Annotated in this window: 53 protein-coding genes and 1 pseudogene (2 of these 54 only partly in view); 35 read left to right on the top strand and 19 right to left on the bottom strand. The window is 67.9% G+C overall.

Annotated features, from left to right (window positions below):
* The 6 genes from DIE15_RS04475 to DIE15_RS04450 form a co-directional block, all read left to right on the top strand.
* A protein-coding gene (locus DIE15_RS04475; RefSeq protein ID WP_124832481.1) for a helix-turn-helix domain-containing protein crosses the window boundary here: on the top strand, window positions 1-185 show its 3' portion. Its footprint begins 880 nt before the window's first position; 185 of the gene's 1,065 nt are visible here — the last part of the coding sequence; the start codon falls outside the window, past its left edge; its stop codon occupies window positions 183-185.
* The gene (locus DIE15_RS04470; RefSeq protein WP_057924084.1) at window positions 134-1,450 is read left to right on the top strand and encodes an Nramp family divalent metal transporter; all 1,317 of its coding nucleotides are present in this window, start codon (window positions 134-136) and stop codon (window positions 1,448-1,450) included. Before DIE15_RS04475 ends, DIE15_RS04470 begins: the two co-directional genes overlap by 52 nt.
* Window positions 1,451-1,531: 81 nt before the next feature.
* On the top strand, window positions 1,532-2,119 hold the full coding sequence (locus DIE15_RS04465) for a phosphatase PAP2 family protein (protein ID WP_057924083.1): 588 nt from the start codon (window positions 1,532-1,534) through the stop codon (window positions 2,117-2,119).
* Between the two features lie 420 nt (window positions 2,120-2,539).
* Window positions 2,540-3,328: an SDR family oxidoreductase gene (locus DIE15_RS04460; protein ID WP_057924082.1), complete on the top strand. Its 789-nt coding sequence runs from the start codon at window positions 2,540-2,542 to the stop codon at window positions 3,326-3,328.
* 34 nt (window positions 3,329-3,362) lie between these two features.
* Complete coding sequence (locus DIE15_RS04455; protein WP_124832480.1) at window positions 3,363-4,379, top strand: NADP-dependent oxidoreductase; 1,017 nt, start codon at window positions 3,363-3,365, stop codon at window positions 4,377-4,379.
* A gap of 162 nt (window positions 4,380-4,541) precedes the next feature.
* The gene (locus tag DIE15_RS04450; protein ID WP_124832479.1) at window positions 4,542-5,045 is read left to right on the top strand and encodes a thioesterase; all 504 of its coding nucleotides are present in this window, start codon (window positions 4,542-4,544) and stop codon (window positions 5,043-5,045) included.
* Window positions 5,046-5,054: 9 nt separating this feature from the next.
* Here the strand turns inward: DIE15_RS04450 and DIE15_RS04445 are convergent, their stop codons facing one another.
* From DIE15_RS04445 to DIE15_RS04435, 3 genes are all read right to left on the bottom strand, one after another.
* Window positions 5,055-6,107: an AI-2E family transporter gene (locus tag DIE15_RS04445; protein WP_124832478.1), complete on the bottom strand. Its 1,053-nt coding sequence runs from the start codon at window positions 6,105-6,107 to the stop codon at window positions 5,055-5,057.
* 231 nt (window positions 6,108-6,338) lie between these two features.
* The gene (locus DIE15_RS04440; protein ID WP_057924079.1) at window positions 6,339-6,923 is read right to left on the bottom strand and encodes a YSC84-related protein; all 585 of its coding nucleotides are present in this window, start codon (window positions 6,921-6,923) and stop codon (window positions 6,339-6,341) included.
* Between the two features lie 64 nt (window positions 6,924-6,987).
* Window positions 6,988-7,374 carry a YqjD family protein gene (locus DIE15_RS04435; RefSeq protein WP_057924078.1) on the bottom strand — a complete coding sequence of 129 codons (387 nt, stop codon included), beginning with the start codon at window positions 7,372-7,374 and terminating at the stop codon, window positions 6,988-6,990.
* Here DIE15_RS04435 and DIE15_RS36855 point away from each other — a divergent pair.
* Window positions 7,373-7,537, top strand: a complete 165-nt coding sequence (locus DIE15_RS36855; protein ID WP_175824389.1) for a hypothetical protein — start codon at window positions 7,373-7,375, stop codon at window positions 7,535-7,537. The genes DIE15_RS04435 and DIE15_RS36855 overlap by 2 nt on opposite strands.
* A gap of 174 nt (window positions 7,538-7,711) precedes the next feature.
* On the opposite strand, the gene DIE15_RS04430 is transcribed toward DIE15_RS36855, so the two are convergent.
* On the bottom strand, window positions 7,712-9,511 hold the full coding sequence (locus tag DIE15_RS04430; RefSeq protein ID WP_124832477.1) for an ExeM/NucH family extracellular endonuclease: 1,800 nt from the start codon (window positions 9,509-9,511) through the stop codon (window positions 7,712-7,714).
* A gap of 207 nt (window positions 9,512-9,718) precedes the next feature.
* Between DIE15_RS04430 and DIE15_RS04425 the strand changes: the two genes are divergently transcribed.
* From DIE15_RS04425 to DIE15_RS04390, 8 genes are all read left to right on the top strand, one after another.
* A complete protein-coding gene (locus DIE15_RS04425; RefSeq protein ID WP_057924076.1) occupies window positions 9,719-10,072 on the top strand; it encodes a YciI family protein in 354 nt (117 codons plus the stop codon).
* 125 nt (window positions 10,073-10,197) lie between these two features.
* A complete protein-coding gene (locus tag DIE15_RS04420) occupies window positions 10,198-10,617 on the top strand; it encodes a YciI family protein (protein WP_124576271.1) in 420 nt (139 codons plus the stop codon).
* 38 nt (window positions 10,618-10,655) lie between these two features.
* Window positions 10,656-11,069, top strand: coding sequence for a VOC family protein (locus DIE15_RS04415; protein ID WP_057924074.1), 414 nt, complete (start codon window positions 10,656-10,658; stop codon window positions 11,067-11,069).
* The gene (locus tag DIE15_RS04410; protein ID WP_124832555.1) at window positions 11,066-12,334 is read left to right on the top strand and encodes an RNA polymerase sigma factor; all 1,269 of its coding nucleotides are present in this window, start codon (window positions 11,066-11,068) and stop codon (window positions 12,332-12,334) included. The genes DIE15_RS04415 and DIE15_RS04410 overlap by 4 nt, the downstream gene beginning before the upstream one ends.
* A gap of 337 nt (window positions 12,335-12,671) precedes the next feature.
* Window positions 12,672-13,094: a rubrerythrin family protein gene (locus DIE15_RS04405; RefSeq protein ID WP_124832476.1), complete on the top strand. Its 423-nt coding sequence runs from the start codon at window positions 12,672-12,674 to the stop codon at window positions 13,092-13,094.
* A 122-nt stretch (window positions 13,095-13,216) separates the two neighbouring features.
* Entirely contained in the window at window positions 13,217-14,554 is a 1,338-nt protein-coding gene (locus DIE15_RS04400; protein WP_124832475.1) for a heterodisulfide reductase-related iron-sulfur binding cluster, read from the top strand.
* A gap of 44 nt (window positions 14,555-14,598) precedes the next feature.
* The gene (locus tag DIE15_RS04395; RefSeq protein WP_124832474.1) at window positions 14,599-15,180 is read left to right on the top strand and encodes a DUF3501 family protein; all 582 of its coding nucleotides are present in this window, start codon (window positions 14,599-14,601) and stop codon (window positions 15,178-15,180) included.
* Between the two features lie 741 nt (window positions 15,181-15,921).
* Window positions 15,922-16,863 (top strand): transposase, encoded by a 942-nt coding sequence (locus tag DIE15_RS04390; RefSeq protein WP_057924071.1) that lies wholly within the window; start codon window positions 15,922-15,924, stop codon window positions 16,861-16,863.
* 123 nt (window positions 16,864-16,986) lie between these two features.
* Here DIE15_RS04390 and DIE15_RS04385 read toward each other — a convergent pair whose 3' ends face one another.
* Complete coding sequence (locus DIE15_RS04385) at window positions 16,987-18,513, bottom strand: mannose-1-phosphate guanylyltransferase/mannose-6-phosphate isomerase (protein WP_057924070.1); 1,527 nt, start codon at window positions 18,511-18,513, stop codon at window positions 16,987-16,989.
* A 438-nt stretch (window positions 18,514-18,951) separates the two neighbouring features.
* Here DIE15_RS04385 and DIE15_RS04380 point away from each other — a divergent pair, with 438 nt between their 5' ends.
* From DIE15_RS04380 to DIE15_RS04330, 11 genes and pseudogenes are all read left to right on the top strand, one after another.
* A complete protein-coding gene (locus tag DIE15_RS04380) occupies window positions 18,952-20,325 on the top strand; it encodes an undecaprenyl-phosphate glucose phosphotransferase (RefSeq protein WP_057924161.1) in 1,374 nt (457 codons plus the stop codon).
* Window positions 20,326-20,483: 158 nt separating this feature from the next.
* Window positions 20,484-21,899, top strand: coding sequence for a UDP-glucose/GDP-mannose dehydrogenase family protein (locus DIE15_RS04375; protein WP_057924069.1), 1,416 nt, complete (start codon window positions 20,484-20,486; stop codon window positions 21,897-21,899).
* A gap of 40 nt (window positions 21,900-21,939) precedes the next feature.
* Window positions 21,940-22,383 (top strand): low molecular weight protein-tyrosine-phosphatase, encoded by a 444-nt coding sequence (locus tag DIE15_RS04370; RefSeq protein WP_057924068.1) that lies wholly within the window; start codon window positions 21,940-21,942, stop codon window positions 22,381-22,383.
* The gene (locus DIE15_RS04365; protein WP_057924067.1) at window positions 22,377-23,555 is read left to right on the top strand and encodes a polysaccharide biosynthesis/export family protein; all 1,179 of its coding nucleotides are present in this window, start codon (window positions 22,377-22,379) and stop codon (window positions 23,553-23,555) included. Before DIE15_RS04370 ends, DIE15_RS04365 begins: the two co-directional genes overlap by 7 nt.
* Before the next feature lie 50 nt (window positions 23,556-23,605).
* Window positions 23,606-25,831 carry a polysaccharide biosynthesis tyrosine autokinase gene (locus tag DIE15_RS04360; protein WP_124832473.1) on the top strand — a complete coding sequence of 742 codons (2,226 nt, stop codon included), beginning with the start codon at window positions 23,606-23,608 and terminating at the stop codon, window positions 25,829-25,831.
* A gap of 62 nt (window positions 25,832-25,893) precedes the next feature.
* A complete protein-coding gene (locus DIE15_RS04355; protein WP_057924065.1) occupies window positions 25,894-26,853 on the top strand; it encodes a glycosyltransferase family 2 protein in 960 nt (319 codons plus the stop codon).
* 43 nt (window positions 26,854-26,896) lie between these two features.
* Window positions 26,897-28,033: a glycosyltransferase family 4 protein gene (locus DIE15_RS04350; protein WP_124832472.1), complete on the top strand. Its 1,137-nt coding sequence runs from the start codon at window positions 26,897-26,899 to the stop codon at window positions 28,031-28,033.
* A 10-nt stretch (window positions 28,034-28,043) separates the two neighbouring features.
* Complete coding sequence (locus DIE15_RS04345; protein WP_057924063.1) at window positions 28,044-29,510, top strand: O-antigen ligase; 1,467 nt, start codon at window positions 28,044-28,046, stop codon at window positions 29,508-29,510.
* A complete protein-coding gene (locus DIE15_RS04340; protein WP_057924062.1) occupies window positions 29,507-30,691 on the top strand; it encodes a glycosyltransferase family 4 protein in 1,185 nt (394 codons plus the stop codon). The genes DIE15_RS04345 and DIE15_RS04340 overlap by 4 nt, the downstream gene beginning before the upstream one ends.
* Complete coding sequence (locus DIE15_RS04335) at window positions 30,691-31,857, top strand: glycosyltransferase family 4 protein (protein ID WP_057924061.1); 1,167 nt, start codon at window positions 30,691-30,693, stop codon at window positions 31,855-31,857. The genes DIE15_RS04340 and DIE15_RS04335 overlap by 1 nt, the downstream gene beginning before the upstream one ends.
* Before the next feature lie 196 nt (window positions 31,858-32,053).
* Window positions 32,054-32,206, top strand: a pseudogene (locus DIE15_RS04330) (transcriptional regulator); the annotation flags it as partial.
* A gap of 94 nt (window positions 32,207-32,300) precedes the next feature.
* Here the strand turns inward: DIE15_RS04330 and DIE15_RS04325 are convergent.
* From DIE15_RS04325 to DIE15_RS04315, 3 genes are all read right to left on the bottom strand, one after another.
* Window positions 32,301-33,758, bottom strand: a complete 1,458-nt coding sequence (locus DIE15_RS04325) for an MFS transporter (RefSeq protein WP_124832471.1) — start codon at window positions 33,756-33,758, stop codon at window positions 32,301-32,303.
* A 143-nt stretch (window positions 33,759-33,901) separates the two neighbouring features.
* Complete coding sequence (locus DIE15_RS04320) at window positions 33,902-34,675, bottom strand: AraC family transcriptional regulator (RefSeq protein ID WP_124832470.1); 774 nt, start codon at window positions 34,673-34,675, stop codon at window positions 33,902-33,904.
* 25 nt (window positions 34,676-34,700) lie between these two features.
* Window positions 34,701-35,042, bottom strand: coding sequence for an FKBP-type peptidyl-prolyl cis-trans isomerase (locus DIE15_RS04315; protein WP_057924058.1), 342 nt, complete (start codon window positions 35,040-35,042; stop codon window positions 34,701-34,703).
* Between the two features lie 582 nt (window positions 35,043-35,624).
* On the opposite strand from DIE15_RS04315, the gene DIE15_RS04310 reads away from it, so the two are divergent.
* Window positions 35,625-36,542, top strand: coding sequence for a metal-dependent hydrolase (locus DIE15_RS04310; RefSeq protein WP_057924057.1), 918 nt, complete (start codon window positions 35,625-35,627; stop codon window positions 36,540-36,542).
* A gap of 380 nt (window positions 36,543-36,922) precedes the next feature.
* Entirely contained in the window at window positions 36,923-38,395 is a 1,473-nt protein-coding gene (locus DIE15_RS04305; RefSeq protein ID WP_057924056.1) for a sigma-54 dependent transcriptional regulator, read from the top strand.
* A gap of 982 nt (window positions 38,396-39,377) precedes the next feature.
* On the opposite strand, the gene DIE15_RS04295 is transcribed toward DIE15_RS04305, so the two are convergent.
* Window positions 39,378-40,160, bottom strand: a complete 783-nt coding sequence (locus DIE15_RS04295) for an ABC transporter substrate-binding protein (RefSeq protein ID WP_057924055.1) — start codon at window positions 40,158-40,160, stop codon at window positions 39,378-39,380.
* 232 nt (window positions 40,161-40,392) lie between these two features.
* On the opposite strand from DIE15_RS04295, the gene DIE15_RS04290 reads away from it, so the two are divergent.
* Both DIE15_RS04290 and DIE15_RS04285 read left to right on the top strand, forming a co-directional pair.
* Window positions 40,393-40,812: an MbcA/ParS/Xre antitoxin family protein gene (locus DIE15_RS04290; protein WP_057924054.1), complete on the top strand. Its 420-nt coding sequence runs from the start codon at window positions 40,393-40,395 to the stop codon at window positions 40,810-40,812.
* Between the two features lie 2 nt (window positions 40,813-40,814).
* Window positions 40,815-41,510, top strand: a complete 696-nt coding sequence (locus DIE15_RS04285) for an RES family NAD+ phosphorylase (RefSeq protein ID WP_124832469.1) — start codon at window positions 40,815-40,817, stop codon at window positions 41,508-41,510.
* Between the two features lie 57 nt (window positions 41,511-41,567).
* On the opposite strand, the gene DIE15_RS04280 is transcribed toward DIE15_RS04285, so the two are convergent.
* Window positions 41,568-42,293, bottom strand: coding sequence for a metallophosphoesterase (locus tag DIE15_RS04280; protein ID WP_124832468.1), 726 nt, complete (start codon window positions 42,291-42,293; stop codon window positions 41,568-41,570).
* A 136-nt stretch (window positions 42,294-42,429) separates the two neighbouring features.
* Here DIE15_RS04280 and DIE15_RS04275 point away from each other — a divergent pair, with 136 nt between their 5' ends.
* A complete protein-coding gene (locus tag DIE15_RS04275; protein WP_057924051.1) occupies window positions 42,430-43,083 on the top strand; it encodes a DUF1345 domain-containing protein in 654 nt (217 codons plus the stop codon).
* Between the two features lie 60 nt (window positions 43,084-43,143).
* Here the strand turns inward: DIE15_RS04275 and DIE15_RS04270 are convergent, their stop codons facing one another.
* Entirely contained in the window at window positions 43,144-43,854 is a 711-nt protein-coding gene (locus DIE15_RS04270) for a class I SAM-dependent methyltransferase (protein WP_057924050.1), read from the bottom strand.
* Window positions 43,855-44,153: 299 nt separating this feature from the next.
* Between DIE15_RS04270 and DIE15_RS04265 the strand changes: the two genes are divergently transcribed.
* Window positions 44,154-45,803: a DUF3459 domain-containing protein gene (locus DIE15_RS04265; RefSeq protein ID WP_124832554.1), complete on the top strand. Its 1,650-nt coding sequence runs from the start codon at window positions 44,154-44,156 to the stop codon at window positions 45,801-45,803.
* 37 nt (window positions 45,804-45,840) lie between these two features.
* On the opposite strand, the gene DIE15_RS04260 is transcribed toward DIE15_RS04265, so the two are convergent.
* The 5 genes from DIE15_RS04260 to DIE15_RS04240 all read right to left on the bottom strand — a co-directional run bounded on the left by DIE15_RS04260 (window position 45,841) and on the right by DIE15_RS04240 (window position 50,539).
* Window positions 45,841-46,425, bottom strand: coding sequence for a thiamine phosphate synthase (locus tag DIE15_RS04260; RefSeq protein ID WP_124832467.1), 585 nt, complete (start codon window positions 46,423-46,425; stop codon window positions 45,841-45,843).
* Window positions 46,426-46,447: 22 nt separating this feature from the next.
* Window positions 46,448-47,791 carry a hemolysin family protein gene (locus DIE15_RS04255; protein ID WP_057924048.1) on the bottom strand — a complete coding sequence of 448 codons (1,344 nt, stop codon included), beginning with the start codon at window positions 47,789-47,791 and terminating at the stop codon, window positions 46,448-46,450.
* Window positions 47,792-47,869: 78 nt separating this feature from the next.
* Entirely contained in the window at window positions 47,870-48,649 is a 780-nt protein-coding gene (locus DIE15_RS04250) for a sensor histidine kinase KdpD (RefSeq protein ID WP_124832466.1), read from the bottom strand.
* 67 nt (window positions 48,650-48,716) lie between these two features.
* Complete coding sequence (locus tag DIE15_RS04245; protein ID WP_124832465.1) at window positions 48,717-49,640, bottom strand: DMT family transporter; 924 nt, start codon at window positions 49,638-49,640, stop codon at window positions 48,717-48,719.
* A 41-nt stretch (window positions 49,641-49,681) separates the two neighbouring features.
* Entirely contained in the window at window positions 49,682-50,539 is an 858-nt protein-coding gene (locus DIE15_RS04240) for a LysR family transcriptional regulator (RefSeq protein ID WP_124832464.1), read from the bottom strand.
* A 109-nt stretch (window positions 50,540-50,648) separates the two neighbouring features.
* Between DIE15_RS04240 and DIE15_RS04235 the strand changes: the two genes are divergently transcribed.
* From DIE15_RS04235 to DIE15_RS04225, 3 genes are all read left to right on the top strand, one after another.
* A complete protein-coding gene (locus DIE15_RS04235) occupies window positions 50,649-51,032 on the top strand; it encodes a tautomerase family protein (RefSeq protein ID WP_124832463.1) in 384 nt (127 codons plus the stop codon).
* Window positions 51,033-51,170: 138 nt separating this feature from the next.
* On the top strand, window positions 51,171-52,796 hold the full coding sequence (locus DIE15_RS04230) for a CHAD domain-containing protein (protein WP_057924043.1): 1,626 nt from the start codon (window positions 51,171-51,173) through the stop codon (window positions 52,794-52,796).
* A 48-nt stretch (window positions 52,797-52,844) separates the two neighbouring features.
* The gene (locus DIE15_RS04225; protein WP_057924042.1) at window positions 52,845-53,690 is read left to right on the top strand and encodes a TOBE domain-containing protein; all 846 of its coding nucleotides are present in this window, start codon (window positions 52,845-52,847) and stop codon (window positions 53,688-53,690) included.
* Window positions 53,691-53,874: 184 nt separating this feature from the next.
* On the opposite strand, the gene DIE15_RS04220 is transcribed toward DIE15_RS04225, so the two are convergent.
* The 3 genes from DIE15_RS04220 to modA all read right to left on the bottom strand — a co-directional run.
* Complete coding sequence (locus DIE15_RS04220) at window positions 53,875-54,576, bottom strand: ATP-binding cassette domain-containing protein (RefSeq protein ID WP_057924159.1); 702 nt, start codon at window positions 54,574-54,576, stop codon at window positions 53,875-53,877.
* A gap of 106 nt (window positions 54,577-54,682) precedes the next feature.
* Window positions 54,683-55,360, bottom strand: coding sequence for a molybdate ABC transporter permease subunit (modB, locus tag DIE15_RS04215; RefSeq protein WP_057924158.1), 678 nt, complete (start codon window positions 55,358-55,360; stop codon window positions 54,683-54,685).
* Between the two features lie 10 nt (window positions 55,361-55,370).
* Window positions 55,371-56,029 carry the 3' portion of a molybdate ABC transporter substrate-binding protein gene (modA, locus tag DIE15_RS04210; protein WP_124832462.1) on the bottom strand. It continues 139 nt past the right edge of the window, so only the last 659 of its 798 coding nucleotides appear in the window; its start codon lies beyond the right edge, outside the window — the gene reads right to left on this strand; its stop codon occupies window positions 55,371-55,373.

Below are 56,029 nucleotides of genomic sequence, written 5' to 3'. Positions count from 1 at the left end.
CGCAGCCGGCGCCGCAGCAGCCTGCGAAAGCCGATGGCGACCAGGCGAGCCTGGGCATGTGCACCGATACACGGGAGAAAGTAGGGCGGATGACCGTAAAATCATCGTGTCGCGATCACGATCCCCGGTTTCCATGCCCTTGCTTCCCACTACCGCCACCGCCCCCTTCTGCCCGTCGGAAGTAAAGGGCAGCATCACGATCGACGCCGGCGCGTCGCGCTGGATGAAGCTCAAGCGCTTCTTCGGCCCGGGTCTGCTGGTCGCGATCGGCTATATGGATCCCGGCAACTGGGCCACCGACATCCAGGCCGGCTCGCAATTCGGCTATTCACTGCTGTGGGTCGTCGCGTTCTCGAGCCTCGCCGCGATCTTCCTGCAGATGCTCGCCGCGCGGCTCGGCCTCGTCGCGGGCAAGGATCTCGCGCAGGCCAGCTACGACCGTTACGGCCCCTTTGGCCGCGTCGTGCAGTGGGTGACCGCCGAGGTGTCGATCATCGCGTGCGACATCGCCGAAGTGCTCGGCTGCGCGCTCGCGTTCAAGCTGCTGCTCGGCGTGCCGCTCGCGTGGGGGATCGTGCTGACCGCGCTCGACACGGTGATCGTCCTTGGGCTGCAGGGCAAGGGCGTCCGGCAGATCGAGGCGATCGTGCTCGGGCTGATCGCGACGATGGCGTTCTGCTTCGTCGCGCAGGTCGCGATCACGCCCCCCGACTGGCATGCGGTCGCGAAGGGGCTCGTGCCGGGCAACCCCGGCCACGACAGCAAGGACGCGATCGTACTCGCGCTCGGCATCGTCGGCGCGACGATCATGCCGCACAACCTGTATCTGCATTCGTCGGTCGTACAGACGCGCCATGTCGTCGGCGGCGCGCGCGGCCTGGTTCGCGACACGCTCGCGCTGGTGCGGATCGATACCTGCGTATCGCTGTTCGTCGCCATGCTCGTCAACGCGGCGATCCTGGTCGTCGCGGGCGCGGCGTTCCATGCGACCGGCCAGCACAACGTCACCGACATCGAACAGGCGTACCGGCTGATCACGCCGATCGCGGGCGGCGCTGCCGCGCTGCTGTTCGGCATCGCGCTGCTCGCGTCCGGGCAGAGCTCGACGCTGACCGGCACGATCGCCGGCCAGGTGATCATGGACGGCTTCCTGCATACGAAGATCCCGTGCTACCAGCGCCGGCTGATCACGCGCGGGCTCGCGCTCGTGCCCGCGCTGATCGGCGTGCTGTGGCTCGGCGAAAATTCCGTCGGGCAACTGCTCGTCTGGAGCCAGGTGCTGCTGAGCCTGCAACTGCCGTTCGCGATGTGGCCGCTGATCAAGTCGGTCAGCGATCGCAACACGATGGGCGAGCATGCGATCGGCCGCAAGATGCAGGTCGCCGCATGGGCGCTGTTCGGCGTCATCACCGGCACGAACCTGCTGCTGATTACGGGTGTCGCGGGCTGATACAGCCTGTCACAGGCTGATACAGGCACGTCGCACGCTTGCGTTAAACTGCGACCTTTTGCTAGCCGTTCGACGTCCGTTATGTGGAGTGAAATCAGCAACATCGGCGACGCCGCATTGACCCTGCCGGTCGCGCTAACCTGCGCGGCCTGGCTCGCGATGTCCAACTGGCGGCTCGCGGTGCGCTGGATCGTGCTGCTCGCGGCCGGCATGAGCCTCGTCGGGGCGACCAAGATCCTCTATGCGGGCTGCGGTGTCGAGATTCCGCAGTTCGATTTCCGCGTGATCAGCGGCCATACGATGCTGTCGACGTCTGTGTGGACCGTCGCGTTGTCGATGCTGTGGCAGGCGTTTCGTCCGGGCAATGCGCCGGGCGTGGCGGCCGGCCTCGCCGTCGGCGCGGCGACGGCCGTCGCGCGCGTGTTCGACCATTCGCATACGATTCCCGAAGTCGTGGTCGGCTGGCTGCTCGGCGCGCTGGTCGCGCTGGTGTTCCTGCGCACCTACGCCAAGGTGCACAAGCGTTCGTTCTCGCCGCGCATCGCGGCCGTCTGCCTGCTTCTCGTGTCCGGCATCGCGTACGGGCATCGCGCGCCGTTCCAGCAGATGATCGACACGCATTCCCCGCAAGTCTGCGCGTTCATGCGCGCGTCCGGCGACGGGTTCTGACGGCGGTTTGTTCCGGGGCATCGGTGCCCCGGTGTCGAATGCGGTCGTCGCGCGACGGCTGCTCCCGTGTCTCGCTCCATTCGTTCCCTATCATTGGCAAAAGCCGGCATCCGGCGTTCGTCGAACCGGTATCCGCGGTAATCGGCCGCGCCGCGCCGTTCCATTCCGCCGGCCGCGGATGCGAAGGTCATCAGGTGTGTCTATGACCGGGCATTACGAATATTCATTTCATCGATTGGCGGCAATCGCGTACGCTGGCGTTCGTTCGATCGGGGCCGGCAGCGGCAGCCTGCCCGATTTGTCCGACGCGGCACGGCCGGCTCGCTATACTCGCGCAAACTGCGCGGCCGTCGGCCGGCGCGCGGCAACCGCCGTCACGGCACCGGTCCGCCACGACGATTCACGATAGGAGCAGGTTCCATGACAGTCGTTTCCTCGCGCCTCGCAGGCAAGTGCGCGTACATCACGGGCGCCGCCGGCGGCCTCGGCCGCGCGATCGCGCGCCGGATGGTCGAGCAGGGCGCGCGCGTGTTCCTGACCGACATCGCCGACGCGGCCGTGCTCGATGCGTTCGCGCATGAGCTCAACGCAGGGCACGCGGCGCCGGTCGCGTTCGCGGCCACGCAGGACGTGCGCGACGAGGCGCGCTGGCAGGCGCTGCTCGTGCAGGCGGTCGACGCGATGGGCGGGCTGTCGGTGCTCGTCAACAACGCAGGTGTCGGGTCGATCGGCTCGCCCGCGCAGATCGAGCTCGACGAATGGCGGCGCGTGATGGCGATCAACGTCGAGAGCATCGTGCTCGGCTGCAAGCATGCGCTGTCGTATCTGGCCGAGAGCAGTCCCGCTTCGATCATCAACATCTCGTCGGTAGCCGCGTTCAAGGTCGAGCCGGATTTCACCGCGTACAACGCGTCGAAGGCCGCGGTCGCGTCGCTGACGAAGTCGGTCGCGATCGATTGCGCGCGCCGCGAGCTCGACGTGCGCTGCAACTCGATTCATCCGGCGTTCATTCGCACGGGGATCGTCGAGCCGCTGTTCCAGTCGCTCGGCGAACGCGATGCGACGCGCAAGCTCGCGCGCGGCATTCCGCTGCGCCGGCTTGGCGAGCCGGACGACGTCGCGCATGCGGCCGTCTATCTGGCGTCCGACGAGAGCCGTTTCGTGACCGCCGCCGAACTCGTGATCGACGGCGGCATGTGCGCGGTCTGACGCGCATCGACGACAACAACCGGAGGAGAACACCGTGTCGACACTCGTGAACCGCCAACTGCTGCTGAAGACGCGCCCGGAAGGGCGGGTTGGCCGCGAACATTTTTCGCTCGTCGAAACACCCGTGCCGGCGCTTGCCGACGGCGAAGTGCTCGTGCGTGTGCTGTATCTGTCGATGGACCCGACCAACCGCGTGTGGATGAGCGACGTGCCGCAATACCTGCCGCCCGTCGCGATCGGCGAAGTGATGCGCGCGCTCGGCATCGGGCGCGTGGTCGCGTCGCGCCATGCGGGTTTTGCGCAAGGCGATCTCGTGCAGGGGCTCGTCGGCTGGCAGGACTATGCGGTTCTCGCGGCCGACCAGGCTGCGCAGCTCGTGAAGCTGCCCGCGCAGTCGGGCATGCCGCTGCCGACGCTGCTCGGCGCGTGCGGGATGAGCGGCCTGACCGCGTATTACGGGCTGACCGACATCGCACCGGTGCAGCCGGGCGAGACGCTCGTCGTGTCGGCGGCGGCCGGGTCGGTCGGCTCGATCGCCGGCCAGATCGGCAAGATCCACGGCGCACGGGTGGTCGGTATCGCGGGCGGCGCGGACAAGTGCCGCTACCTGACCGAGACGCTCGGCTTCGACGTGGCCGTCGACTACAAAGCCGACGATTTTCGCGAGCAGCTGAAGGCGGCGACGCCGGACGGCGTGCACGTGAACTTCGAGAACGTCGGCGGCGAAGTGATGCGTGCGGTGCTGTCGCGGATGGTGATCGGCGGGCGCGTCGCGCTGTGCGGCGTGATCTCGAACTACAACAGCGGCCGCGCGGCGGACGACGTCGGCGTGCTGATCTCGAAGCGAATCACGATGCGCGGTTTCCTGATCCTCGACTACCGCAAGAGCCGCGAAGCGGTGCAGACGCTTGCCGGATGGCTGCGCGACGGCCGCCTCAAGGCCGAGGAAACCGTGGCCGACGGGCTCGAAAACGCGCCCGACGTGCTGAACCGCCTGTTCGACGGCGATCATCGCGGCAAGCTCGTGCTGCGCGTCGATCCCGACGCATGAGCCGCAGCGCTCGCACGCGCTGAGTTCGAACAGACGGACATCGATTTAGGACTTGTCCCATATATTGTTTCGGTCGCTCTCCTTAAAGTAACCGCAAGCAAACGGCGGCGTGACATGCGCGTCACGCCGCCGTTTTTATTTGGGCGGCGAGAAGGGGGGAACATGCGAACGAAGGCAACGCAGGCGGCATCGGCGGTGGTGCGCGATCGAACGATGCGGCGCGTGTGCGACAGGCTGCGGATCGCCGCAGCGGGTGTCGGCATCGCGTGCGCGATGCCGTGTGCCGGTGCGGCCGGGCATGCGAACGCGGACGGCATCGTGCGATTCACCGGTGCGCTCGTCGATCTGTACGACGTGACATTCGATGCGCCGCCGATCGAAGCGGCAAACAGCGCGATGGCCGCGACGCTCCGGTTCGATGCACACGGCCGGCGCTTGGCCGGAGCGCAGGTGGCGCTGGTCGGGCCGGACGGCCGGCCGCCTGCGCAGTCCGCGGGGGCGGACGTTCGCGCAACATGGCGCGATGCGCGCGACGATCGAAGCGTGCCGCTGGTATCGGGCCGCGCGCATCGTATCGGTCCGTATGGCGGCGTGATGACGGTGGCAGGACCGGAAATGACGACGGGCGCCGTGGCGCCCGTCGTGATCAGGATCCGTCATCCGTGACGCGCAGCGTCATTCCCCCTGTTCGGAGCGTGCGTAGATGTCCCAGCTCGCCATGAACAGCGCGGCGACGAGCGGCCCGATCACGAAGCCGTTGATCCCGAACAGTGCCATTCCGCCGAGCGTCGAGATCAGCACGACCCAGTCGGGCATCTTCGTGTCCTTGCCGACGAGGATCGGGCGCAGCAGGTTGTCGACGAGGCCGATCACGCCGACGCAGAACGCGACGAGGATCACGCATTTCCAGATATCGCCGATCGCGAGGAAGTAGAGCGCGGCGGGCACCCATACGAGGCTCGCGCCGATCGCCGGCAGCAGCGACAGGAACGCCATCAACGCGCCCCACAGCACGACGCCCTCGATCCCGAGGATCCAGAAGATCAGGCCGCCGAGCGCGCCCTGCACGAGCGCGACCGCGATGTTGCCTTTCACGGTTGCGCGCACGACCGTCGTGAACTTCGCGAGCAGCAGGTTCTTGTGCTCTTCGTCGAGCGGCAGCGCGCGGCGCACGCGGCGGCCGATCTCGCCGCCGTCGCGCAGCAGGAAGAACACCATGTACAGCATCACGCCGAAGCTGACGACGAACTGGAACGTGTTCTGGCCGATGCTGAGCGCCTGGGTGGCCGCGAACTGGCTGATCTGCGCGGCGCCGTCGGTCAGCTTCTTCTGGATGCCGGGGATGTTGGTCAGCCCGTATTTCTGCAGCAGGTTCTGGATCGACGTCGGCAGCGCGTGAATGATGTCATGGAAGTACTGCGAATAATTCGGCTGCGCGCTCTTCAGTTCCTGGTACACGTATGCGATTTCCTGCACGAGCGTCGCCGTGACGAACACGAGCGGCAGGATCACGATCAGGATGATCAGCGACATCGTCACGAGCGCGGCGAGGTTGCGCCGCTTGCCGAAGCGCGCGGCAAGCCAGCGTTGCACCGGCTGGAACAGTATCGCGAGAATGGTGCCCCAGAAGACGGCGCCGGAGAACGGCGCGAGTATCCAGCATAGTCCGACGGTGACCGCGAACAGCAGGAAATAGAAGAATTTTTGGTGATCGTGTCCGCTATCCATGGATGGTTCGCGCAGATTGATGCCTGGTTTGATTGGATCTCGTTGCCTCGGGCGCGATCGGCGCGCGAACGTCAAGGGTTCGCGGCGAAGCGCGCAGCAGGGCGGCCCGATCGGCAGTATGCCCGCAAAGGTGTCGCCATCATAGCCGCTGCGCGCGGCGCACGCGAAAACGCCGCGGCCGGGGCCGCGGCGTTGCGGGGGAGGCCGACGTGACGGTGCCGCGCCGGATCGTCAGATGTGCAGCCTGGTGACCTTGGTGCCGTTCACCGACAGGTCGCCCATCAGGCCCGCGTTGGTCAGCACCAGTACCTCGACCGGTGCGGTGGCCGTGTTGGAGTCGACCGCGCCGTTCGCACCGACCTTCACGACCGCGACGGAGGCGTCGGCACCGGCCGACCAGCCTTCGGACTTGCGGAACGAGTCGAGCGCATCCTGCGTCATGAACAGGAACACGATCGCCTTCGATTGCGCACCGGCCTGCAGGCCGACCGACAGCGACGACGTGTTGTAGTAGCCGACGGTGCTGCCGCCGACGCGCAGTGCGCCGTTGCCGGACTGGCCGCCGACGATGAAGCCGGCCTGCAGCACGTTCGGGAACACCAGCACGCCGCGCGACTTCGCGACGAGTTCACGCGAGCCCGGCACCGTCGAATAGAGGCGCGACAGCGTCGCGTTCACGCTCGCGTCGATCGACTCGCGTTTGGACGCGCTGGTTGATGCGTTCTCGGGTTTGTCAGGCGTGGTGGTGCAACCGGCAAGTGCGAGACTGCCGAGCATGACGGCGGCGGCGGCTTTCAGGGCGAGGGACTTCTGCATGGCGATTCTCCTTCGTTGTCGGGTTGAGGACGGACGGTGCCGGCAGCGGGGCGGCCGGCACCGTTCAACGGCGGGAAAGGAGCAGGCCGGCGACGAACGCGAGGCCCGCGACGACGCCCGCGGTCTGCCACGGGTTGTCGTGCACGGCTTGCGACACGCGTTCGGCCGAATCGCGCAGCCGGGCGGCCGCGGTGCCCGACGCGTAGTCGAGCGTGCTGCGTGCTTCGTCGAGCCGCGCTTGCACGCGCTTGCGCAGCGCGGCGATATCGCCGTCGCCATCGTTCTTCAGCAGGTCTTCCAGTTCATCGACCAGCCCGCGCAGATCGTCGGACACGTCCGCATGCAGGTCGCGGACGGCCGAGCGCGTCGTGCGTCCCACGCGCCGGCCGGTGCGACGGATGTCGGACAGGCCGCGGTCCAGCTTGTGTTCGATCGAGTCGGTGAGCGCCATGGTGTTTATCCTCCTTCGATTTGATTTGCAGGCCAATTTGAAGATAAGACGAATCCCAGCAACCAGTGTGATTCACATCAGCCAATTGAGTTTCGAGACAAATTTTCAATTCGTCGGCAAGCTTCCCGGGAAGCCCCGCGCGACGGGGCAGGGCGGCGGTTGAAAAAATTTCGCGCTTCGAGCGAAGCAACATGAACGGGCCGTTGCACGACGAGAAAGCCCGGTAAATATGGCGTCGCCCGGTGCGTCAGGTAAATAGTGCCGTTGCACGCGTTGTGCTGATGCAATTGCACTAATTGCCATTTTTTTGTCGAGCAGGGTTTGTGCCCGCGACGGCTCAGGTGGCGTCTCCCTCCAGCGCAAGGTCGATGACGACGGGATCGTGGTCCGACGAACGGTACGCATCGGGCGCGTAATAGGCAGCCTGTTGTGCCGGGGTTTTGTAATCGGGCACGGATTGCAGTGCAATCGGTTCATCGGCGTTGATGTGCCACGCATGTACGGCCCTCACGCGGGCAGCGAGCGGCGACGTGGCGAGTGCGTGATCGAGGTTGCCCGCTTCGCCGCGAAATACATAGCTGTAGCCGGCATGGCCGACGAAGCGGGCGACGAGGTTCGCGTAGCCGCGCGATTCGAGCGCGCGCAGCGGATCCTCCTTCGCGTAGCTGTTCAGGTCGCCGATCAGCAGCACGCCGTCGGCCGCAGCGCCGGTCGGCGACGTGGCGAGCCACGCCGCGACGCGCTCGGCCGCCCGCGTGCGCGTCGCATTCCAGCAGCCCTGACCGTCCGACTGGTCGAGATCCGGGCCGGCGGCGTGCGGGCAGTTCTTTGACTTGAGGTGGTTGACCGCGACCGTGAACGCGCGGGTGCCGCCCTTGCGGCGGAATGTCTGCGCGAGCGGCGGGCGATTCCGGCCGCTGAGCGCGACGGTCGCGGCCCGCCCGACGGGTTCGATCGTCCGGCTGTCATACAGCAGCGCGACCGCGATCGCATCGCGGCCAAGCCGGGCTGTGCCGGGGTCGACCGCGCGCCAGCTGTCGCCGAGCCGCGTCGCGAGCCGTTGCACGGCGCTCGCGGAGCCGTGGCCGTTGTTCGCGATTTCCATCAGGCCGATCACGTCGGCGCGCAGCGCACGCAGCGCGGCCACGATCTTTGCCTCCTGCCGCGCGAAGGCGGCGGGCGACTTCGCGCCGCGATTGGCCGGATCGTCGAAGCCGCCGCCCGTGCCGTCGCCGTTGAAGTAGTTGAATACGTTGAACGACGCGACCCGCACGTCGGCTTGCGGATGCCGTGCTGGCGCATCGGTACGCGGATTCGACGCGGCGTCGAAGACCGGCGCCGCGGACGGTACGGGCTGCAGTCGCCACGTGCCGTAGCGCTTCTCGAGCACGCCTTCGATGCCGCGCACCGTGTAGCCGGCGCGCAGCGTATTGGCGGCGCTCAACGCAGGCGGCGGATAGCGGATAGTTGCGGGGTTCACGCGGCGCGAACCGTCGTCGAGCACGATGCGATTGCGGGCGTTGGCTGCCGCCTGCGCAGCGGCTTCGGCCGGCGCCACCACGTGAGTCGGCATGTACAGGCGGCCGTGGCTGAGTACGATGCTGCCGTAGCGGCCGAGCTCGTAGGTATCGCTGACCGTCAGCGTTTGCGGGAAGCGCACCCGCATGCCCTCATGTGCGGCGAATACGGACTCGTTGTCGACCGGCAGCGCGAGCGTTGCCGGCGTGACGGTCTGCCCGCGCGCGCACACCGTCACGTGGCCCGACAGCGCGAGTTGCGTCCGGCCGTATTTCTGCTCGATCCTGCCGGTGATGTGCACGCGCTCGCCAGGCAGGACACGCGCATTCGGCGCATGGATGAACAGGCCTTCCGGGACGCCCGGCCGGTGCCGTCGCTGCGCGTCCGCCTGCTGGACGAAGAAGCCGCCGAAGCCGTCGGTGCCGGCGAATGCCGCGGTGACGACCGCTTCGATCGACGTGGTGCCCCCGGCCAGTGGCGACCGGCCGCCGGGATGCCGGATGTCGGCGATTGCCGTGGTGGCGCCGCCGCAGCCCGCACTGACCGGCTGCGCGGCGGCGGGCGCAGCGGAAAGGACGAGCGACGCGGCAAGCGCGAGCGGCGGTAGCAGGCGTGACATGGAGCGGTTCACAGGAAGAAAATTCGTAGGTTCGGGAAAGCATCTTGACGGCAAAATCGCGTGCTGCGATCGAATTGGCCATCAGGCCAGTGCCGAACGGCCAACGATGACGGCAGGGCCATCCGGGACTGTTACGCTTTGCACCTGACGTGTCATTCCGGCCTGCGCTCGGAACGCTTGAGCGCACGCCCCCCACAGGAGAGTTCCATGGCCTACATGCTGTTGATTGTCGAACCGACCGGCCAGCGCGCCGAACGCACGCTCGAAGACGGGCAGGCGCTTTACGCGCGGATGGTCGATTTCGCCGAGACGCTGAAAGCGCGCGGCGTGCTGCGCGGCGTCGAGTCGCTGGAGCGCTCGGAACGCGCGACGCGCGTGCAGGTGCGCAACGGGGAGACGCGCCTCGTCGACGGCCCGTTCGCCGAGGCGAAGGAAATGGTCGGCGGCTTCTTCATCGTCGACGTCGCCACCCGAGACGAAGCGATCGAGATCGCGCGCCAGTGTCCGGCCGCGCAATGGTGCACGGTCGAAGTGCGTGCGGTTGGCCCGTGCTTCCTGTGACGGCTGAATCTCGGTGTTTACCCTGATTCGTCGCGTGGAAGGTCGATCCGTCCGCCTGCCGCCCGTCGTCAGGGTAAGGCGCCGATGAACGGACGCCCCTTTCCACCGACGACAGGGAGTGAACGATGCGATTCATGATCATGATCCGGGCGAACGCCGTCAGCGAATCCGACGCATTGCCGGACAACCGGCTGGTCGAGGCGATGACGGTCTATCACGAGGAACTGGCCAGGGCCGGCGTGCTGCTCGATGCGAACGGCCTGCGGCCGAGCGCGCGCGGCTGGCGCGTGCGGTACGCCGGCGGCAAGGGCACGGTGGTCGACGGCCCGTTCGCGGAGACGAAGGAACTGATTGCCGGCTATACGCTGATCCAGGTGCGTTCACGCGACGAGGCGCTCGAATGGACGCGCCGGTTCCCCGCGCCGTTCGGCGCGGAGATGGACTGCGAGATCGAGGTGCGCCCGTTGTTCGAACTCGACGACCTCACGCCCAGCGACGCCGTCGAGCGGTTCCGCGAACTCCATGTCGGCCGCACCGGCGCCTGAATGTCCACCTGAACCCAACCTCACCGGGAGCACCCGACATGCACAAGATGGTCTTCATCAACCTGCCCGTGGTCGACCTGCCGCGCTCGAAGGCGTTCTACCAGGCGCTCGGCTTCGAGGTCGTGCCTGCCTATACCAACGATCAGGCCGCCTGCCTGAAGATCAGCGACACGATCTTCGCGATGCTGCTCGTGCGGCCGTTCTTCCAGACCTTCACCGACAAGACGATTGTCGATCCGGCGACGCACGTGCAGGTGTTGTCGTGCCTGTCGTGCGAAAGCCCCGCCGAAGTCGACGAAGTCGTCGCGAAGGCACGTGCGGCCGGTGGCACCACGCCGCGTCCGCCGATGGAATACCCGGGCATGTACGGCCACAGCTTCGCCGATCCGGACGGCCACGCATGGGAGCTGATGTACGTGGCGCAGGACGCGGGGCAGGGGCCGGCGTCGTGACGCGCGAGGCGACCCATCGTGCGATCGAGGCCGTCTGGCGAATCGAGGCGCCGAAGATCATTGCGCGCGCCGCGCGCGTGGTGCGCGATGTCGGCGTGGCCGAGGAACTCGCGCAGGACACGCTCGTTGCGGCGCTCGAGCACTGGCCCGTCGACGGCGTGCCCGACAACCCGGCCGCTTGGCTGATGACGGCCGTGAAGCGGCGCGCGCTCGACCGGGTGCGGCAGGAGTCGCTGCATGCCGCGAAGCGCGACCAGCTCGGGCACGAAATGGACGCGCTCGAAGCGCATGTCGTGCCCGACATCGCGGACGCGCTCGCCGATGCGCGCGACGACGATATCGGCGACGACCTGCTGCGGCTGATCTTCACGTCGTGCCATCCGGTGCTGTCGACCGATGCGCGCGTCGCGTTGACGTTGCGGCTGCTCGGCGGGCTGACCACGAGCGAGATCGCGCGCGCGTTCCTGTCGCCCGAGCCGACGATCGCGCAGCGCATCGTGCGCGCGAAGCGCACGCTTGCGGCGGCGCGCGTGCCGTTCGAGGTGCCGTCCGCCGACGCGCGGCCCGCGCGGCTCGCGTCGGTGCTCGAAGTGATCTACCTGGTGTTCAACGAAGGCCATGCGGCGACCGCCGGCGACGACTGGACACGCCCGGCGTTGTGCGACGAGGCGCTGCGTCTCGGTCGCGTGCTGGCCGGGCTCGTGCCGGACGAAAGCGAAGTGCTCGGGCTCGTCGCGCTGATGGAACTGCAGGCGTCGCGTATGCATGCGCGGACCGATGCGCAGGGGCGACCCGTGCTGCTGCTCGACCAGGACCGCAGCCGCTGGGATCCGCTGCTGATCCGGCGCGGCCTCGCGGCCCTCGATCGGGCGACGAAGCTCGGCGGCGTGCGCGGCCCGTATGCGCTGCAGGCCGCGCTGGCGGCGTGCCATGCACGCGCGCGGCAGGCGTCGGAAACGGACTGGGCGCAGATCGTCGCGCTGTACGACGCGCTCGCCGAAGTCGCGCCGTCACCGGTCGTCGAGCTGAACCGCGCGGTGGCGGTGGGGATGGCGTTCGGGCCCGCCGCGGCGCTGGAAATCGTCGACATGCTGCGCGACGATCCGGCGCTTGCGCGCTATCACTGGCTGCCGAGCGTGCGTGGCGACCTGCTCGTGAAACTCGGCCGCGCCGACGAGGCGAAGGCCGAGTTCCGCCGCGCGGCGGAATTGACCCGCAACGAGCGCGAAAGGGAATTGCTGCTGAAGCGTGCGACGGATGCGTGACGCATGACGGGCGACGACGGTGTGCGCACGCCGGGCGTCGCGTCGCACGCTGAGCCCCAAGCCCCAAGCCCCAAGCCCCAAGCCCCAAGCCCCAAGCCCCAGCCGAAACGTTCAACCGTCATCCCCTCCACCCAGCCATCCAGCGAATCCGCGCCCACGAACCGTCCCTAAATCTGTTCCCCGGCTATCGCGCGGATTAAAAAAGCCTATTGGGGGATGCGAACGTCAGCGCCTAGATTAAAAGGCACGACGCGCGCGCCCGGTGCACGCATCGTTCCCCACATACATCATCGGCCCGGCTTCGCACGCGGCCGCGCCGACTCGAACGGAGGCGCAAATGGCTCAACTCAAGGGCAGCAAGACCGAAGAGAATCTGAAGTTCGCATTCGCGGGCGAATCGCAAGCGAACCGGCGCTATCTGTATTTCGCTTCGAAGGCCGATGTCGAAGGCCAGAACGACGTCGCCGCGCTGTTCCGCTCGACTGCCGAAGGCGAAACGGGCCATGCGTACGGTCACCTCGAATACCTCGAAGCAGTCGGCGATCCGGCGACGGGTTTGCCGTTTGGCTCGTCGCGGCTGAACCTCGAATCGGCGATCGCCGGCGAGACGCACGAATACACCGACATGTATCCGGGCATGGCGAAGACGGCGCGCGACGAAGGCTTCGACGAAATCGCGAACTGGTTCGAGACGCTCGCGAAGGCCGAACGCAGCCACGCTAACCGCTATACGAAGGCGCTGGACGCACTCGTCGACTGACGCGGGCCCGTCAAGGCCGCACGGCCCGGCCGGGCATTGCCCGCGGCCGGCCGTGCGTTGATCGCCGCCCGCACTGCGCGGGCGGCGCGTCCGCGCGCATGCGCGCCACGCTGGAGCGCCCCATGCCCCACAAGGAAGGCAGTCTCGAAGCCCCGACCCGGCATCCGCTCGACTGGCAGTCCGAAGCGTTTTACGACCAGACCGCGATCGACGCGGAAATGACGCGCGTGTTCGACATCTGCGCCGGGTGCCGCCGCTGCGTGTCGCTGTGCGGCGCGTTTCCGACGCTGTTCGATCTCGTCGACGACACGCCGATGGGTGACATCGAGGAAGTGCCGAAGGACGCATTCGGCAAGGTCGTCGACCAGTGCTACCTGTGCGACCTTTGCTACATGACGAAATGTCCGTACGTGCCGCCGCACGCATGGAACGTCGATTTCCCTCACCTGATGCTGCGCGCGAAGGCCGCGCGTTACCAGCGCGGCGAAGCGCCGCTGCGCGACAAGGTGTTGTCGAACACCGATGCGCTTGGCCATTTCGCGGGGATTCCGATCGTCACGCAGACGGTGAACGCGGTGAACCGCACGCCGCCTGCGCGCCACGCGCTCGAGGCGGCGCTCGGCGTCGATCGCAACGCATGGCTGCCGGAGTTCGCGCCGCGCAAGTTCCGGCGTGCCGCGAAGCGCTCGGACGGCCCGCCGGTACGCGACGGCGAACGCACGCCAGGGAAGGTCGCGATCTACGCGACGTGCTACGTGAACTTCAACGAGCCGGGCATCGGCCACGACCTGCTCGCGATCCTCGCGCACAACGAGATCCCGTACGAGCTCGTCACGCGCGAAGCCTGCTGCGGGATGCCGCTGCTCGAGCAGGGCAATCTCGCGGGCGTCGCCGCGAAGAAGGCTGTGAACATACCGGTGCTGGAGCGCTATGCGCGCGAAGGCTATGCGCTGATCGGTGCGATCCCGAGCTGCGTGCTGATGTACAAGAGCGAACTGCCGCTGATGTTCCCCGGCGACGAAGCCGTGCGCGCGGTGGCCGACGCATTCTGGGATCCGTTCGAATACGTGATCGCGCGGCATCGCGACGGTTTGCTGAAGACCGATTTCAAGCAGGGCCTCGGCACCGTGTCGTATCACGTGCCGTGCCACGCGCGCGTGCAGAACATTGGCCGCAAGACGGCCGACACGTTGTCGCTCGTACCCGATACGCGCGTGAACGTCGTCGAGCGCTGTTCGGGGCACGCGGGCACGTTCGGCGTGAAGAAGGCCTTCCATGCGGACGCGATGCGGATCGGCGCACCCGTGTTCAAGGCGATGGCCGAGCCGAAGCCGGATTTCGTGTCGTCGGACTGCGCGCTCGCCGGCCATCACATCATGCAGGGCATCGACGAGAAGGGGCTGCCTGCCGCGCCGCTCGCGCATCCGCTGACGCTGCTGCGCCGCGCGTACGGGATCTGACGCGGCTGCCCGGCAAAGACATCGACGACATTCGAGGACATCCCATGACGCTCACCCGCGACTCGCTGCTGACGCTCGAAGCGTACGCGAAGATCCGCAAGACCGAACACGCACGGCTCGTCGCGTACAAGCGCCGGCGCGCGGTGGCGCTCGGCAACCATCTGCGCTTGCTGTTCGAGGACGAGACCACGATTCGCTACCAGATCCAGGAGATGCTGCACATCGAGAAGATCTTCGACGAGGCGGGCATCGACGGCGAACTGGAAGCCTATCTGCCGCTCGTGCCCGACGGCACCAACCTGAAGGCGACGCTACAGATCGAATACGAGCACGAGGCCGAACGGCGGGCGGCACTCGCGCGACTGATCGGCGTCGAGGATCGTGTGTACCTGCAGGTTGACGGGCATCCCGATGTGTATGCGATCGCCGACGAGGATCTCGATCGCGACAACGCGGAGAAGACCTCGGCCGTGCATTTCGTGCGCTTCGAATTGAACGGGGCGGTGCGTGCGGCGCTCAAGGATGGCGCGACGCTGTCGATCGGCTGCGACCACCCGGCCTATACGGTGGCGCCGCAACGCGTGGATGCGGACGTGGCCGCGTCGCTGGCCGGCGATCTGCGCTGACGCACGGTCGCGCGTGGGTCGCGCGTGGCCGTGTGCATCGCCCGTTTGGCACGTCGTTCCGACCCGAATCGCCCTCTTGCGGCCTGCTTGATCGTGCGATCGGCCGCCCATCTCCCGAGGATGTAACAAACCTGTCTGCGCTTGCATGTCGGGAAACAATGTGCATTGCACGCCGGATCGCTTTCATCACTCGCAGAGAAACAATAAAAAGATTGTGCACGGAGATAATTCGGTTCATCGGAATTTGAACGATTTACCGATCCGTGAATATCTTGTTACGAAATTTCCCCTGATTTACCGATTTTGCGCGGCAATTCACGCGATTGTTGTCGGCAAGGGTCGGAACACGTCGGCTCGCCTGCGGACGGGCCTTGGCCGCACCCCGCGGAGCCCCGCCGGACGGGGCTTCCCAGCAACGCGCATAACGATCGCTTAAAAAAATTCAAGCGTAAATGGATTGCGCATCCATGGCAGGTTGTTTCAGTGCGTAACATTAAGTCATTGTCATATTGAGACAAACCCTGAGGATGGTATGCTTCGTGCACAAAAATTCCCACATTGGAGTGAGACCGTGATTTGTGCGCCATTGCCGGGAATGGCGGCACCGTGAAAGTGCGGTGCCGCGCCGGCATGCACAACAATCGGATAACCATAATGTGCAACCGGGGCGCCCCGTGACGCGATGCGTGACGGTGGCGCCGACAATCGCAGCCCCGGCCTGGCTGCGTGGAGAGATCTACTATGTTCTTCGATGAGCTTAACGATGAAGAGTGGTTTCGTCTTTCAACGCTGATCGCCGATGAACCCATCCGGCTGAACCGTCGAGGTCGTCCGCGTGCCGAACCGCGCGTTGTCGCCAACGCGGTTCTCTGGATCCTGACGACCGGTGAAGCGTGGTCCAAACTGCCCGGGCGCTATCCGTCCGGGCCGACGTGCCGCCGCCGCTACGAGGAGTGGCTCGCGAACGGCACGCTGCTGCAGATGATCGACGTGCTGACTCAGTTCAGCGGGCGCACGTTCGCGTACGTGCCGCCGCCGCCCGTGCCGGTCGCGCCGGCGTGCCGTGCGGAACCCGTGCCCGACAACGACCGTCTGCGCGGCGTGTTCTGGCAGAACCCCGAGTCGTGGCAACTGCCGGTCGCGCAGGCAAACGTTTGGGAGGGCGAGGGCGCGACGCTGGCTGCGATGTCGAGCGACGACGCGGACGAACCGTCCGGCGTGTCGTTCGCGGTACCCGGCGCGCAGCCCGCTGGGCTGCGCCATGGGCGTCCGTCCGCCGCGAGCTTTGCCTCGGCCGAACCGCAAGTCGACGAGTATCGCGGCTACACGGTCTACGGCAGCGCGCAGCCGGTGCAGAACCTGATGTACCGCGCGTGGGCCGAGATCACGCAGGACGACCGGCGCGTCGAGCGCTCGGGCCTGATCGGCCCGCGCTTCACCGACGCGGAAGAGGCGGAGCAGTACGCGCTCGACTGGGCGCGCCAGTGGATCGATCGTCATGGTGCGAGCGACGAGCCGGCGCGTGCGCCGCAAAGCGAAGTGCTGGCCGGCCTGTCCGCGCTGGCGCGTGCCGAGTCGGACATCAAGCGTTTCATCGCCGAGCGTCGCGCGGGTGCGCTGTCCGAGGGCCGCAACGACCCGGTGCAGTCGGATCGCCGCGAGTATGCGTACCGCGTAGGTTGATCGTCAGCCATACGAAAACGCGCGGGTTGTCGTGTGTCACGGCACCCGCGCGTTATTTTTTGTTTCTCGCATGCCCGTGATGCCGGGCGCACCGTCGAGACGGCGCGCTCGGCATGCACTGCGTCACTGGCGTCCGTAGGTATCGTCGTAGCGGACGATGTCGTCCTCGCCGAGATACGCGCCCGACTGCACTTCGATCAGCTCGAGCGGCATCTTGCCCGGGTTCTCGAGGCGGTGCGACACACCGAGCGGGATGTACGTCGATTCGTTCTCGGACAGCAGGAACGTTTCGTCGCCGCGCGTGATGCGCGCGGTGCCGCGCACGACGATCCAGTGCTCGGCGCGGTGGTGGTGCATCTGCAGCGACAGTCGCGCGCCCGGCTTCACGACGATGCGCTTTACCTGGAAGCGCTCGCCCATGTCGACCGAGTCGTAGTGGCCCCACGGGCGGTGGACCTTGCGGTGATCGGTCGCTTCCGCGCCGCGTTCGGCCTTGATGCGTCCGACGATCTTCTTCACGTCCTGCACGCGGGACTTGTCGGCGACGAGCACGGCATCGGGCGTTTCGACCACGACGAGATTCTGCGTGCCGACGCACGCGATGAGCCGGCTTTCCGAATGCGCGAAGGTCGATTCGGCGTTTTCGAACAGCACGCGGCCGCGGCCGACGTTCTCGGCATCGTCCTTCGGCAGGATCTGCCAGATCGCGTCCCACGAGCCGACGTCCGACCAGCCCGCGTCGAGCGGCACGACGACGCTTTCGCACAGCTGCGGCAGGTTCGCGAGCGGCTCCATCACCGCGTAGTCGATCGAGTTCGACGGCGACGCGGCAAACGCGTCGCGATCGACGCGGAAGAAGTCGCCGTCTTCCTTGCCGCGTGCGACGGCCTGTTCGCAGGCTGCGTAGATTTCGGGTTCGAGCTGGCGGATCGCGTTCAGCCACACTGACGCGCGCACGATGAAGATCCCGCTGTTCCACCAGTATTCGCCCGACGCGACGTACTGCTGCGCGAGCTCGAGATGCGGCTTCTCGACGAAGCGGTCGAGGCGGCGCACGTCGAGGCTGCCGGTGGCGGCGTCGCCGAGCGGCGCGCCGACGCGGATGTAGCCGTAGCCCGTTTCGGCCCGGCCCGGCACGATGCCCATCGTCGCGATCTTGCCCTGGGCCGCGCAGTGCACGCCGGCCGCGACGGCCGCATGAAAGCGCGGCTGGTCGGCCACTGCGTGGTCGGCCGGCATCACGGTCATCACGGCATCGCCGCCGCGCGCGACGATCCGCAGCGCGGCGAGCGTCAGCGCGGGCGCGGTGTCGCGGCCGAGCGGCTCGAGCATGATCGATGCACGCTTGCCGGTCAGGCGCAGTTGTTCGGCGGTCGTGAAGCGGTGATCCTCGCCGCACACGATCAGCACGTCGTCGTTCAGCGGATGGCCGGTCGCGAGGCCGTCGAGTCGCAACGCGGTGGATTGCAGCAGCGAATGATCGCCGAGCAGGCCGATCAGCTGCTTTGGATAGTGTTCGCGCGACATCGGCCACAGACGTGTGCCCGAACCGCCGGCAAGGATCACCGGCTGCACCGCGACGCGCGTACCGGCGTCGGTTGCGGCGGAAGAAGAAGGGCGCGTATCGGCTGCCACGGCCGGAGCATTCATGATGACACTCTCCTCGATTGAAGTCAGTGCCTGTTTGTAGCATGAAGTAAATCGACAATAAAACCGGGCTCTTTGCGAGATATTCGTCGAGCATTCCGTCACGCGCGTATCCGGGAAATTTTTACGCGCTAGCATCGGATGCAAATAAAAAAATAAAAAATAATTCCGCCAATCAGGCTGATGTCCCGTCCTGCAAGGGGTTGGCGGCAGTCGTAAAGTTTTCGAAAAAATCCCGATTCGCGCTCGATTCGGGAAAACGTGCCGATTTAATTCAAGAATGTCGCGGCAAGAATTTCCGATTATTTTTCGAAATACTTGTGCGCTTGAGGAGAGATTTTCTTACCGCTTCAATAGCGTCATGCAACGTTTGAATCGAATGTGCGGCACGGGCTGCGCAAGGAGCTGTTCGGCAAACGCCTGTTCAAAGAGGAAGCAGACATGTTGAGCGTGCTGGCGAGAGTCATCGATATCGCGATGGTCGTGTTGGGGGCGTTGATCGCCGCCACGCTGCACGGCGGCAGCATCTGGCTCAACGACCTGCAGCGCACGACGGTGTTGTTCGACTGCCTGCTGGTCGTCGTGCTCTTTCCGGCGGTCGGCATCTATCAGTCGTGGCGCGGCAAGCGTCTCGTCGGGCTGGTAGGGCGCGTTGCGTTCGCGTGGCTGGTGGTCGAGCTCGCGGGCATCCTGATGAGCTTCAGCTTTCACCAGTCGGGCGACCTGTCGCGGCTGTGGCTGGGTTGCTGGGCGCTCGCGACGATGGCGCTGCTCGCCGGCTCGAAGGCCTGCGTTCACGTCGTGCTGCGACAGCTGCGGCGCGGCGGCTACAACCTGAAGGCGGTCGCGATCGTCGGCGGTACGCCGGCCGCGCGGCGGCTGATCGCGCAGATGCGGGCGCGTCCGGAAGCAGGCTTCAACCCGGTATGCGTCTACGACGAAAGCGAAGTGCCGGGCGAAGTCGCGCTCGACGACGTGCGCATCGAGCGGCAGTTCGAATCGCTGGTGTGGCTGGTGCGCAGCCGCGCGATCAGCGAGCTGTGGCTCACGCTGCCGATCACGGAGGAGCGCCGGATTCACCAGATCGTGACGGTGTTCCGCCACGACTTCGTGAATATCCGTTTCATTCCGGACGTGCGCACGCTGTCGTTCTTCAACCAGGAAGTGGTCGAGGTGCTCGGCGTGCCGGCGATCAACCTCGCGGCATCGCCGATCACCGACGTGCGGATCCTGCCGAAGTTCGTGTTCGACCGGCTGTTCGCGCTGGCGGCGCTGACGGCTCTCGCGCCCGTGATGGTGCTGATCGCCTGCCTGATCAAGTTCACGTCGCGCGGGCCGGTGTTCTTCCGCCAGAAGCGCAAGGGGATCGACGGGCACGAGTTCGAGATCTACAAGTTTCGCTCGATGAAGGTGCATCAGGAAGTCGCGGGGCAGGTCACGCAGGCGACGAAGAACGATATGCGCGTGACGCCGGTCGGCCGCTTCCTGCGCCGCACGAGCCTCGACGAACTGCCGCAGTTCATCAACGTGCTGAAGGGCGAGATGTCGGTCGTCGGCCCGCGGCCCCATGCGCTCGCGCACGACGACATCTACAAGGATCTGGTGAAGGGCTACATGTTCCGCTACCGGATCAAGCCGGGCATCACCGGGTGGGCGCAGATCAACGGCTTTCGCGGCGAAACCGATCAGATCGAGAAGATGATGGGACGCGTGAAGCTCGATCTGTACTACATGCAGAACTGGTCGTTCTGGCTCGACATCAAGATCGTCGTGCTGACACTCTGGAAAGGCTTCACCGGCAGCAACGCTTACTAGGCGCTCCCGAACCTGTCGCTGCGCGCCAGGCTCCCCGAGGGGGGACTTCCTGCGGGGCGGAGAACTTGGGGTGGCCCGGCGTTCTCTCGAGACGCGGCCCCGCGCAGAGACTTCCGTTTTACGAATTTCGAATCATTGGTCACGAGGTCCGACACATCATGAATCTGACTATCATCGGCAGCGGTTACGTAGGGCTTGTCACCGGCGCGTGTCTCGCCGACATCGGGCACGACGTGTTCTGCCTCGACGTCGATCAGGCGAAGATCGACGTCCTGAACAACGGCGGCGTGCCGATCCACGAGCCGGGCCTCAAGGAAGTCATCGCGCGCAACCGCGCGGCCGGCCGCCTGCGCTTCTCGACCGATATCGAGGCTGCGGTCGCGCATGGCGACGTGCAGTTCATCGCGGTCGGCACGCCGCCCGACGAGGACGGCTCGGCCGACCTGCAGTACGTGCTCGCGGCGGCGCGCAACATCGGCCGCACCATGAAGGGCTTCAAGGTGATCGTCGACAAGTCGACGGTGCCGGTCGGCACGGCCGAGCGCGTGCGCGCGGCGGTGGCCGAGGAACTCGCGAAGCGCGGCGACGACGACCAGATGTTCTCGGTCGTGTCGAATCCGGAATTCCTGAAGGAAGGCGCGGCGGTCGACGATTTCACGCGGCCGGACCGCATCGTGATCGGCTGCGACGACGACGTGCCGGGCGAGCGCGCGCGCGAGCTGATGAAGAAGCTCTATGCGCCGTTCAACCGCAACCACGAACGCACGCTGTATATGGACGTGCGCTCGGCCGAATTCACGAAATACGCGGCGAACGCGATGCTCGCGACGCGCATTTCGTTCATGAACGAACTCGCGAACCTGGCCGACCGCTTCGGCGCGGACATCGAAGCGGTGCGCCGCGGGATCGGTTCCGATCCGCGCATCGGCTATCACTTCCTGTACGCGGGTTGCGGCTACGGCGGCTCGTGCTTCCCGAAGGACGTCGAGGCGCTGATCCGCACGGCCGACGAGCATGGCCAGTCGCTGCAGATCCTGAAGGCCGTGTCGTCGGTCAACGCGACGCAAAAGCGCGTGCTTGCCGACAAGATCGTCGCGCGCTTCGGCGAGGACCTGACCGGCCGCACGTTCGCGATCTGGGGCCTGGCATTCAAGCCGAACACCGACGACATGCGCGAAGCGCCCAGCCGCGAGCTGATCGCCGAGCTGCTGTCGCGCGGCGCGCGCATCGCCGCGTACGATCCGGTCGCGCAGCAGGAAGCGCGCCGCGTGCTCGCACTCGATCTCGCCGATCACCCGAGCTGGCTCGAACGCCTCACCTTCGTCGACGACGAGGCGCAGGCCGCGCGCGATGCCGATGCGCTCGTGATCGTCACCGAATGGAAGGCGTTCAAGAGCCCGGATTTCGTCGCGCTCGGTCGGCAGTGGAAGTCGCCGGTGATCTTCGACGGCCGCAACCTGTACGAGCCGGAGATGATGAGCGAGCAGGGCATCGAATATCACCCGATCGGCCGCCCCGGCTCGCGGCAGGCCGTCGCCGCCCGCGTGCCGGGCGCCGCCCGCGCGAACGCGTAAGCCGCGCGTCACCGCTCCCCGTTACCCGATTCGAGACGCCATGTTCCGGAACATCCTGATTGTCTGTCACGCGAACGTCTGCCGCAGCCCGGCGGCGGAAATGCTGTTCAAGTCGCACGCCGCGTCGCGCGGCGGCCCGCGCGTGACGTTCCACTCGGCCGGCGTGCGTGCGAACGACGGCGACGGCATCGATCCGGTGATGCGGCAACTGCTGGCCGAGCGCGGCGTCGACGCAACGACGCACCGCTCGCGGCGGCTGTCGCGCCGGATCGTGCGCGACGCCGACCTGATTCTCGTCAGCGAGCGCGAACAGATCAAGGCCGTCGAATCGGTCGATCCGTTCGCGCGCGGCAAGGTCCACCTGCTGGGCAAGTGGGAGGACGCCGAGATCGCGGATCCGCATGGCGGCCCCGAGGCCGACTATCGCGAGAGCTACTCATTGATCGAACGTCTGGTTCAAGGATGGCTGCAAAAACTATGCTGAAACGTCCCATGCGCCCGCTGGCGCTTGCCGTCGCAATGACGACATTCCTGTCGGCCTGCGCGACCGCGCCCGGCAACTATCTCGACTCGTCGAACCTGAAGGACGAAGGCCGGCAAGGCCAGGCCGAAACCTATCCGGTTCATTACATCGACGCGAAGCTGGTGATGGATCAGCTGCAGAAGCAGCAGGTCGAGCACCCGCTGCCGCCGGGTCGCTACACCGATCCGTCTCAGTACGTGTACCGAGTCGGCCCGCAGGACATCCTCGGCGTCACGGTGTGGGATCACCCCGAGCTGACGACGCCGCAGGGTCAGTCGTTCTCGAGCGGCGGCAACACGACGCAGTCGGTCGCGGGTGCGTTGCAGCAGCCGTATACGACCGCGCTGCCGGGCCAGGCCGATCCGTACGGCCAGACCGTGGCCGCCGACGGCACGATCTTCTTCCCGTTCGTCGGCCGCATCAAGGTGGCGGGCAAGACGGTCGCGCAGATCCGCGAGCAGATGGCCACCACGCTGGCGCGCTACGTGAAGAATCCGCAGCTCGACGTGCGCGTGTTGTCGTTCCGCAGCCAGAAGGTGCAGGTGACGGGCGAGGTGAAGCAGCCGGGCCCGCTCGCGGTGAGCGACGTGCCGCTGACGCTCGTCGACGCGATCTCGCGCTCGGGCGGCTCGACCAACGAGGCTGACCTGCAGCGTGTGCGCCTGACGCGCGACGGCAAGCTCTACACGCTCGACGCGAACGGCGTGCTCGATCGCGGCGAAGTGAAGCAGAACGTGATGCTGCAGCCGGGCGACATCATCAACGTGCCGGACCGCAGCGACAGCCGCGTGTTCATCATGGGCGAGGTCAAGACGCCGGTCACCGTGCCGATGCTCAAGGGCAAGCTGACCCTCGCCGATGCGCTGACGTCCGGCGGCGGCATCCTCGACACCGATGCGAACCCGCGCAAGATCTACGTGATGCGCGGGATGCATGACAACCCGACGAAGCCGGAAGTGTTCCGTCTCGACATGACGCAGCCGGACGCGCTGATGCTGTCGAGCCGCTTCCCGCTCCAGCCGCTCGACGTCGTCTACGTCAGCACGGCCAGCTCGGTGCAGTTCAACCGTGTGCTGCAGCAGGTGTTGCCGACGATCCAGACGATCTTCTTCATGCGGCAAATCACGCGCTGATAGCCCGCCGGGGCGGCGCCTGCCCCCCGGCACCACTCAAGCGGGAACGAATGGTGAACACGCAAGCGAAACACTCCTACGCGGATCTGACCGCGAAAACCGAGGAAGAAGACGTCGTCCTCGGCCAGCTGCTCCAGGTGCTCATGGACGACATCTGGCTGCTGATCGGCATCGCGGTGACCGTCATCGCGCTCGCCGGCCTCTACTGCTATGTCGCGAAGCCGGTGTATCAGGCCGACGTGCACGTGCGGGTCGAGGGCAACGACAACACGTCGCAGGCGCTCACCCAGACGCAGACGGGCGCGATGATCAACAGCGGTCCGCAGCAGGCGCCGACCGATGCGGAAATCGAGATCATCAAGAGCCGCGGCGTCGTCGCGCCGGTCGTCGAGCAGTTCAAGCTGAACTTCTCGGTCGCGCCGAAGACGATGCCGCTGATCGGCAGCCTGGCTGCGCGCGTCGCGACGCCGGGCGAGCCGTCGCGCGCCTGGTTCGGCCTGAGGTCGTACGCATGGGGGGGGGAAGTCGCCAACGTCGATACGATCAACGTCGTGCCCGCGCTCGAGGGCAAGAAGATGACGCTGACGGCCGGCCCGGACGGCACCTACACGCTGGTCGACCAGAACGGCCGCCGCCTGCTGTCGGGCCGTGTCGGCGAATCGGAGCAGGGCGGCGGCGTCACGCTGCTCGTGCAGAGGCTCGTCGCGCGTCCGGGCACGCAGTTCACCGTGGTCCGCTACAACGATCTCGACGCGATCACCGGCTTCCAGTCGGGCATCCAGGTGAGCGAGCAGGGCAAGCAGACGGGCGTCGTGCAGATTTCGCTCCAAGGCAAGGATCCGGACCAGACCGCCGCGATCGCGAACGCGCTCGCGCAGTCGTACCTGAACCAGCACGTGATCGCGAAGCAGGCCGAAGCGACCAAGATGCTCGACTTCCTGAAGGGCGAGGAACCGCGCCTGAAGGCCGACCTAGAGCGTGCGGAAGCCGCGCTGACGCAGTACCAGCGCACGTCCGGCTCGATCAACGCGAGCGACGAGGCGAAGGTCTACCTCGAGGGCAGCGTGCAGTACGAGCAGCAGATCGCCGCACAGCGCCTGCAGCTCGCGTCGCTCGCGCAGCGCTTCACCGACTCGCACCCGATGGTGATCGCCGCGAAGCAGCAGCTCGCGGAACTGCAGGGCGAGAAGGACAAGTTCAGCAATCGCTTCCGCAGCCTGCCGGCGACCGAAGTGAAGGCCGTCCAGCTCCAGCGCGACGCGAAGGTCGCCGAGGACATCTACGTGCTGCTGCTGAACCGCGTGCAGGAACTCTCGGTGCAGAAGGCCGGCACGGGCGGCAACATCCACCTCATCGATTCGGCGCTGCGCCCGGGCGATCCGGTCAAGCCGAAGAAGGTGCTGATCCTGTCGGCCGCCGTGTTCCTGGGCCTGATCCTCGGCACCGGCGTCGTGTTCCTGCGCCGCAACCTGTTCCAGGGCATCGAAGATCCGGACCGCATCGAGCGCACGTTCAACCTGCCGCTGTACGGGCTGGTGCCGCAAAGCGCCGAGCAGGTGAAGCTCGATGCGATGGCCGAGAAGGGCGGCGGCCGCGCGCGGCCGATCCTTGCGAGCCTGCGGCCGAAGGACCTGAGCGTCGAAAGCATGCGCAGCCTGCGCACCGCGATGCAGTTCGCGATGATGGACGCGAAGAACCGCGTGGTCGTGCTGACCGGCCCGACCCCGGGCATCGGCAAGAGCTTCCTGACCGTCAACCTCGCGGTGCTGCTCGCGCATTCGGGCAAGCGCGTGCTGCTGATCGACGCCGACATGCGCCGCGGGATGCTCGACCGCTACTTCGGTCTCACCGCGCAGCCCGGCCTGTCCGAGCTGCTGAGCGACCAGTCTTCGCTTGAAGGCGCGATCCGCGAGACGCCGGTGCAGGGCCTGTCGTTCATCTCGGGCGGCACGCGTCCGCCGAACCCGTCGGAACTGCTGATGTCGACGCGTCTGCCGCAATACCTCGAAGGGCTCGGCAAGCGCTACGACGTCGTGCTGATCGACTCGCCGCCGGTGCTGGCGGTGACCGACGCGACCATCATCGGCCGCATGGCAGGCGCGACCTTCCTGGTGCTGCGCTCGGGCATGCATACCGAGGGCGAGATCGCCGACGCGATCAAGCGCCTGCGCACCGCGGGCGTCGATCTGGAGGGCGGGATCTTCAACGGCGTGCCGCCGAAGGCGCGCGGCTACGGCCGCGGCTATGCGGCCGTCCACGAATACCTGAGCGCTTGATCGCATTGCACGAAACCGGGCCGGCGTGCGCAGCACCGGCCCGGCCGACTGGAGAACCCTCAATGAAAATTTCCGTGCTCGTTCCGACTTACCGGCGTCCCGCCGACCTCGCGCGCTGCCTGCTGGCGCTGCAGCGCCAGCAGCGGCTGCCCGACGAGGTGATCGTCGTCGCGCGCCCGGAGGACGATGCCACGCACGAGCGCCTCGCCGATCCGTCGGTGGGCGGCGCGCTGCCGCTTCGGATCGTGCCGGTCGACGTGCCGGGGCAGGTCGCGGCGCTGAACAAGGGGCTCGACTCGGCGAGCGGTGACATCGTCGCGATCACCGACGACGATGCGGCACCGCGGGCCGACTGGCTCGCGCGCGTCGAAGCCGCGTTCCTGGACGATCCGCGCGTCGGTGCGGTCGGCGGCCGCGACTGGGTGCACGAGAAGGGCCGCGTGCTCGACGAGTCGCGCGAACTCGTCGGCCAGCTCACGCTGTCCGGCAAGATCATCGGCAACCATCACCTGGGCGTCGGCGGCGCACGCGAAGTCGACATGCTGAAAGGCGCGAACATGAGCTACCGCCGCGCCGCGATCGAGCGGCTGCGCTTCGACACGCGGCTGCGCGGCGCCGGTGCGCAGGTGCACAACGACATGGCGTTCAGCATGCACGTGCAGCGCGAAGGCTGGAAGCTCGTCTACGACCCGGCGATCGCGGTCGATCATTTTCCGGCCGAGCGTTTCGACGACGATCGGCGCGATGCCGCATCGCTGAATGCGATCAGCAACGGCGCATACAACCTGCATCTGATCCTGCGCGAGCATCTGCCGCTGGTGCGGCGCGAGATCGCGTGGTGGTGGTGGACGCTGGTCGGCACGCGCGTCTATCCGGGCCTCGCGCACGTGCTGCTGTCGCTGCATGGCGCGCAGCGCGACCGCGTGCGCGAGCACTGGCGCGCGGTGCGCCGCGGTGCCCGCGATGCGCGCCGCGCGAACCTTGCCCCCCACCGTGCGGCGATGCCGCCGGTGACGTCTTGAACGGGCCGCGCGCATCGCGCACGGCTATCCCCGGAGGGCTTGCATGACTACGACGAAAGTTCACGTCCACCTGTTTTACGGCGCCGATCCGCGTACCTACCGGAAAGGCGAGAACATCGGCTGCCTGTACGGCTATCACCACGCCGAATCCGACGAATTCCGGCTGACCTATTCGCAGGACCGGCGCGAGAACCGCGTCGCGAGCCTCGCGCGCCGTGCGCTGAAGGCGGCGCTCGGCTTCGACGTCGTGCATGCGTGGCGCAATCGCGCCGCCCTGCTGAGTACCGACGTGATCTGGACGCACACCGAGCAGGAGCACCTCGCCGCCGCGCTGATCCTGAAGCTCGCCGGCGCGCAGGGTAAGCGTCCGCTGCTGCTCGCGCAGAGCGTGTGGCTGTTCGACAAGTGGAACACGTTCGGCGGCGCGCGCCGCTGGCTGTATCGCAAGCTGCTCGCGCGCGCCGACGCGCTGACGACGCTCGCCCGCGACAACGCCGAGCTGTGCCGCCGCTTTCTCGGGCGCGACGCGGAGTTCGTGTACTACGGGCTGAACACGCAGGACTTTCCGCCGGCCGAGCCGCAGCAGTGGCAGCCGAACCGGCCGCTGCGGATCGCCGCGATCGGCAACGACCGCGACCGCGACTGGCGCACGTTCCTTGCCGCGTTCGGCGGCGACGAGCGCTACGACGTGCGGCTCGCGACGCGGCGCCGCGTGCCGCGCGAGTGGCATGCGCCGAACGTGAAGATCGGCTCGGCATCGGGCCTCGCGAAGCAGCACGAGCTGTACGCGTGGGCCGACGTGATCGTCGTGCCTCTGCGGCCGAACTTCCACGCGTCGGGTATCACGGTGATGCTCGAGGCGGCAGCCGTCGGCAAGCCGATGATCGTGTCCGACGTCGGCGGGCTCAGCGACTACTTCCCGCACGATACGGCTGCCTATGTGCCGGCATTCGACGCGCAGGCGATGCGTCAGGCCGCCGATCGCTTCGTGGCCGATCCGGTCGCCGCGCTGGATTGCGCGCGGGCCGCCGCCGCGTGCCTGCGCGAGCGCGACCTGACCACGCAGGCGTTCGCCGAGCAGCACGTGCGGATCACGCGCGACATGCTGCGCGGGCGTCGCACGCCGGCGGCCGCCGGTCTCGCGATGCCGCTCGCGGATTCGCGTCCGTCGTCGCGGTGAGAGCGGATCGATGAGTACGATTGCCGCCGAACGCGCACCGTCGCGCAACCGCAGCTGGCTACCCGAGCCGAAGCACTGGGTCGGGCAGGCCGGGCTGTGGACGTTTACCGCCGCGCTGATCGCCATTCACCAGGGCAAGGTGCTGACGCTCGCGTTTCCGGTGCTGGCCATCGCGGTCGGCATCTGGCTGTATTTCAAGAGCCCGGCGCGCTACGTCGGCTTCATGTGGTGGGTGTGGTTCCTGAGCCCCGAGGTGCGGCGTCTGGCCGACTGGTCGAAGGGCGCGTTCACGCCGACGAGCCTGATCCAGGTCGCGCCGCTCGCCGTGACGATGATCGCCGGGTTCGGGCTGCTCAGGCATTACCGCGTGCTCGCCCAGCGGCGCGGGATTCCCGTGCTGCTGATGCTGTTCGGGCTGGCATACGCGTATCTGGTCGGGATCATGTCGAGCGGCGTGATGGCCGCGACCTACGATCTCGCGAACTGGGTGTACCCGGTGCTGATCGGCTTTCACATCATGGTGAACGCGCGCGACTATCCCGAGTACCGCGACGTGCTGTTGTCCACGTTCATGTGGGGCATGCTCGTGATGGGCGTGTACGGCGTCGTGCAGTATTTCGTGATGCCGCAGTGGGACGTGCTGTGGATGATCGGCTCGGACATGGGTTCGCAGGGCGAGCCGGTGCCGTACGGCGTGCGGGTATTCAGCACGATGAACTCGTCGGGGCCGTTCGCGTTCGCGATCATGGGCGCGCTGGTGTTCGTGTTCGCGGCACCGCAGAAGGTCCGCTGGTTCGCGGGCGCCGCGGGCTTCGTGTCGTTCGCGCTGTGTCTCGTGCGCTCGACCTGGGGTGGCTGGGTGATCGCGCTCGCGATCCAGCTCGTGCAGTCGAGCAACCGCGTGCGGATGCGGATCCTGATCAGTGGCGTCGTGCTGGTCGGGTTGTGCGTGCCGCTACTGACCGTCGGGCCGGTGGCCGACCGGCTGGGCCAGCGTCTCCAGTCGATCACGAACCTGAAGGACGACCGCAGCTACGACGACCGCAACAAGTTCTACGCGACCTTCGCGCAAACGGCGTTCACCGACGTCGCCGGCGAAGGGATGGGCGCGACCGGCGCGTCCACCAAGTTGTCGAGCGACAGCGGCGAGCTCGGCAAGTACGGCAGCTTCGACAGCGGCGTGATGAACGTGCCGTTCGTGCTCGGCTGGCCCGGCACGCTGCTGTACCTGTCGGGCGTCGTCATGCTGCTCGCCCGCACGCTGCGCGCGGCGTTCAAGCTGCGCAAGGACAAGTTCGTCGGCGCATGCCTGAGCCTGTGCCTGTCGGTGTTCGCGATGCTCGTGTTCACGAACTCGCTGATCGGCACGGGCGGCCTGCTGCTGTTCACGGCCATTTTTTCAATACTATCCGCGGCGCACTGGCAGAAGGCGCAGCGCCTGCTGGCCGCCGCGCGTTCACGGGGAGGCGACCATTGAGAATCGCGATCGTCACGCACGTCGTGCGACATAACGACGGGCAGGGCCGCGTCAATTACGAAATCGCGCGCGCGGCGCTGGCCGAAAACTACGAGGTCACACTGGTCGCGTCGCACGTCGCGCCTGAACTGCTGGCCGACCCGCGCGTGCGCTGGGTGCCGGTGAAGGTCGGACGCTTCTGGCCGTCGAATCTCGTCAAGCAGCAGGTGTTCGCGCTGAAGAGCGCATGGTGGCTGCGCGCGCATCGCAGCGAATACGACGTGCTGCACGTCAACGGCTTCATCTCGTGGATCCGCGCCGACGTGAATACCGCGCACTTCGTGCACGGCGGCTGGTTCAAGAGCCCGTACTACCCGTTCGGTCTGACGAAGGGACTGTGGTCGGCCTACCAGTACGTCTATACGCGCGTGAATACCGCGCTGGAACGCTGGGCGTACCGGCGTTCGCGCGCGATCACGGCCGTGTCGCAGAAGGTGGCCGACGAGATCGCCGGGCTCGGCATCGACAGCCGCAAGATCAGCGTGATCTACAACGGCGTCGACGGCAGCGCGTTCGCGGGCGCACAGGCTGATCGCGCGGCGTTCAAGCTGCCGGACGACGCGTTCCTGTTGTTGTTCGTCGGCGACCTGCGCACGCCGCGCAAGAACCTCGGCACCGTGCTGAAGGCGCTGACGAAGCTGCCGGCAAACGTTCATCTCGCGGTGGCCGGCTATCTGCCCGGCAGCCCGTATCCGGACGAGGCGCGCGCGCTCGGCATCGCATCGCGTGTGCATTTCCTCGGGCTCGTGAAGAACATGCCGACGCTGATGCGCTCGGTCGACGCCTACGTGTTTCCGTCGCGCTACGAAGCGATGAGCCTGTCGCTGCTGGAAGCGATGGCGGCCGGGCTGCCGGTCGTCACCGCGCGCACCGCCGGCGGCGCGGAAATCATCACGCGCGACTGCGGGATCGTGCTGGAGGATCCGGACGATCCGGCCGCGCTCGCGCAGGCGATCGGCTCGCTCGCGGCGTCGCGCGACACCTGTCGCGCGATGGGCGACGCGGCCCGCGAACTGATGACCCGTTTCGGCTGGGCCCACATGGGCGCCCAGTACGTCGCGCTCTACCGGCGCATCGGCCAACCCACGCAGCCGTCCGCCTTCGAGCGGGTCGAGCATGCGGTCACGCAGGAGCAATCGTGATGTCCCAATCTTCCCGGCCGATCAAATCGTTGCAGATCGGCATGCACTGGTTCCCCGAACGCGCGGGCGGCCTCGACCGGATGTACTACTCGCTCGTCGGCGCGCTGCCCGGTGCGGGCGTCGAGGTGCGCGGGCTCGTCGCGGGCTCGCCGAAGGTCGCCGACGATACGGGCGGCGCGATCCAGGGCTTCGGGCCCGCGTCGCAGCCGCTCGCGCGCCGGATGCTTGCCGCGCGTCGCGCACTGCGCGACGAGATTCGCAGCGAGCGGCCGGACGTGATTTCGTCGCACTTCGCGCTGTACACGTTCCCGGGACTCGACGTGACGCGCGGGATTCCGCAGGTGTCGCACTTCCAGGGGCCGTGGGCCGACGAAAGCCAGGTCGAGGGCGCCGCGTCGCTCGGGCAGCGCGCGAAGCGCTATCTCGAACAGGCCGTCTATACGCGCTCGTCGCGGCTGATCGTGCTGTCGCAGGCGTTCGGCCAGATCCTGACGAACCGCTACGGGATCGATCCGTCGCGCGTGCGCGTGATTCCGGGCTGCGTCGACACCGCGCAGTTCGATACGCCGCTCACGCCGGCCGAGGCACGGCACAAGCTGCAACTGCCGCAGGACCGGCCGATCGTGCTGGCCGTGCGCCGGCTCGTGCGGCGCATGGGGCTGGAGGACCTGGTCGACGCGATCGGTCTCGTCAAGCACCGTCACCCGGACGTGCTGCTGCTGATCGCCGGCAAGGGCAAGATCGGTGAAGAGCTGCAGCAGCGCATCGACGCGGCCGGACTGCAGGACAACGTGAAACTGCTCGGCTTCGTGCCGGACAACCATCTCGCGGCGCTGTACCGCGCGGCAACGGTCAGCGTCGTGCCGACGGTCGCGCTTGAGGGTTTCGGGCTGATCACCGTCGAATCGCTTGCGTCCGGCACGCCGGTGCTGGTTACGCCGGTCGGCGGGTTGCCCGAGGCGGTCGCCGGGCTGTCCAACGATCTCGTGCTGCCGTCGACCGGCGCGGATGCGATCGCGGAAGGGCTCGGCGCGGCACTGTCCGGCGCGATCAAGCTGCCGGACGAAGCCGCGTGCAAGCGCTATGCACGTGATCACTTCGACAACGCGGTGATCGCGCGACGCGTCGCCGGCGTGTACGAAGAGGCGATCCGGGCGGCGGGGTAAGCGAACGCCGCACACCGCCGCGACATTCGAGCCGGCGCGCGTGCGTGCGTCCGGTTCGCAGGCCGGCCGCCCGCGCCGGTCGCCCGCGCCGGTCGCCCGATTCGGGCGAGCCGGCTTTTTGTCGTTCTCAGCCGGACCCGTCGTGATTCGCTTGCCGTTTTCGGCATGCGTCATGCACGCCCGAGCGTCACGGCCCGCACGCGGCGAGCCGCATTCGGTGCTGGTCGAACGCAAGACGGGCCGCGTGATCCGCAAGCTCGCGCTGCGGCACGACGACGGCCGGCCGCTGAAGGCGGCGGAGACGGTCGTGCGGAAAGTGGGTGACGACGAGGGCGGGACACGGAGGTGAGTGCCGGATCGTCGCGCGATACAAGGGCTGCGTCGGCTCCGTTGCGCGGTTTCGCCTGCTCGGTCGCGTGCCCGGTAGCGGCCGACCGCGGTGGTCAATCGGCTGCGGGCATTGCCGGGCGCGCCCCGGACGCGCTGCGATGAGCATCCGGCCTGACGAGCATCGCGAGCAACGCAGCCGCGACCAGCAGCCCGACCGACACGCCTGTCTCGACATGCAGGCCCTCGACGATCTGCCATGCGGCACCTCCACCCGCGAGCGCACCGAACGCGGCCACGCCCATCGCGCCGCCAGCCTGTCGTGCGGTGTTCAGCACGGCCGACGCGATACCCGCGCGCTCGTGCTCGACCGACGCAAGCACGGCCGTCGTCATGGCCGGCACCGCGAATCCCATGCCCGCCGGAATCAGCAGGAACGGCACGAGCAGCAGCGGCAGCGGCGTCGATGCATCGACAAAATGCAGCGATCCGTAGCCGAGCGCGGCGACCAGTGCGCCCGCGAGCATCGGCGTGCGCGGGCCGTACCGCGCGACCGCGCGTCCGCTTGCGAGGTTCGACAGCAGGAACCCGCCTGTCAGCGGCAGGAACGCGAGCCCCGCCTGTAACGCGGATTCGCCGCGCACGCGCTGCAGGTAGAGCGCGAGCACGAAGACGGTGCCGTAGTACGTGAGGTTCACGCAGATCCCGAACAGGACAGCCGCGCTGAACGTGCGGCGGCGGAACAGCGACAGCGGCAGCATCGGCGTCGCAGTGCGCGATTCGACCGCGACGAGTGCGAGCGCGGCCAGCGCCGCGAGCGCGAAGCCGCCGGCGACGACCGGGTGCGCGAAGCCGAGCGGCCGCCATTCGATCACGGCGGCGGTCAGCGCGGTCAGCATCGCGATCGCGATGAACTGTCCGCGCAGGTCGAGCGAGCGGATCGAATGCGTTGGCGCGGCCGGCTCAGCTTGCTCGCGGCGCGCGGGCACCCACGCGAACGTGACCGCCAGCCCCGCCGCACACAGCGGCAGGTTCACGAGAAAGATGCCGCGCCAGCCCCACGCGGCGATCAGCAGGCCGCCCACGACCGGGCCGGCCGCGATCGAGACCGAGCCCGCCGCTGTCCACCAGCCGACGGCTCGTGCGCGCAGGCGTGGATCGTGCCGGCACGCGTCGTCGAGCAGCGCAAGCGAATTCGGCAGCATTGCCGCGGCACCGACGCCTTGCAGCGCGCGGGCCGCGATCAGCATCGCCGGCGCGACGGCGCCGCCGCATGCAAGTGACGCGAGCGCGAACAGCACGAGGCCGGCGACGTACATGCGGCGCGCGCCGAAGCGATCGCCCAGTGCGCCGCCCGACAGCATCAGCACCGCGAACGCGAGCGTATACGCATCGACGACCCACTGCAGGCCGGCGACGGCCAGATGAAGATCGCCGGCCAGGTGCGCGAGCGCGATGTTCACGATCGTCACGTCGAGCTGCGTGACGACGAAGCCGATACTGACGGTCGCGACGATGCGCGCGAGCGCGGGCGGAAAGGCGGGGGGAGGAAGTGCTCGTGTCCATGTCCGCATCGTAGGGCGCGACGGACGGGCGATGTTTCAGTCAGGCGTGAAGCGTCGATACCGCCGCGATGCCGGAACGGATCGGGCGAGCGGCGGACTCACCGAATCATTGCGCTGCTTTCCGACGGGCTGGCCGGGTGTGCCGGAAGCGCTCAGTGCCGTTCGCCGCGCCAGCGCCCCGGCGCGACGCCGAAGCGCTTCGTGAACGCATGCGTGAAGGTGCTCTGGTCGGCGAAGCCGACCATGCCGGCGATGTCGACGAGCGGATGGCGGCCGTCGGCGAGCAGCACGACGGCGGCATCGAGCCGCAGCCGCTGCAGATAGCGATGCGGGGTTTCGCCGAACGCGTCGACGAACAGTTGATGAAACCGGCGCATCCCGTAGCCGCAGTGCGCGGCGAGATCGGCGATGCGCAGCGGCTCCGCGAGCCGCGCGCGCAGCCAGCGGTCGATGCGTGCGAAATCGAGGCCCGCCGCGGGCGCGGTGAGGGCGAGACCGGTGTCGCCGAGCAGCGCGTCGCACAGACGCGCGGCGGCCTGCCACTGGAAGCGGTGCGCTTGCCGCGCGTCGCCGGCCGGCCCGTCGAGTTGCGCGGCCGCCGCCGCGACCTGCGCGACGAACGACGTCAGCGACGGATCGATCGATACGGCACGTGCGCTGTCGAACAGCCGCTGCGGCACCGCGAGCGACGCGGCAGGCAGGTCGAGCACGAGCTGGCGATTGTCGCCGAGGCCCGCGTAATCATGGCGCGCGCCGGCCGGAATCAGCCAGGCCGCGTGCCGGTCGATGCGCTGGCCGACGCCGTCCACCGCCATCACCATCGCGCCGTCGACGCCGAGCACGACCTGGTGAAAGTCGTGCACGTCGGACGCTTCGCACGTGTCGTAACGGCGCAGTGCGATGGCGGGAGACGGGATGCGTTCCATCGGAGGGCGTCGGCCGGCGGCGTCGTCAGACGGCGAGCAGTTCGACTTCGAACACGAGCGTCGCATTCGGCGGGATCACGCCGCCTGCACCGCGCGGGCCGTAGCCGAGTTGCGGCGGAATCGTCAGGCGACGCACGCCGCCGACCTTCATGCCCTGCACGCCTTCGTCCCAGCCCTTGATGACCATGCCGCCGCCGAGCACGAACGCGAACGGGTCGTTGCGGTCCTTGCTCGAGTCGAACTTTTGACCGTCGGTCAGCCAGCCCGTGTAGTGGACGCTGACGGTCTGGCCGGCTTGCGCTTCCGCGCCGGTGCCTTCGGTCAGATCTTCGATTTTGAGGCCCGATGCGGTCGTGGTGACAGACATGACTTCTCCTGAAAAGGGGTTGGGTAAAACCGGTATTGTAGGCGAGCGCGCCAGGGGCCGCCGCACGCGGCGAAGGCCCGGCTGTACGTCGATCCGGCGTCGATCGCGACGGCGCTCACGCACCTCGCCCGAAACCCGAATGGAACGCGCGTTTGAATTTTTCGCGAGCGGGACCGACGAGGTGGCACCACGCGAACGGGTGTGCGTATGAATTGGTGCTACCCGGGGTGATCGGCGTCGCGTGGAAGGCTGCCGCGCAATCCCGTGAAACGCCCTCCGCACGGTGCTTTCACGCCGGTTGCGGTGCACGCGTTCGGCGCCCGCCCGCCGGGCGCGCGCCGGTGTGCGCGTTCGAATCGCGACACGCGTGGACCTCGTTCCGGCATCGTTTTTTCCGCACTGCCGACCGTGCCCTGTTTGGAAGCGCGCGTCTACCGGGCGACTTGCGCGCGGCGCTGCCCCGAGCCTATCTTTACAGCTATCGATGTCAAGGTTTCGGCGTGGCGCGATGCGCCGCCCGGGCCCGCGCCGGCAAGACCGCAACGGCTGCCGGGCTGCCCGAAAACAAGGAGAACGACAAGCATGAAGTCAGCCGCTTCCGCCACCGCAGCCGAGGTGATGCCGGTGCGCCGCGACCTGCGCTTCGACCTGCCGGTCGAACGCGCGAAGGACTGGCACGGGCTCGGCCCGCACGTGACCCACTTCTTCAACGCGCTGTCGCTGCTGTTTCCGGCCGGCGAGCGCTTTTTCATGGATTCGGTGCGCAACTATCGCGACCGGATCGACGATCCCGTGCTGAAGCGCCAGGTGCTCGGCTTCATCGGCCAGGAGGCGATGCATACGCGCGAGCACGTCGAATACAACGAGCTGATGCAGGCGAACCGGCTGCCCGCGCATAAGCTCGACAAGCGCGTGTGGGCGGTGCTCGGCTTCATGAAGCGCAAGCTGCCGCATTCGGTGCAGCTCGCGCACACGGTGGCGGCGGAGCACTACACGGCGATGCTCGCGGACTGGATCCTGCGCGACCCGACGCGTCTCGATGGCTCGGTCGAAGGCTACCGGCAGATGTGGGTATGGCATGCGCTCGAGGAAACCGAGCACAAGGCCGTGTCCTACGACGTGTGGAACGCCGTGATGAAGCCGGGCCTGCGCCGCTATCCGATCCGTGTCGGCGTGTACCTGCTGACGACGCTGACGTTCTGGCCGAGCGTGTTCCTGATGCACGTGACGCTGCTGTGGCGCGATCGCGGCGCCGGGCATCACGTGCGCGGGATGCTGCGCATGCTCGCGTTCCTGTACGGGCCGCGGCGCGGACTGTTTCCGCGCATCGCCGGCGAATGGCTGAGCTTCCTGCGGCCGGGCTTCCATCCGTGGGACCACGACAACCGCCACCACCTCGCGCGCGTCGACGCGCTCGTCGCCGCGTACGGTGGACACGACGACGCGGCGGCCGGACGCGGCCGCGCCAACGCGCTCGCACCGCTCGCATCCGGGCGCTGACGCAGCCGCCGTGCCATGCGGCGGGTGTTGCGTTCGTGCATCAACCGCGCTTCGTCTGACGATTGACCGGCGTCAAGCCGGAAACGGTTGCGCGCGCGGGCGCCGGGACGGCCGCCAGGCCGCGCCCGCGCCGGCGCGGTTTCGCGCGTTCGCTTCCCGTACGGCCTTGTTTCGCGCCCGCCGCGCCACCGGGATAACACCCATCTAGCCGCGCGTCGGCGGCATCGATATACCGTTCATGAAAGGACTCGCCCGGCGCACGATTATTGCCGGGGGGATTTTATTCGGACGGAAATGCGGCCAATATGTCGGTTCAATCGAGGTCCGTCAGACGCGGCGGCGAGCCGGCGCACGATACCAACGCCAAGCGGGGAACAACGATGGTTGCAAGGTCACCCGACGCAAACGCGACGGCGGCACCCGAGATGCCGCTCGTATCCGTTACCGCACCCGAGGCCGGACGCAAGCTGTTCGTGATCATGCGTTCGCCGGATGAGCCGTTGCTGGCGCAATTGCGCGAGCTCGGCTGGGAAATCTCGGTCGCGAAGACGGCCGGCGCAGCGCAGAACATGACGTCCGGCGTGAACGTCGCCGCCGGGCTCGTCGATTTCTCGGGCTTCACGTCGCGCGACTACCCCGCGCTGAAGGCGTGCCTGAGCCAGCCGGCGATCGGCTGGATTTCCGTCGCGCAGGCCGGCATCACGATCGGCCCGGCCGTGCGCGAACTGATCCGCAGCTACTGTTTCGATTACGTAACGCTGCCGTTGCCGTACGAGTGGATTTCGCACGTGCTCGGCCATGCACGCGGGATGGCCGCGCTCGATCGCGTCGACGGCGCGGCATACGCGGCGTCGATCGGCGAGCACGGGATGATCGGCAACTGCGAAGCGATGCAGCAGCTGTTCAGCACGATTCGCAAGGTCGCGAAAACCGACGCCAGCGTGTTCGTTTCCGGCGAGTCGGGCACCGGCAAGGAGCTGACGGCGCTCGCGATCCACGAGCGCTCGGTGCGCGGCAAGGGCCCGTTCGTCGCGATCAACTGTGGCGCGATTCCGCATCACCTGCTGCAGTCGGAACTGTTCGGCTACGAGCGCGGCGCATTCACCGGGGCGAACCAGCGGCGCGCGGGGCGGATCGAATCCGCGAACGGCGGCACGCTGTTTCTCGACGAAATCGGCGACATGCCGGTCGAAAGCCAGGCGAGCCTGCTGCGCTTCCTGCAGGAAGGGAAGATCGAGCGGCTCGGCGGCCAGGAATCGATTCCGGTCGACGTGCGGATCATCTCGGCGACGCACGTGGATCTCGACGGCGCGGTCGAGGCCGGACGCTTCCGCGCGGACCTCTATCACCGGCTCTGCGTGCTGCGCATTCACGAGCCGCCGCTGCGCGCACGCGGCAAGGACATCGACATCCTCGCGCATTACGTGCTGCAGAAATACAAGGCCGACAGCGGCCGCAAGATCAGCGGCTTCACGTCGGCCGCGCTCGACGCGATGCGCCGCTACGAGTGGCCCGGCAACGTGCGCGAGTTGATCAACCGGGTGCGCCGCGCGATCGTGATGGCCGAGAGCCGGCTCTTGACGCCGCACGATCTCGGGCTCGAGACGCCGGGCGAAACGGAGCCCGTGACGCTCGAGCAGGCACGTTCGCTTGCCGAGCGCACCGCGATCGAGAACGCGCTGCTGCGCAACGATCACCGGATCAACAAGGCCGCCGCCGAACTCGGCATCTCGCGCGTGACGCTCTACCGGATGATGATCGAGCACGGGCTCAACGACCACGACAACAACGGCGACAACGGCGGAAAGGACGGCTCGCCGGCCGGCGACGAGGACCACCAGCGAGTCGGCTGAACGGCGGCAGGGACGCGTCCGCACCGGCCCGTGCGCGGGCGATCGGCGGCATGTAAAGGGCGTGAAACGTTTCCTGTCGGCGGCCGCGCAAGTAGACCCGGCAAACGCGGGCGGCGGCGTGCCGCCCGCACCGGGAAAATTTTCCGTATCGTCCGTGCGCCTTGTCCGGTAAGGCGTCGCCGCTGCGCAGCCGAGGCCGCCCGCGCGCGGCATGTTTCAGTTTCGCAACGTCCTGCATGTCCCGCCCGATCGTGCCGCGGGCTTGTCCGATGAAAGCCTTGTGCAGCCGGCCTCGTACGAAGCTGGCCCGCTCCTTGCGCAGGTTGAGGTGCGAGAGTCGACGACGTGGCGTCCGGCCGGTTCGGCAGCGAACCCTGCAAGGGCCGGCAAGGACGCAGTCCGCGGGGATGATCGGCGGGACGGGCGGCACAGCCCCGTTCCGGCCGGCACGGGCCGTCGTCGTCGGATCGTCGGGGCGCCGGCGATGTCCGGCTGCCGGTACAAGCAACGGCTCGAATACGGGGTAGAAAAATGATGAACGATCGCCACACGCCGCGGCCGGCAGGCCGCGATCGCAGTGATTCGACCCATCGCCGGTCGACCGCGCATCTTGCTGCCGGCCGGCATGCGTCGACAGGCCATCTCTCCGCGCCCGGTGCGAGGCGGATCCGGTTGATACCCGGTCATCCGCGCCGGGCCGGCGCTTTCCTGCTTGCCAACCCGATCCGCATGGGGATGTGCACTCGGGCACCGGTGCCCCGGCGCCCGGTCTTCGCTTATTGACGTCGAGCGCCTGCGGTCGCCAGCGCAGGCGATCCGTCTGCAATGCGCGTGATTTGCGGCATCCGGATGAGCGACACGGACGATGCAACCGGCACGACGGCGAACGTCAGGGAGGCGTCGCCGTCCGGCGAGCAGGGGAGGGGCGGTCGGACGCGCGCGACGGGCATCGCACCCGTACGCGCGCGACGCCGCTTCAGCTTCAGCCGCCGTAGATGTCGAAGTCGAAGTACTTCGACGCGAGCCGCTTGTAGGTGCCGTCCTTGACCATGTCGAGGATCGCGCGGTCGATCTTCGCCTTCAGGTCGGTGTCTTCCTTGCGCAGCCCGATGCCGGCGCCGACGCCGAGCACCTTCTCGTCGACGAGCTCCGGCCCGACGAACTGGTAGCCCGCGCCGCGCGGCGACTTCAGGAACCCGATCGCGGCCTGCACCTCGTCCTGCAGCGCGGCATCGAGACGGCCCGATGTGAGGTCCGCATACACGCCGTCCTGGTTCTGGTACGACACGACGTTCGCGCCTTGCTTCGCCCAGTACGCCTTCGCATACGCTTCCTGCGTCGTGCCCTGCTCGACGCCGATCGACTTGCCCTTCAGCGATTCGGCCGTCGGCAGCAGCGGCGACCCCTTCTTCACGACGAGGCGCGTCGGCTGGTTGTAGATCTTCGTCGTGAAGCCGATCTGTTCCGCGCGTTGCGACGTGATCGACATCGACGACAGCACCGCGTCGAACTTCTTCGCCTTCAGCGCGGGAATCATCCCGTCGAAATCGTTCTCGAGCCACACGCATTTGGCCTTCAACCGCGCGCAGATCTCGTTGCCGAGGTCGATGTCGAAGCCGACGAGCTTGCCGTCGGGCGCCTTCGATTCAAATGGTGCGTAGCTGGCGTCGGTGCCGAAGCGCAGCGTGGTCCAGTCCTTTGCGACGGCAGGGCCTGCCGATACCGCGAGCAGGGCGATCGAAACGGCGGCAATCAGTCTCTTCATGATGGTTCCTTGGCGTGGGTCTATCCGGTTCTGGGCGACACGGTTGCTGCAGGCGCACCGCGTTCCGATGCGCTGTCCGCACGGTCATTAACGCAGAAAATAAAATCTGAGTCCAGAATGGACAAAAAATATCGATCCATCGGACGGGATGCCGACGTCGCGGGGGGCGACCCTTGCAAAAATACGGAAATGGACTAATCTTGTTAGTAAATTCGTTTTGAGACTAACGATCATGTCACAGCCCGCCTTCGATCCGCATTCCGCCCCGCGGCAGGCCTCGGTCGCGCAGATGTCGGCGGCCGGCCTGCGTGCGTTCTTCAACATCGCGCGCGACTGGGAGCTGACGATCGACGAACAGATCGTGCTGCTCGGGTCGCCCGGCCGCTCGACGTTCTTCAAGTGGAAGGCAGCGCCCGAATCGGCGCGCCTGCCGCGCGATACGCTCGAGCGGCTATCGCTGCTGCTCGGCATCTACAAGGCGCTGCAGATCCTGCTGCCGCAACCGGCCGCGGCCGACACCTGGGTCAAGCGGCCCAACGACGCGGTGCCGTTCGGCGGCAAGCGCGCGCTCGACCGGATGCTCGCCGGCAATGTCGGCGACCTGGTCGCCGTCCGGCAATATCTCGACGCGATGCGGGGTGGCTGGGCGTGACGATGCCGACCGAAACGCAACACTGGCCCACGACCGTCGTCGACTGGGCACCTGCCTATCGCGTGATTCCCACCCGTTTTCCGGCCATCAACCTGTTCGATCGCGTCGCGTCCGCCGAGGATTTCGACGCGCTGTATGCGCTCGAATCGCTGACCAACGATCGCATCCGCCACGAAGTCGGCACGCTCGAACTCGTGCCGCCGGCCGAGCGTCGCTACGGCCAGGGCTGGGGGCCGATCATGGCCGCATTCACGCACCTGAATCCGCAAGGCAGCCGCTTTTCCGACGGCAGCTACGGCGTGTTCTACTGCGGGCGGTCGCGCGATACGGCGATCGCCGAAACCCGCTATCACAGCGGGCTGTTCCTGGCCGCGACGAAGGAGCCGCCGATGCGCCAGCAGATGCGGCTCTACACGGTGGTCGTGCAGGGCGACGTCGCCGACGTGCGCACGTGGCCGCAACGCAGCCCGGCGCTGCTCGATCCGCTCGATTACAGCGCAGGGCAGGCGCTCGGCCGCGCGGTGCGCAATGCGGGCGGCGCGGGGATCGTCTATCCGTCGGTGCGCGACCCGAGCGGCGAGTGTCTCGCGGCATTCCGCACGCCACTGCTGCGCGACTGTCATCACGCGGCGTATCTCGAATACAACTGGAACGGTTCCGCGATCGATGCGGTGTTCGAGCTGAACCAGGTCGGCTAGCGGGGGGCATGAGCGCCCCCACGCGCGTGCGTGGGGGCGCTATCAGCGTTGCAGCGCTCAGGGCAGCGGCAAATCGCCCGCATGACGTGCGCGTGCGTCGGCTTGAGTGAGCGACCACGTATCGCCGGTGCGTGGTTCGACGATCGTCAGCCGCCCCGACGGTGCGAACGCGCCGGTATCGATGAACCATTGCGCGCCGATGCGTTGCGGCGCGCGCACGGGCGTATGACCGGTGCAGGTCAGCGACAGGCCGGCCTGCCGGGCCGGGTCGACAAGCCCCTGGACGAGGTCGCGCCCCCAGATCAGCCGCTCGCGCACGTCGGGCGAATAGTTGCCGGTATCGAGTTCGGTATCCGGACCGAAAAATTCCGCATGCAGCACGTTGAAGCGCGCGGCACCGTCACTGATCACGCGCACGAGCGGCAGCGCGTCGACGCGCGCCGCATGCGCGTGCAGCCGTTCCGGCGGGAGATCGGCGCCCCAGTCGCCGCCGATTCCGCGCCACGCATCGGGCGACAGCTTGCCGCGCGACACGAGGCTCAGCACTTCTTCGTGATTGCCGCGCACGACATGGCACCACGGGCGGTCGAGCAGCTCGAGCGCGGTTTCGGACGCGGGGCCGCGGTCGACGAGGTCGCCGACCGAGAACAGCCGGTCGCGAGCCGGGTCGAAGCCGATGTCGTGCAGCAGCGCGCGCAGCACATCCACGCAACCATGCAGATCGCCGACGACGAAGTCGCGGCCGGCCGCGTTCGCGGGATGGTGGCAGAGGGCAGGAGTCATGCCGATATCTTAGGCGCTCACGCCCATCGCAACGTCATGCAGGAATGGCGATAATCGGGGCGGTACCCGCCGGCACGGCGCAGCGGGGCGTTTGCGCGCCGGCCGAACCCTTTCCATCCGCTTTCGGAATCGCACGATGACGTTCTATCCGCAGGTATTACGCAACCGGCCGCGCATGGTCGCGGCCTTCGTCGCCGGCGTGTCGTGTGCGGTGCTGCTGCCGCTCCAGTTGAGGCTGACCGCGCGCGTGCTGATCGGCTGGGATTGCGCGGTCTGGCTGTATCTCGTGCTGATGTGGGTGCGCATGGTCACCGCGCATCATCACAAGGTGCGCGAAGTCGCGATCCGCGAGGACGAGAACGCGACGACCGTGCTGACCGTCGTGTGCCTCGCGACGGTCGCGAGCGTCGCCGCGATCGCGATCGAGCTCGCCACCGCGAAGAGCGTCGGCTTTCGCGCGGGGCTCGGCCATTACGCGGTCACCGGTGCGACGCTGTTCGGCGCCTGGTTCCTGATCCCGACGATCTTCACGCTGCACTACGCGCGGCTCTATTACGGCTCGCCGAGCGGCGATCGCGCGCTTCGCTTTCCTGACAGCAAGCTCGAGCCCGACTACTGGGATTTCCTGTATTTCGCGTTCACGCTCGCGGTCGCGTCGCAGACGGCCGACGTGTCGCTCGCGAATCGTTCCGCGCGCCGCTCGGTGCTCGCGCAGTCGATCCTGTCGTTCTACTTCAACATGGCCGTGCTCGGGCTGTCGATCAACGTCGCGGCGGGGCTGCTGGGCTGACACCGCTGACATAGAGCACGCGAGCGGTTCGTTCGTGCCGCCGCGCTCGAGCGCGCACCGTCACACGCCGCGCCGCACCGCGATCCACGCGCCCCAGAACAGGCTCGAGAAAAAGCGCAGCGGTGCATCGAAACCCGCGTCGTGCAGCAGCCGGAACACGACTTCCTCGGAAGCCGGCGGATCGGCGCCTTGCAGGATCTTCGCCAACTGCGCACGCACGGCGTCGGGCGTCGCGCCCTTCATGCGCCAGCGCTGCTGCCACGCGTCGAGCAGGCGAGGGTGGTCCGCATAGCGGCGATGGTTACCCGCGATCACGAGCGGTGCGCCGGGTTTCAGACGGCGCGCAATCGCATCCAGCAGCGCGGCCTTCGCGGTGTCGCCGGGGACGTGATGCAGCACGCCGATCAGCGTCGCACCGTCGAAGGCGGGCGCCTCGGGCAGCGCATCGACACCGGCCTCGATGAAGTGCGTGCGCGCGGCGAAACCCGCCGCTTCGACGTTGGCACGCGCGAGCGCGAGCATCGGCGCGGACGGATCGACCGCCGTGAACTGCCAGCCCGGTTCGAGCGCGGCGGGCACGCAGATTTCCTGCCCCGTGCCGCCGGCACCCACGACGAGGATCCGTGCATCGGCCACGCCGATCGACGACGCGAGCATGCACGCGGCGAGTTCGTGGCATGCGTCGTAGCCGGCGAGCGCGATGCGGGACTGTTCGGCGTATTCGTGCGCGCGTGCCGGATCGAACTTCGCGGCGCTGGCGGGGAGCGACATGGCGGATTCCTCGGGTTCGGGCGCGGACGGGTGTCCACGCATCGCACCGAGCGTAAGCGCGGGTCGGCGGCACAACAAGGCGAGCGACCATTCCGGTATGCGGACTACCTGACTCGGCGCGCAACGCGCGCCAACGTTGGCGGGGTCGATTCGCATTTAAAAATGTGAGGATTCGATGCGTTGCAATCGTGAAACCGGCGCATACTTTTGTTCCCCCCTGCCTGGCCGTCGCATGCCGGGCCCCGATGCGCCGCGCCGATCGCGCGGCCATGCCGCTCGGCACGCACGAGGAGCGCATGATGTCAGATTGTCCGCACGATCCGTATGCGCAGCACTACATTCACTGCCTGCCGTCCGGCGCGCAGCCCTGCGGCGCGCTCGGTACGACGCCGCGAACGCATTTCCGCGTATGGGCGCCGGGCAGCACGCACGTTCAGCTCGAACTCGATACCGGTTACGGCCCGACGCTCGTCCCGATGACGGCGGCCGGTCCGAACTGGTTCGAAGCGTTCGTCGAATGCGGTGCGGGTGCACGTTACCGTTACCGGCTCGACGATGTCGTGTCGATTCCCGATCCCGCATCGCGTTCGCAACCCGACGGGCTCAACGGCCCGAGCGAGGTCGTCGATCCGCGCGCGTTCACGTGGCGCAATACGTTCTGGCGCGGCCGTCCGTGGGAAGACATCGCGCTGTACGCGATTCGTCCTCACGCGGTGGGCGGCTTCGACGGCGTGCGCCGCCGGCTGCCGCAGCTTGCGCGTCTCGGCGTGACCGCGCTGGAGTTGCTTGCGTCGCCGCACGACAGCCTGCCGTTCGCGCCGCTCGCGGTGGAAGGTGGGCCCGACGCGCTGAAGGCGCTGATCGACGACGCGCACGGCTACGGTCTCGCGGTGCTGCTGGAGCTCGATTACGCACGCTTCGGCAGCGGCACCGACGCGCTGCGCCATTACGCGGTGCCGTTCTTTCATACGCGCGACGATCCGCTGCAGGCGCCGCCGCTCGCGCTCGACCATCCGGAAGTCTGCGATTTCTTCTGCGACAACGCGCTGTACTGGATCGACGAATACCGTTGCGACGGGCTGCGGCTGCGCGAGGCCGACCGGATCGGCACGTCGTGGCTGCGCGAGATCGCCGACCGCGTGCGCGCGGCCGTGCCGGCCGACCGGCTGATCCACCTCGTGCTCGGCAGCGAGCGTCATCCGGTGCATCTGGCCGATACGCATTTCGATGCGCAGTGGAACGGTTGCGGCGAACGCGCGCTGCACCGGTTGATGGACCGCGACGCGGCCGCTCACGAGGGGATATCGGCGCACCAGTCGATCCATACGCTGGCCCGCGCGTTGACCGCGGCCGGCGCGGCATTCCAGCCGGCCACGTCGGGTGATGGCCCGTGCGCCGAAGGGTTGTCGCTGACGTCGCTGGTGCTGTCCGATGGCGCATGCCGCGAGAGCGAGCATGGCGACCATGAGCATGCGCCCGGCCTCGCGGCGCTCGCGCTGTCGCTGCTGACGCCGCAGATCCCGCTGATCTTCGACGAAACCGCGCGCGATATCGATCGTGTGCATTTCGTGCAGTCGGCGCTCGCGGTGCGCGCGAAGCTGATTGCGCCTCGGCTGTCCGATTGCCGGCCGCAGGACGCGCATACGCTGAAGGCGGATGGTGACGGCGATGCCGATGCGCTGCTCGCATCATGGCGGCTCGCCGATGACGAGACGCTGACCATCGCACTGAACCTGTCGCCCGACGCGGTGCCGTTCGATGCGCCGAGAGGGCGGGTCGTGTTCGAGACGCCGGCACGCGCCCGCGACCGGGTTGACGAAGGGGAGTTGCCGCCGTATTCGCTCGTCGCGTGGCTGACGGGTGACGTCAACCAGTATGCGCTCACGCACGACGTACGCCGGATCGACGATGGCGCATGGCGCGCAAGGCGCCCCGATCTGAACGTGTGATGCCGGGAAGGCCGGGCGCCGACGCGCCTGGCCGCATTTACCAGAAGCTGCGAATGCCCGCGACGCCGTACGCGCCGTGGCGGCGCGCGTCGTCGAGATGCGCGCGCGTCATGCCGCCGAGCGCATAAACCGGCATCGCCGCCTGCGCGGCCAATGCCGCGAACTGCGTCCAGCCGAGCGTCGGCGCGCCGGGATGGCTGAGCGTCGGCAGCACGGGCGACAGCGTGACGAAATCCGCGCCTGCGCGCGCGGCCAGCACGAGATCGTCGGCTGCATGGCATGCAGCCGATACGCGACGCGCGGGCGGCAGCGGCCGTTGCGCGACGGCGCGCAGCGCGGCGCCGTCGAGGTGCCAGCCGGCACCGTCGAGCTGCATCACGCCGGCCGCGTCGATCGGGCCGTTGAGCATCAGTTGCGCGCCGGCGGCGTCGCAGCGCGCGAGCGCCTCGGCGGCCAGCTGCGCGAACGCGGCCGCGTCGAACGACTTGACGCGCAGCTGCACGAGCATCTCGCCGCGCGCGAGCACGGCCGACAGCCGGTCGAGGAAGGCTTGGCGATCGGCGGCCGACGCGGATGCCAGCTCCGGCGTGATCACGCAGCAGCGCGGCAGCGTCGCGCTCATCGCGGGCGGCGAGCGGCGACCGTCATTCGTCGGCCTCCTTCGCGATCTTCGGATACACGCGCACCAGCACGATGCGTGGCCCGTTCATCTTCTTCACGACGACGTCGAAGCGATCGAACGACACGCGCTGCCCTTCGGTCGGCAAATCGCTCAGCGCCTGGATCACGAGGCCGCCGACCGATTCCGCGCGCCCTTCGTCGATGTCGATGCCGAGCGCCTGCTCGAGCGACACGACGGGCAGGCTGCCCTTGCCCATCAGCGTGCCGTCGTCGAGGCGGGTCCAGTCCGCGTCGCCCTGGCGGAACTCGTCGTGGATCTGGCCGACCAGCGCGCCGAGCAGGTTGTCGAGCGTCAGGAAGCCGATCGGCTTCGCGCCCTTGTTGCCGACCAGCGCGAAGTGCGGCGCCCCCTTGCGGAAGCGGCGGAACAGCTCCAGCGCCGGCGTGTCGGGCTTTACGTACTGCACCGGACGGACGTAATCGGACAGGTCCTCGAGCGCTGCACCCGCGTGACGCGCGAGCAGCAGGTCCTTCAGGTGGATCAGCCCGCTCACCTGTTCGCGCGCCGCATCCTCGAACAGCGGATAGCGGCTGAAGCGGTGGCGCGCGACGATTTCCATGTTGTCGGGCAGCGGCAGGTCGCGACGCAGGCCGATCATTTCATGCGCCGGCCGCATCAGGTCCGACACCGTCATCGATGAGAAATCGAGCGAATGTGCGAGCGTGTTCCACTCGTCGTTAGTGTACGCGCCGCGCGCCGGCTGGGCCGTGTTGCCGGCCGTGCTGCGGCGGCTGCGCAGGATCAGTTTCAGCTCGTCGGTCGAGTAGTGCGCATCGCCGCCGTGGTCGGCCGACAGCCCCGCGAGCTTCAGCACCGCGTTCGCACTGGTGTTGAGCACCCAGATCGCCGGGTACATCGCCCAGTAGAACGCATACAGCGGCAGCGCGACCCACAGGCCGACCTTCTCCGACTGGCGGATCGCCATCGATTTCGGCGCGAGTTCGCCGACCACGATGTGCAGGAACGAGATCAGCGAGAACGCGAACACGAGCGAGATCAGGTGCACGATGCGTTCGGACTGCACGCCGATCAGGTCGAGCAGCGGGCCGATCAGTTCCGCGAACGCCGGTTCGCCGACCCAGCCGAGGCCGAGCGACGCGAGCGTGATGCCGAGCTGGCACGCGGACAGATACGCGTCGAGCCGGCCGTGCACGATGGCGAGGATGCGCCCGCGCAGGCCGTGCTTGCGGGCAAGTGTCTTGACGCGCGTCGCGCGCAGTTTGACGAGGCCGAATTCGGCTGCGACGAAAAACCCGTTCAGGGCCACCAGGAACAACGCGCCGATGAGCGCGAAGATCTGTAACAAAGAATCGCTCCAGTCATGACAGGCCCAACAGTATAGGGCCGGAAAGGGAAATGTAATGTGTCAGGCGCGGCCGATTGCTTACACCGGCGCCTCGCAGGGGACGGAGAGCGAGAGGGTGACGGCGGCGCCGTCGGCGAACGGGGCGTGCGTGAAGGTGCCGGCGTGCGCCAGCGCGACACGCTGGCACAGCGCGAGCGTCCAGGCGACGCGCTTCGCGTCGTGCGGGCGCAGCATCTCGCGGCGTGCGAACGATTCGAACGCGTGCGGCAGCGCCGGATCGGCGAGCGCATCGGCGCTGACGGCGCACGTGACATGCGCGACGCACCGCGCGCCGTCGTGCGTGCACGCGAACGTCACGAGGCTGCCGGCGGCGCTGGCTTCGACGGCCGTCGTCAGCATCGTCCAAAGCGCCTGCGCGACGCGTTCGCGATCGGCGGTCAGTGATGGCTCGCCGTCGGGCAGCGTCGCATCGATGCTCACCTGCCGCGCGTCGGCGAGCGCGAAGCGCACCAGGGCGAGCGTATCGTCGAGCAGCGGGCGCAGCGCGAACGGCTGCGCGCTGATCGCGAGCGTGCGCGTTTCCGCACGCGGCGCATCGAGTACGTCGTCGATCAGCGCGACCTGCTGGTCGATCCCGGTGCGGATGCCCGCGAGTGCGCGTTGCAGGTTCGGGTCGGCGCTGGCGAGCTGGCGCTCGAGCACGTACGCCCAGCTGTGCATTGCGTTCAGCGGGCTGCGCAGGTCGTGCGATGCGGTGGAAAGCGCCTGGTCGCGCAGGAACAGCGCGGCCTCGGCGGCATAGTGCGCTGCGCGTTCGCGCAGCAGGTCGGCGGCGGGATCGACGGAAAGGGACGTCACGGAGCTGGCCTGTCGGAAGCGGTTGGCATGAAAAACACGCGAACCCCCATTATAGGGATCGCGCGCGTCACGCCGGCAGCGCGTCCTCGTCCTTTTTCCGGGCGTCGCCGTTCGGCAGCAACTGGCAGGCGAGCAGGCCGGCCAGCATCAGTGCGCAGCCGACCAGCGCGCGCAGCGTCAGCGTCTCGCCGAGCGCGGCCCAGCCGGCGATTGCCGCGAACACGCCTTCCATGCTGAAGATCACGGCCGCGTGTGCGGGCGCCGCATCGCGCTGCGCGACGACCTGCAGCGTATAGCCGACACCGACCGACAGCAGCCCGCCGTACAGCAGCGTCGGCAGCGCGCTCTTCAGCGTCGCGACGCTGACCGGCTCGATCACGAGGCCTGCTGCGAGACACAGCGTGCCGCACGTGACGAACTGCAGGAATGCGAGCACGAGCGGATCGTGCCGCTTCGCGAAATGGCCGACGGCCATCACGTGCGCGGCGATGACGACCGCGCCCGCGAGCTGGAACCAGTCGCCGTAGAGCACCGAGAAATGTTCGTCGATGCTGAGGAAGTACAGGCCGATCGCCGCGAGCAGCGCACCGAACCACGTGCCGGCGCCGATCCGGTGGCGGACGAACACGCCCATCAGCGGCACGATCACGACGTACAGCGAGCTGATGAAGCCCGCGTTCGCGACCCGCGTGTATTGCAGGCCGAACTGCTGCAGCGAGATCGACACGGCGAGCAGCCCGCCGAGCGCAAGGCCCGGCGCCAGCAATGCCGGTTCGCGGCGAATCGCCGCCAACTGCGCGCGCGACGCCGCGTTGAACGTCAGCAGCGGAATCAGCACCAGTGCGCCGAGCAGGAAGCGCAGCCCCGTAAACAGGAACGGGCCGATCACGTCGAGGCTCAGCCGTTGCGCGACGAACGCCGAGCCCCAGATCGCGGCGGCGGCGAGCATCAGCAAGTTGGCGCGGAGGTGCTGGCGGGCTTCGGGCTTCATCGGAATTCTTCAGGAGATTGCGGACGGCGAAACCGCGTAGTTTACGCCGAGATTGCAATACTGTCGGAAAACCTGCGCAGCGCGGCGGCCGCGCGGGCGTCGCGCACGCGTGAATACAGCACGACCTGCGAGTGCGGCAGCGGCGGCAAGCCGAATTTCACGCCGACGTCGACCAGCGTGCGCGGCGCGACGCGCCGGGCCAGCGGACAGACCGCAAGCCCGGCCGCGGCCGCCGCCGTGACCGCCGCGACGCCGCCGCCCGTAAAGCGCTCGCGCCACGGCCGCCCCGCATGCTCGAGCGCGCGCAATGCGGCGGCTCGCACGCCGCACGGCCCGGCCAGCACCGCGAGCGGTATCGGTTCGCCGGCTCGTGGCGCCCAATCGGGCGAGGCGAGCCATGCGAGCGGTTCGGTAAACAGCACCGTGCCGTCGTCGCGCGGCGGATCCTCGCCAGGTTCGTGCCGCACGATTGCCGCGTCGAGCCGGCGTTCGTCGTATTGCACGAGCAGGTTCGCCGACATCCCCAGATGCATTTCCAGCGACAGCCCGGGATCCTGCCGGTGCAGGCTCGTCAGCACGGCCGGGAGGTCGGGTACCGCGACGTGTTCGCTGACGCCGAGCGACAGGCGGTGCGTGCCGGCCGAAATCGCGCCGAGCGCGTGGTCGTGCGCGTCGAGCAGCGCGCGGGCGGCCGGCAGGAAGTTTTCGCCGTCCGCCGCCAGCTTGACGACGCGCGGCGTGCGCGCGAGCAGCGGCTTGCCGAGGTGCGCTTCGAGCCGCTTCAGCTTCAGGCTGACGGCCGACTGCGTGGTGCCGAGCGCATCGGCCGCGCGCGTGAAGCTCGCGAGATCGGCCACCAGCACGAACGCGCGCACCGCATCGAGGTCGAGGACTTTCATTTTCAACGTAAATGAATGAAATATGGATAGATGACTGTTCATTATAGTAATGCGCGCCTAACCTGACGTGGCGTTCCCGTTTTTCAACGTCATCGAAAGGAGCAGGACCATGCCATTCACCCGGATCGCAGTGCGCGAAGGCAAACCGGCCGCCTACCGCGCGGCGCTCGTCGACGGCGTGCATCGCGCGCTGATGCACACGTTCAACGTGCCCGAGGACGACATCTTCATGGTCGTGACCGAGCACTCGGCGGAGAACTTCGTCTTCGGCCGACACTACCTCGACATCGAACGCAGCGACGATCTCGTGATGATCCAGATCACCGCGAACAACACGCGCACGCTCGAGCAGAAACAGGCGCTGTACCGGGCCATCGCCGAGAACCTCGCGCGGCAGCCCGGCGTGCGCCAGCAGGACGTATTCATCAGCCTTGTCGAAGTGCTGAAGGAGGACTGGTCGTTCGGCAACGGCATCGCGCAATACGTCGTCTGATGCGTCGTTTGATGCGCGACAGCGCGGCAGGGCCGGATCGTCGCCCATGCGCTTTTACGCCGTGTACTATGGAAGCTGCTTCACGGGCGGCGCCGGCGCGAAGGATGCGCCGGCGATTCTTCATGTGCGGGAGCCTCCATGTCGCGTGTGCTGGAAATCGTGTTGTCCCTGTCGCTGGAAGGTTGGCCGGTCAAGACGGGAAGCCGGGTTCGTGGCGAGCAGCGCGACTTCGGCGCCGAACTCGTCCGCGCGTGGCGGATCTGTTCGCAGGTGAGGATGCGGCGCGGCCACGAGCGCGTGACGATCGAGCCTTGCCAGGTCGAGGAGGCCGAGCCTAACCCCGGCGAGTGCTGGTGGACGTGGATCGAGTCGAACGCGCAGGGGCGGCGTGTCGTCGCATCGCGTACGAGGGCATTCGCGCCCGGCGTCGTGGAGCGGGAACTGTTCGACGCCGAGCATGCCGGCATCGACGTGGCCGTGCCGGCGGCCGCGACGCAAGCGGATGCGGAATCGGCAGAGGCGCCGGGAGAGGGCGTCACGCCCGGTCCCGTCGACGAAGCGGCGCTCGCCGCATCGTCCGAGCCGGCGCCGCTGCGGCTCGTGAGCGAGCGGCGGCGCGGGCGCTGGGCGGACGACAGCGGCGTGGTGGTCGAGATGACGCTCGACGATGTCACGCTGTACGGCGGGACCGAACCGCCGCGCCGCCATGTCGAGCTGCGCCTCGCGGCACCCGACTGGGAAACCGTCGCCGCGCGCTCGGCCGCGCTGCGCGCGCTGTTCGCCGCCGCACGCGAACTCAGCGGCGCATGGCCCGCGTTCGTGCAGCTGGGCAGTGTGATCGATTGCGCGTGCGCGGGCGAGCCTGCCGTCGCCGGGCCGGTCAAGGCGCAACTCGTCGACCTGACCGGCATCCGCACGCAGCGGGCCGCGCTGTTCGCGCTGTCGGGCGACATCGCCGCGCAATGGCTCGGCAACGAGAGCGGTGTGCTGGATCGCGACGATCCCGAATTCGTGCACCAGATGCGCGTCGCGCTGCGCCGGCTGCGCACGCTGATGCGCTTCTTTCCGCGCTTTGCCGATGATCGATGGAAAGATGCCTTCGGCGCCGACCTGCGCTGGCTCGCCGCGCTGCTCGGCACGGTGCGCGACTGGGACGTGTTCTCGACCGAAAGCCTGCCCGCGCTGATCGCGGCCGACGGTGGCAGCGCCGACTGGAACGGCACGCTCGACGCGGCACGCGCGCAGGCCATGGCGGCACGCATCGAACTGCGCCAGGCGCTGCATTCGGCGCGTTATGCGCGACTGACGCTCGGCTGGCTCGAATGGCTGAGCACGCTCGCGCTGCCGCCGGATGCCGGCGACGACGACACGCCGTCGCTGCGGCGTCACGCGACCAAGCGCGTGCGCCGGCTGTTCGGTCATCTGTATGCATTGCCGTCGCTCACGTCGCTGGATACCGCCGCGCGGCATCAGGTGCGGATCGACGCGAAGCGGTTGCGCTACGCGCTCGAATTCTTCGCGTCGCTGGCCTCGCGCCGCACGCGCAACGAAACGGTCAAGACGCTCGCGCGCGTGCAGAGCGTGCTCGGCGAGGCGAACGACACGATGGTCGCGCTGCATCGTCTCGAGCAACTGGCGGCGCCTGCGTACCAGCTCGGTTTCGTGCGCGGCTACGGTGCGGCGCTCGAGCAACGCGCGGCGAGCGACGCCGAGGCGCTGCTCGCGAGCCTGCGCCCGCCGAAGCTCGACGGCAAGCCGCGTTGAGCGGCGCGCGCTCACTATAATGGCCGTCCGTTTTCTTCAGACACACCGATGAGCGACGCGTCGCCTCCTTCCTCCTCAGCCGGATCGCTCGAATTGGGCGGCGAACTGTGGCTGCGCGCAGGCGAGCAGACGCTCGGCGGCGCCACCCGCATCGCGCTGCTCGCGGCGATCGGCGAAACCGGCTCGATCACGCGCGCGGCGAAGGCCGTCGGCCTCAGCTACAAGGCCGCGTGGGATGCAATCGATACGATGAACAACCTGGCCGGCGAGCCGCTCGTGACACGTTCGACGGGCGGCAAGGGCGGCGGCGGCACGACGCTGACGCCGCGTGCGACGTCGCTGATCGCTGCGTTCCGCACGATCGAGCGCGAGCATCGCCGCTTCATCGACGCCGCGAGTGCGGCGGTGTCCGGCTTTGACGTCGACTGGGCACTGATCGGCCGGATCGGGATGAAGACGAGTGCGCGCAACCAGCTGTTCGGCAAGGTCGAGTCGATCGTGCGCGGCACGGTGAACGACGAGGTGACGCTCGTGCTGCCCGGCGGGCAGGTGATCGTCGCGGTGCTCACGCACGAAAGCGCCGACGCGCTCGGCCTGCAGCCGGGCGCGGATGCGTGTGCGCTCGTGAAGGCGTCGTGGGTCGTGCTGGCGGTCGACGATGAAGCCGAAGACGAATCGACGCTGAAGGTGTCCGCGCGCAACCAGTTGCACGGGACGGTCGAAACCGTCGCGGCAGGCGCGGTGAACAGCGAGGTGACGCTGGCGCTCGACGGCGGCGGGACGCTCACGGCCGTCGTTACAAACGACAGTGTCGGCGCGCTGCAACTCGACGCTGGCCGGCGTGCGATCGCGCTGTTCAAGGCATCGAGCGTGATTCTCGCGGTGACGGGCTGATCGCGCGCGACGGCGGTGCGCGCCGCTTCTGCCGCCGACCGTGGATGGACGAGGCGAAGCCGGCGTCGCCCAACGTGCGCGAGGTGCCGGCTTCGATCCCGTTTCCAGCTTGTTCCAGCTTATGCCGCCGGTGCGGCTTCTCTCAGGCTCCAACGTGGCCGCCAGGGCCACAGCCGTTGCGCGTTCAGGCGACGCGCGTCGGCCACTCGGCGTGCGGCGCTGCGGCCTGCACGCGTCCTTCGTTCAATTGCACGACCTGATCGCCGAATGCGGCGACGTCGTCGGGATCGTGCGAGATGAGCACCATCGGGATATCGAGCCGCGCCTGCAGTTCGGCGAGCTCGTGGCGCATGCGCTGGCGCATTGCGCCGTCGAGCGCCGCGAACGGCTCGTCGAGCAGCAGGACGTGCGGCTGCGCGACCAGCGCGCGGGCAAGCGCGACGCGCTGCTTCTGTCCGCCCGACAACTGTGACGGGAATTGACCGGCGAGCGCGTCGAGCTCGAACGCCTGCAGCCAGTATGCGACTTCGGGCGGCACCGCTTTCGCACGCGGGTTGCGCAGGCCGGGCGTGAGCCCGAACGCGATATTCTGGCGCACGTTCAGGTGCGGGAACAGCGCGTAGTCCTGGAACAGGTATGCGACGCGGCGCGCACGGGTCGGCACGTCGATGCCGCGCGCGGAATCGAACAGCGGCTCGCCGTTCAGCGTGATCGTACCTTCGTCGGGCGACAGCAAGCCGGCGATCGCCTGCAGCGTCATGCTCTTGCCCGCACCGGATGGCCCGAACAGCACGACGCGCTGCGTGGTCGCCGTGAACGACACGTCGAGCGTAAAGCGGCGCTCGGCGTTCGCGTAGGTCTTGCGGATATCGACGGCGACGCTCATGCGGGCCTCCGTCGTGCTGCGCCGCACGTGCGGAAAACCGTACGTGCGGCGGGAAGGCGTTTCGCCGCGACCGGGGCGGCGCAACGATACGAATGCGAGCGGCGCGTCATGTCAGCTGGCTCCGCCCGGCGCGCGACGGCACGAGCCAGCCGGCCGCGAGCAGCACGAGCACGCAGGTGATCGACGTCACCAGCACGAGGAAGTTGGCCGTGTTGTCGTCGCCGGCCTGCACTGCCGCATAGATCGCGACCGACAGCGTCTGCGTGCGGCCGGGCAGGTTGCCGGCGATCATCAGCGTCGCGCCGAATTCGCCGAGCGCGCGCGCGAATGCCAGCAGCGCGCCGGCCAGGATGCCGCGCGCGGCGAGCGGTAGCGTCACACGGAAGAACACCGCGGCTTCGCCGAGCCCGAGCGTGCGTGCCGCGCGTTCGAGATGCGGATCGACGCTTTCGAACGCGGTGCGTGCCGATTTCAGGATCAGCGGGAACGCGACGACCATCGATGCAATGACCGCGCCCTGCCACGTGAAGACGAGCTCGATGCCGAGCTTGTCGAGCCACGTGCCGAACACGCCGCGCCGGCCGAGCAGCACGAGCAGGTAATAGCCGAGCACCGTCGGCGGCAGCACGAGCGGCAGCGTCAGCAGCGAATCGACCACATCGCGCATCGGCGAGCGCCAGCGCGCGAGCGCGAAGGCGGCGGCGACGCCGAGCACGATGTCGAGCGCGGTCGCCCAGCCGGCGACCTTCAGCGACAACAGCAGCGGTACCCAGGCGTCCTGCATCATGCTGTGCTCACTTGCCCGCGGGCTTGAAGCCGAACGTCGACAGCACGGCCTGGCCCTGCGGCGACGCGACGAAGTCGATGAACGACTGCGCCTGCGCGGCATGGCGGCTGTCCTTGACCACCGCGATCGGATAGGTGATGGCCGTCTGCGTCGGCACGGTCAGCGCGACCTTCACGCGGCCCGGCATGATCACCGCGTCGGTGCCGAACACGAAGCCCGCGTCGACTTCGCCGCGCGCAACGTAGTCGAGGCTCTGGCGCACGTTGGCGGCCAGCACGCCCTTGGCGCTGACGGCGTCCCACACGCCTGCCGCGCGCAGCGCGCCTTCGGTATAGCGGCCGACCGGCACCGATGCCGGGTCGCCGTACGCGATGCGCTTCACGCCGGGCGCCGTCAGGTCGTTCAGCGACGCCGGCGCGGCAGCATGACTGTCCGCCGGCACGATCAGCACGAGCGAATTCGCCGCAAAGTCGCGACGCGTGCCGGGCACGATGACCTTTTCGCTGACAGCACGATCCATCGCCTTCTGGTCGGCCGATGCGAACACGTCGGCCGGCGCGCCCTTGGCGATCTGCTGCATCAGCACATCCGACGCGCCGAAGTTGAACAGCACCTTGGTGTCCGGATGCTGCTTCTGGTAAGCGTCGCCGACGGCCTTGAACGCGT

The organism is Burkholderia sp. Bp9031, assembly GCF_003857965.1.
In the GTDB taxonomy this organism is placed as follows: Bacteria; Pseudomonadota; Gammaproteobacteria; order Burkholderiales; family Burkholderiaceae; genus Burkholderia; species Burkholderia ambifaria_A.
The sequence above is the reverse complement of the archived record's forward strand: the minus strand, read 5'-3'. Positions and strand labels throughout refer to the sequence as shown.

What these genes read in the sequence shown, in the direction of transcription:
- DIE15_RS04470 (WP_057924084.1), top strand. Translation starts at nt 134, where the DNA reads ATGCCCTTGCTTCCCACTACCGCCACCGCCCCCTTCTGCCCGTCGGAA.
- DIE15_RS04465 (WP_057924083.1), top strand. Translation starts at nt 1,532, where the DNA reads ATGTGGAGTGAAATCAGCAACATCGGCGACGCCGCATTGACCCTGCCG.
- DIE15_RS04460 (WP_057924082.1), top strand. Translation starts at nt 2,540, where the DNA reads ATGACAGTCGTTTCCTCGCGCCTCGCAGGCAAGTGCGCGTACATCACG.
- DIE15_RS04450 (WP_124832479.1), top strand. Translation starts at nt 4,542, where the DNA reads ATGCGAACGAAGGCAACGCAGGCGGCATCGGCGGTGGTGCGCGATCGA.
- DIE15_RS04445 (WP_124832478.1), bottom strand. Translation starts at nt 6,107, where the DNA reads ATGGATAGCGGACACGATCACCAAAAATTCTTCTATTTCCTGCTGTTC.
- DIE15_RS04440 (WP_057924079.1), bottom strand. Translation starts at nt 6,923, where the DNA reads ATGCAGAAGTCCCTCGCCCTGAAAGCCGCCGCCGCCGTCATGCTCGGC.
- DIE15_RS36855 (WP_175824389.1), top strand. Translation starts at nt 7,373, where the DNA reads ATGGTGTTTATCCTCCTTCGATTTGATTTGCAGGCCAATTTGAAGATA.
- DIE15_RS04435 (WP_057924078.1), bottom strand. Translation starts at nt 7,374, where the DNA reads ATGGCGCTCACCGACTCGATCGAACACAAGCTGGACCGCGGCCTGTCC.
- DIE15_RS04430 (WP_124832477.1), bottom strand. Translation starts at nt 9,511, where the DNA reads ATGTCACGCCTGCTACCGCCGCTCGCGCTTGCCGCGTCGCTCGTCCTT.
- DIE15_RS04425 (WP_057924076.1), top strand. Translation starts at nt 9,719, where the DNA reads ATGGCCTACATGCTGTTGATTGTCGAACCGACCGGCCAGCGCGCCGAA.
- DIE15_RS04420 (WP_124576271.1), top strand. Translation starts at nt 10,198, where the DNA reads ATGCGATTCATGATCATGATCCGGGCGAACGCCGTCAGCGAATCCGAC.
- DIE15_RS04415 (WP_057924074.1), top strand. Translation starts at nt 10,656, where the DNA reads ATGCACAAGATGGTCTTCATCAACCTGCCCGTGGTCGACCTGCCGCGC.
- DIE15_RS04405 (WP_124832476.1), top strand. Translation starts at nt 12,672, where the DNA reads ATGGCTCAACTCAAGGGCAGCAAGACCGAAGAGAATCTGAAGTTCGCA.
- DIE15_RS04400 (WP_124832475.1), top strand. Translation starts at nt 13,217, where the DNA reads ATGCCCCACAAGGAAGGCAGTCTCGAAGCCCCGACCCGGCATCCGCTC.
- DIE15_RS04395 (WP_124832474.1), top strand. Translation starts at nt 14,599, where the DNA reads ATGACGCTCACCCGCGACTCGCTGCTGACGCTCGAAGCGTACGCGAAG.
- DIE15_RS04390 (WP_057924071.1), top strand. Translation starts at nt 15,922, where the DNA reads ATGTTCTTCGATGAGCTTAACGATGAAGAGTGGTTTCGTCTTTCAACG.
- DIE15_RS04385 (WP_057924070.1), bottom strand. Translation starts at nt 18,513, where the DNA reads ATGAATGCTCCGGCCGTGGCAGCCGATACGCGCCCTTCTTCTTCCGCC.
- DIE15_RS04380 (WP_057924161.1), top strand. Translation starts at nt 18,952, where the DNA reads ATGTTGAGCGTGCTGGCGAGAGTCATCGATATCGCGATGGTCGTGTTG.
- DIE15_RS04375 (WP_057924069.1), top strand. Translation starts at nt 20,484, where the DNA reads ATGAATCTGACTATCATCGGCAGCGGTTACGTAGGGCTTGTCACCGGC.
- DIE15_RS04370 (WP_057924068.1), top strand. Translation starts at nt 21,940, where the DNA reads ATGTTCCGGAACATCCTGATTGTCTGTCACGCGAACGTCTGCCGCAGC.
- DIE15_RS04365 (WP_057924067.1), top strand. Translation starts at nt 22,377, where the DNA reads ATGCTGAAACGTCCCATGCGCCCGCTGGCGCTTGCCGTCGCAATGACG.
- DIE15_RS04360 (WP_124832473.1), top strand. Translation starts at nt 23,606, where the DNA reads ATGGTGAACACGCAAGCGAAACACTCCTACGCGGATCTGACCGCGAAA.
- DIE15_RS04355 (WP_057924065.1), top strand. Translation starts at nt 25,894, where the DNA reads ATGAAAATTTCCGTGCTCGTTCCGACTTACCGGCGTCCCGCCGACCTC.
- DIE15_RS04350 (WP_124832472.1), top strand. Translation starts at nt 26,897, where the DNA reads ATGACTACGACGAAAGTTCACGTCCACCTGTTTTACGGCGCCGATCCG.
- DIE15_RS04345 (WP_057924063.1), top strand. Translation starts at nt 28,044, where the DNA reads ATGAGTACGATTGCCGCCGAACGCGCACCGTCGCGCAACCGCAGCTGG.
- DIE15_RS04335 (WP_057924061.1), top strand. Translation starts at nt 30,691, where the DNA reads ATGTCCCAATCTTCCCGGCCGATCAAATCGTTGCAGATCGGCATGCAC.
- DIE15_RS04325 (WP_124832471.1), bottom strand. Translation starts at nt 33,758, where the DNA reads ATGCGGACATGGACACGAGCACTTCCTCCCCCCGCCTTTCCGCCCGCG.
- DIE15_RS04320 (WP_124832470.1), bottom strand. Translation starts at nt 34,675, where the DNA reads ATGGAACGCATCCCGTCTCCCGCCATCGCACTGCGCCGTTACGACACG.
- DIE15_RS04315 (WP_057924058.1), bottom strand. Translation starts at nt 35,042, where the DNA reads ATGTCTGTCACCACGACCGCATCGGGCCTCAAAATCGAAGATCTGACC.
- DIE15_RS04310 (WP_057924057.1), top strand. Translation starts at nt 35,625, where the DNA reads ATGAAGTCAGCCGCTTCCGCCACCGCAGCCGAGGTGATGCCGGTGCGC.
- DIE15_RS04305 (WP_057924056.1), top strand. Translation starts at nt 36,923, where the DNA reads ATGGTTGCAAGGTCACCCGACGCAAACGCGACGGCGGCACCCGAGATG.
- DIE15_RS04295 (WP_057924055.1), bottom strand. Translation starts at nt 40,160, where the DNA reads ATGAAGAGACTGATTGCCGCCGTTTCGATCGCCCTGCTCGCGGTATCG.
- DIE15_RS04290 (WP_057924054.1), top strand. Translation starts at nt 40,393, where the DNA reads ATGTCACAGCCCGCCTTCGATCCGCATTCCGCCCCGCGGCAGGCCTCG.
- DIE15_RS04285 (WP_124832469.1), top strand. Translation starts at nt 40,815, where the DNA reads ATGCCGACCGAAACGCAACACTGGCCCACGACCGTCGTCGACTGGGCA.
- DIE15_RS04280 (WP_124832468.1), bottom strand. Translation starts at nt 42,293, where the DNA reads ATGACTCCTGCCCTCTGCCACCATCCCGCGAACGCGGCCGGCCGCGAC.
- DIE15_RS04275 (WP_057924051.1), top strand. Translation starts at nt 42,430, where the DNA reads ATGACGTTCTATCCGCAGGTATTACGCAACCGGCCGCGCATGGTCGCG.
- DIE15_RS04270 (WP_057924050.1), bottom strand. Translation starts at nt 43,854, where the DNA reads ATGTCGCTCCCCGCCAGCGCCGCGAAGTTCGATCCGGCACGCGCGCAC.
- DIE15_RS04265 (WP_124832554.1), top strand. Translation starts at nt 44,154, where the DNA reads ATGTCAGATTGTCCGCACGATCCGTATGCGCAGCACTACATTCACTGC.
- DIE15_RS04260 (WP_124832467.1), bottom strand. Translation starts at nt 46,425, where the DNA reads ATGAGCGCGACGCTGCCGCGCTGCTGCGTGATCACGCCGGAGCTGGCA.
- DIE15_RS04245 (WP_124832465.1), bottom strand. Translation starts at nt 49,640, where the DNA reads ATGAAGCCCGAAGCCCGCCAGCACCTCCGCGCCAACTTGCTGATGCTC.
- DIE15_RS04240 (WP_124832464.1), bottom strand. Translation starts at nt 50,539, where the DNA reads ATGAAAGTCCTCGACCTCGATGCGGTGCGCGCGTTCGTGCTGGTGGCC.
- DIE15_RS04235 (WP_124832463.1), top strand. Translation starts at nt 50,649, where the DNA reads ATGCCATTCACCCGGATCGCAGTGCGCGAAGGCAAACCGGCCGCCTAC.
- DIE15_RS04230 (WP_057924043.1), top strand. Translation starts at nt 51,171, where the DNA reads ATGTCGCGTGTGCTGGAAATCGTGTTGTCCCTGTCGCTGGAAGGTTGG.
- DIE15_RS04225 (WP_057924042.1), top strand. Translation starts at nt 52,845, where the DNA reads ATGAGCGACGCGTCGCCTCCTTCCTCCTCAGCCGGATCGCTCGAATTG.
- DIE15_RS04220 (WP_057924159.1), bottom strand. Translation starts at nt 54,576, where the DNA reads ATGAGCGTCGCCGTCGATATCCGCAAGACCTACGCGAACGCCGAGCGC.
- modB (WP_057924158.1), bottom strand. Translation starts at nt 55,360, where the DNA reads ATGCAGGACGCCTGGGTACCGCTGCTGTTGTCGCTGAAGGTCGCCGGC.